19 protein-coding genes are annotated in these 56,329 nt (G+C 75.1%); 10 read left to right on the plus strand and 9 right to left on the minus strand.

What is annotated here, in order from left to right; translation table 11 throughout:
* Together EV374_RS31215 and EV374_RS31220 are read right to left on the minus strand one after the other, a co-directional pair.
* Positions 1 to 13,244: type I polyketide synthase (locus EV374_RS31215; RefSeq protein WP_132240756.1), on the minus strand; the 13,244-nt coding region annotated here is incomplete at its 3' end.
* 44 nt (positions 13,245 to 13,288) lie between these two features.
* Entirely contained in the window at positions 13,289 to 18,913 is a 5,625-nt protein-coding gene (locus EV374_RS31220; RefSeq protein WP_132240757.1) for a type I polyketide synthase, read from the minus strand.
* A gap of 284 nt (positions 18,914 to 19,197) precedes the next feature.
* Here EV374_RS31220 and EV374_RS31225 point away from each other — a divergent pair, with 284 nt between their 5' ends.
* Positions 19,198 to 19,959 carry an alpha/beta fold hydrolase gene (locus EV374_RS31225; RefSeq protein WP_132240758.1) on the plus strand — a complete coding sequence of 254 codons (762 nt, stop codon included), beginning with the start codon at positions 19,198 to 19,200 and terminating at the stop codon, positions 19,957 to 19,959.
* 68 nt (positions 19,960 to 20,027) lie between these two features.
* Here the strand turns inward: EV374_RS31225 and EV374_RS31230 are convergent, their stop codons facing one another.
* The 3 genes from EV374_RS31230 to EV374_RS31240 form a co-directional block, all read right to left on the minus strand.
* On the minus strand, positions 20,028 to 20,915 hold the full coding sequence (locus EV374_RS31230) for a class I SAM-dependent methyltransferase (protein ID WP_132240759.1): 888 nt from the start codon (positions 20,913 to 20,915) through the stop codon (positions 20,028 to 20,030).
* 29 nt (positions 20,916 to 20,944) lie between these two features.
* Entirely contained in the window at positions 20,945 to 22,522 is a 1,578-nt protein-coding gene (gene mhpA / locus EV374_RS31235) for a bifunctional 3-(3-hydroxy-phenyl)propionate/3-hydroxycinnamic acid hydroxylase MhpA (protein WP_132240760.1), read from the minus strand.
* Positions 22,523 to 22,601: 79 nt separating this feature from the next.
* The gene (locus EV374_RS31240; RefSeq protein ID WP_132240761.1) at positions 22,602 to 37,481 is read right to left on the minus strand and encodes a type I polyketide synthase; all 14,880 of its coding nucleotides are present in this window, start codon (positions 37,479 to 37,481) and stop codon (positions 22,602 to 22,604) included.
* Positions 37,482 to 37,706: 225 nt separating this feature from the next.
* Between EV374_RS31240 and EV374_RS31245 the strand changes: the two genes are divergently transcribed.
* Together EV374_RS31245 and EV374_RS31250 are read left to right on the plus strand one after the other, a co-directional pair.
* Positions 37,707 to 38,543, plus strand: coding sequence for a hypothetical protein (locus EV374_RS31245; RefSeq protein WP_486486060.1), 837 nt, complete (start codon positions 37,707 to 37,709; stop codon positions 38,541 to 38,543).
* Complete coding sequence (locus EV374_RS31250) at positions 38,524 to 39,564, plus strand: 3-dehydroquinate synthase (RefSeq protein WP_132240763.1); 1,041 nt, start codon at positions 38,524 to 38,526, stop codon at positions 39,562 to 39,564. The genes EV374_RS31245 and EV374_RS31250 overlap by 20 nt, the downstream gene beginning before the upstream one ends.
* Positions 39,565 to 39,644: 80 nt before the next feature.
* Here EV374_RS31250 and EV374_RS31255 read toward each other — a convergent pair whose 3' ends face one another.
* On the minus strand, positions 39,645 to 40,811 hold the full coding sequence (locus tag EV374_RS31255) for an ATP-grasp domain-containing protein (protein ID WP_486486061.1): 1,167 nt from the start codon (positions 40,809 to 40,811) through the stop codon (positions 39,645 to 39,647).
* Between the two features lie 1,090 nt (positions 40,812 to 41,901).
* On the opposite strand from EV374_RS31255, the gene EV374_RS31260 reads away from it, so the two are divergent.
* From EV374_RS31260 to EV374_RS31270, 3 genes are all read left to right on the plus strand, one after another.
* Positions 41,902 to 45,600: a non-ribosomal peptide synthetase gene (locus EV374_RS31260; protein ID WP_132240765.1), complete on the plus strand. Its 3,699-nt coding sequence runs from the start codon at positions 41,902 to 41,904 to the stop codon at positions 45,598 to 45,600.
* 258 nt (positions 45,601 to 45,858) lie between these two features.
* Positions 45,859 to 49,437, plus strand: coding sequence for a non-ribosomal peptide synthetase (locus tag EV374_RS31265; protein WP_486486063.1), 3,579 nt, complete (start codon positions 45,859 to 45,861; stop codon positions 49,435 to 49,437).
* A gap of 216 nt (positions 49,438 to 49,653) precedes the next feature.
* The gene (locus EV374_RS31270; RefSeq protein WP_486486062.1) at positions 49,654 to 50,334 is read left to right on the plus strand and encodes a M23 family metallopeptidase; all 681 of its coding nucleotides are present in this window, start codon (positions 49,654 to 49,656) and stop codon (positions 50,332 to 50,334) included.
* A gap of 137 nt (positions 50,335 to 50,471) precedes the next feature.
* On the opposite strand, the gene EV374_RS31275 is transcribed toward EV374_RS31270, so the two are convergent.
* Genes EV374_RS31275 through EV374_RS31285 form a run of 3 tightly spaced genes read right to left on the minus strand, consistent with a single transcriptional unit; the run spans position 50,472 to position 53,498 of the window.
* Complete coding sequence (locus EV374_RS31275) at positions 50,472 to 51,167, minus strand: HAD-IA family hydrolase (RefSeq protein ID WP_132240768.1); 696 nt, start codon at positions 51,165 to 51,167, stop codon at positions 50,472 to 50,474.
* A gap of 37 nt (positions 51,168 to 51,204) precedes the next feature.
* Positions 51,205 to 52,338, minus strand: coding sequence for a Gfo/Idh/MocA family protein (locus EV374_RS31280; protein ID WP_132240769.1), 1,134 nt, complete (start codon positions 52,336 to 52,338; stop codon positions 51,205 to 51,207).
* Positions 52,335 to 53,498, minus strand: coding sequence for a DegT/DnrJ/EryC1/StrS family aminotransferase (locus EV374_RS31285; RefSeq protein WP_132240770.1), 1,164 nt, complete (start codon positions 53,496 to 53,498; stop codon positions 52,335 to 52,337). The genes EV374_RS31280 and EV374_RS31285 overlap by 4 nt, the downstream gene beginning before the upstream one ends.
* 334 nt (positions 53,499 to 53,832) lie before the next feature.
* Here EV374_RS31285 and EV374_RS31290 point away from each other — a divergent pair, with 334 nt between their 5' ends.
* The 4 genes from EV374_RS31290 to EV374_RS31305 all read left to right on the plus strand — a co-directional run bounded on the left by EV374_RS31290 (position 53,833) and on the right by EV374_RS31305 (position 56,227).
* Complete coding sequence (locus tag EV374_RS31290; RefSeq protein WP_132240771.1) at positions 53,833 to 54,264, plus strand: type II 3-dehydroquinate dehydratase; 432 nt, start codon at positions 53,833 to 53,835, stop codon at positions 54,262 to 54,264.
* 91 nt (positions 54,265 to 54,355) lie between these two features.
* Positions 54,356 to 54,709, plus strand: coding sequence for a DoxX family protein (locus EV374_RS31295; protein ID WP_132240772.1), 354 nt, complete (start codon positions 54,356 to 54,358; stop codon positions 54,707 to 54,709).
* 9 nt (positions 54,710 to 54,718) lie between these two features.
* Positions 54,719 to 55,654, plus strand: a complete 936-nt coding sequence (locus tag EV374_RS31300) for an ROK family protein (RefSeq protein WP_132240773.1) — start codon at positions 54,719 to 54,721, stop codon at positions 55,652 to 55,654.
* Between the two features lie 12 nt (positions 55,655 to 55,666).
* The gene (locus EV374_RS31305; protein ID WP_132240774.1) at positions 55,667 to 56,227 is read left to right on the plus strand and encodes an NAD(P)H-dependent oxidoreductase; all 561 of its coding nucleotides are present in this window, start codon (positions 55,667 to 55,669) and stop codon (positions 56,225 to 56,227) included.
* Positions 56,228 to 56,329 lie beyond the last annotated feature (102 nt).

The raw sequence follows: 56,329 nt of genomic DNA on the forward strand, positions 1-56,329 counted from the left end.
CCCACCACCCGACCCAAACCCCACACCGCAGCACCCGCGACATCCGCCAACTCGTCCGAGCCGCCGACCGACACCGCCCCGCGCGTCAGCCACCAGAGCCGCCCCTGGACCTCCGTGGTGGCCAGCGCCTGCGCCACCGCCAGCGCCTCGACCACGCCCGCTCCGGCCAGCGACAGCAGCGAGACCAGCCCGGCGACCGGCTGCCCGGCCTCCACCGCTCCGGCCAGTCGGCGTGCGACCTCGTCCCGGTCCAGCGCGTCCAGCACCACCGGCACCACCTTGGCGCCCCGCTCCGCCAGCCCGGCCAGCACCGGGTGGTCCTCCTGGCCGGGAACCATCAGCACCAGCCAGGAGCCGGTCAGGTTCTCGTTCCCGGTCACGTCCTGGCGTCGCCACACCACGCGGTAGCGCCAGGAATCCACCGTCGACCGCTGCTGTGCGGCCCGCCGCCACTGCGCGAGCTTCGGCAGGACCGCGCTGAACGGTTCGTCCGCGCCGACGCCCAGCTCGCCGCCGACCAGGTCGGGGTCGCCGGACTCCACGGCCGCCCAGAACCGCCCGTCGAGAGCTTCGCCGTGCGCGTCCCGGCGGGCCACGGGCGCCGCCTCGGGCCAGTACCAGGTGTGGTCGAAGGCGTACGTGGGCAGGTCGACCACGCGCGGCCGGGCACCGACCTGACCGTGGTAGGCAGCCCAGTCGACCGGCACACCCGCCACCCACAACTGCCCCACCGCCGCCGTCACCGCGGCGACCTCCGACTGGTCCCGCCGCGACGCCGGAACCCGCCGCACCCCCGCATCCGCGACGATCTCCGCCACCATCGCCGTCAACGTCGCATCCGGACCCACCTCCAGGAAGGTGTCCACCCCCAGCGCCCGCAACGCCACCACACCATCGGCGAACCGCACCGGCTGCCGCACGTGCCGCACCCAGTACTCCGGATCCACCAGCTCCAACGGGTCCGCCACCGCACCCGTCACGTTCGACACCACCGCGACGCGCGGCACCCGCCAGTCGAGCCCCGCCACCACCGACCGGAACTCGTCGAGCATCGGCTCCATCAGGCGGGAGTGGAACGCGTGACTGACCGCCAGCTCCTTGACCCGCCAACCCCGCTCACGACAGGCCGCCACCACCGAGGCCACCTCGCCGGCCGCACCCGACACCACCACCGACGCCGGACCGTTCACCGCCGCGACGTCCACCGCCGCACCCGACGCGCCGATCAGCTCGGCGACAGCCTCCTCCGACGCACCCACCGCCGCCATCACCCCACCGGACGGCAACGCCTGCATCAACCTGCCCCGCGCCGCCACCAGCGTGCACGCATCCGACAGCGACAACATCCCCGACACGTACGCCGCCGTCACCTCACCAATCGAATGACCCGCCAGGAAATCCGCCCGCACACCCCACGACGACAACAACTCCCACAACGCCACCTCGACCGCGAACAACCCCGCCTGCGCGAACACCGTCTGATCCACCAGAGCCCCATCGGCGGTGCCCGGCTCGGCGAACACCACCTCGCCCAACGCACGCGGCAGACGCGGATCGATCTCCGCACACACCGCGTCGAACGACGCCGCGAAGACCGGGAACGCCTCATACAACTCGCGACCCATGCCCACGCGCTGCGAGCCCTGACCCGTGAACAACACCGCCCGGCGGCCCGCCGACACCACACCTGAGGACCGGCCCTCAACCACCGCCGACAGGCCGGCAACCAGGTCGTCCGCGTCCGAACCCCACACCACCGCCCGATGCTCCAACGCCGCCCGCGTCGTCGCCAACGACCACGACACATCCACCGGCGACAGGGACCGGGACCGGGACCGCACGAACGACGCCAACCGCCCCGCCTGACCCGCCAGACCCCGCTCGGAGCGCCCCGACACCACCCACGGCACCGGCAGACCCACGGACGCGGAAACCGGCAGCCCGTCCGCCGATCCGCCCCGGTCGGTCTCGCCGCGCTGCTCCGCACCCGAGGGGTGGACGGACTCCGCCGCCGCCACCGGCTCCGCAGCCGACGCGGCAGCAGACCCCGGCACCGGCGGCGAGGCGGGCTCCGCCGCCAACTCCGGCTGTTCGATGATCACGTGCGCGTTCGTGCCCGAGATGCCGAACGACGACACACCCGCCCGCCGGGGACGCTCCACGCCCGGCCAGACACGCGACGCCGTCACCAACTCCACCGCACCCGACGCCCAGTCCACATGCGACGACGGCGCATCCACGTGCAGCGTCGCCGGCACCGCCCCATGCCGCATCGCCAAGATCATCTTGATGATCCCGGCCACCCCCGCAGCCGCCTGCGTGTGACCGATGTTCGACTTCACCGACCCCAACAACAACGGCACATCCCGACCCTGCCCATACGTCGCCAGCAGAGCCTGCGCCTCGATCGGATCACCCAACGACGTACCGGTGCCGTGCGCCTCCACCACGTCCACGTCGGCCGCCGACAGACCGGCACTCGCGAGGGCCTGCCGGATCACCCGCTGCTGCGACGGACCGTTCGGCGCCGTCAACCCGTTCGACGCACCGTCCTGATTCACCGCCGTGCCCCGCACCACCGCGAGGATCCGACGCCCGTCGCGTTGCGCGTCCGACAGCCGCTGCACCACGAGCACGCCGACGCCCTCGCCCCACGCGGTGCCGTCCGCCGACTCGGCGAAGGCCTTGCAGCGGCCGTCCGCCGACAGCCCGCCCTGGCGGGAGAACTCGATGAAGGCACCCGGGGTGGCCATCACGGTGACGCCGCCGGCCAGCGCGAGGTCGCACTCGCCCGACCGCAGCGCCTGCGCCGCCAGGTGCAACGCCACCAGCGACGACGAACACGCCGTGTCCACCGTCACCGCCGGCCCCTCGAACCCGAACGAGTACGCCACCCGACCCGACAACACGCTCGCGGAGGCACCGGTCGCGGCGAATCCGGCGAGTGCCTCCCCGGCCTCACGTACGACGGTCTCGTAGTCCTGCCCGTTCGTGCCGGCGAACACCCCGACCCGGTCGCCGCGCAGCGCGAGGGGCTCGATCCGGGCGTCCTCGAACGCCTCCCAGGCGACCTCCAGCAGCAGCCGCTGCTGCGGGTCCATGGCCAGCGCCTCGCGCGGCGAGATGCCGAAGAACTCCGCGTCGAAGCCGCCCGCGTCGGCCAGGAACGCCCCACGCGAGACGTAGGAGTCGGTTCCGGCCAGGGACTCCAGGTCCCAGTGCCGGTTGGTCGGGAAGTCCGACATCGCGTCGACGCCGGCCGTCAGCAGGTCCCAGAGCCCCTCCGGGGACTCGGCTCCGGCCGGGAAGCGGCAACCCATGCCGACGATGACGATCGGGTCGTCGCCCACGACGGGGCCGGTGGCGGCGGGGACGGGCAGCGCCTGCCCGCCGAGCAGTTCGGCGTGGATGTGGCCGGCCAGGGCCGCCGAGTTCGGGTAGTCGAAGGCGAGCGTCGTCGGCAGCGCGAGGCCGGTCGCCGCGTCGAGCCGGTTGCGCAGCTCGACCGCCGCCAGCGACGTGAAGCCGAGGTCCTGGAAGGCCCGGTCCGGTGCCACCCGCTCGGCGGACTCGTGGCCCAGCACGGCCGCGACCTCGGCACGCACGAGCTCGCCGAGGGCGCGCAGCTGCTCCGCACCGGACATTCCCGCCAGGCGGAGGCGCAGGTCGGCCGCCGGCACGGGGGCGTCGGCCGCCCCCGCCGCGCCGGCCTCGGCCAGCAGGTCGCGGACCAGCGGGTGCGGGCGCCGACCGCCGGCGGCGGCCACCCGGGCCCAGTCGATGTCGGCCACCACGAGGTACGTCTCGTCGCGGTCCAGCGCCCGGGTGAGGGCGCGTACGGCCGTCTCCGGTGCCATCGCGCCGAAGCCGGTGCGGCTCAGCCGCTGCTCGAACTCACCGGCGCTCACCCCGCCGTCGGCCCACAGGCCCCAGGCGATCGAGGTCGCCGGCAACCCTTCCGCGCGACGCCGCTGCGCCAGCGCGTCGAGAAAGGCGTTGCCCGGCGCGTAGGTGGTCTGCCCGGCGGCGCCCATGAGGCCGGCGAGGGAGGAGAAGAGGACGAAGGCGGAGAGGTCGGTGCCCCGGGTCAGCTCGTCCAGGTTGCGCGCGGCGTCGACCTTCGCCCGCAGGGCGGTGGCCAGCTGGTCGATGCTCACGGCGTCGACGACGTTGTCGTCGAGGGCGGCGGCGGTGTGCACGACGGCGTTCAGCGGCAGCTCGGCGGGGATCGAGTCGAGCAGCGCCGCGAGCGCGGCCCGGTCGGCCACGTCGCAGGACGCGAGGGTGACCCGGGTGCCGAGCCCGGCAAGTTCCTCGGCGAGGGCGGTCGCGCCGGGCGCCCCGCCACCCCGCCGGCTGACCAGCAGGAGGTGTTCGGCTCCCTCGGCGGCCAGCGTGCGGGCGACGTGTCCCCCGAGCGCCCCGGTGCCGCCGGTGATCAGCACCGTGCCGCGCGGCGTCCAGGAGCCGCGCGCACCGGTGTCGCCGTACGTCGCACGAACGAGCCGGCGGGCGTGGCCGCCGGTGCCGCGCAGGGCGACCTCGTCCTCCCGACCGGTGCCGGCGATCAGCGTCCGGAGCATGCGCACGACGCCCTGGTCGGGCTGCGCGGGGACGTCGACGAGCCCGCCCCACCGGTGCGGGTGCTCGGCGCGCAGCACGCTGCCGAAGCCCCACGCCATGGCCTGCACGGGGTCGACGTGCCGGTCCCGGGACCCGACGGAGACCGCGCCGCGGGTGACGATCCAGAGCCGGGCGGTGATCCCAGCGTCCCCGAGGGCCTGCGCGAGCGCGACCGTGCCGGCGAGGCCCGTCGGCACGGAGGCGGCCCCGGCGTACGGCCGGGTGTCGAGGGCCAGCAGGGAGAGTACGGGCAGTACGTCCCCGTCGCGGCCGGTCGACGCCTCGGCGAGGTCGTGGGCGAGCCGCTTGCGGTCGCACGCGGCGTCGACCTCGACGATCCGCCCGCCGGCGGCGCCGAGGGCGGAGGCCCAGTCCGTCACGGCCGCGTCGGCGTCGGCCGGTACGACGAGCAGGAAGTCGGTCGCCTCGGCGCGGGCGGCGTCGTCCGTGAGCGGCTGCCAGGCCACCCGGTAGCGCCAGGAGTCGAGGGCCGCTTCGGCGTCCCGGCGGCGTCGCCAGGTGGACAGCGCCGGCAGCACGTCCGCGAGCGGGGCGTCGGCGTCGACGGCCAGGCTCTCGGCGAGGGTCGTCAGGTCCTCCGCCTCGATTGCCCGCCAGAAGTCCTCGTCGGCGGCGGTGCGCCGGGCGGCGGGGGGACGGTAGGACCGCGTCGCGGCATTGATCCAGTAACGTCGATGGTCGAAGGCGTACGTGGGCAGGTCGACCACGCGCGGCCGGGCACCGACCTGACCGTGGTAGGCAGCCCAGTCGACCGGCACACCCGCCACCCACAACTGCCCCACCGCCGCCGTCACCGCGGCGACCTCCGACTGCTCCCGCCGCGACGCCGGAACCCGCCGCACCCCCGCATCCGCGACGATCTCCGCCACCATCGCCGTCAACGTCGCATCCGGACCCACCTCCAGGAAGGTGTCCACCCCCAGCGCCCGCAACGCCACCACACCGTCGGCGAAGCGCACCGGCTGCCGCACGTGCCGCACCCAGTAGCCGGGATCGGTGACCTCCCCGGCGTCCGCCACCGCACCCGTCACGTTCGACACGATCGGGATCCTCGGCGGCTGCCAGCCCAGCCCCGCCACCACCGACGCGAACTCGTCCAGCATCGGCTCCATCAGGCGGGAGTGGAACGCGTGACTGACCGCCAGCTCCTTCGTCCGCCAACCCCGCTCACGGCAGGCCGCCACCACCGGGGCCACCTCAGCATCGGCACCCGACACCACCACCGACGCCGGACCGTTCACCGCCGCGACGTCGACCGCCGCACCCGCAGCGTCGATGATCTCCCGCACATCGGCCTCGGGCGCGCCGACCGCCGCCATGACGCCGCCGGCCGGCAACGCCTGCATCAACCTGCCCCGCGCCGCCACCAGCGTGCACGCATCCGCCAGAGACAACACTCCGGACACGTACGCCGCGGTCACCTCACCGATCGAATGACCCGCCAGGTAGTCGGCCCGCACACCCCACGACGACAACAACTCCCACAACGCCACCTCGACCGCGAACAGGCCCGCCTGCGCGAACACGGTCTGGTCCAGCAGAGCCCCATCGGCGGTGCCCGGCTCGGCGAACACCACCTCACGCAGCGCACGCGGCAACAAGCCGTCGAAACGGGCGCACACCTCGTCGAAAGACGCCGCGAAGACGGGAAACGCGTCGTACAACTCCCGACCCATCCCGGCGCGCTGCGAACCCTGACCCGTGAACAACACCGCCCGACGACCCGCCGACACCACACCAGAGACCCGGCCCTCGGCCACCGCTGACAGGCCCGCCGCCAGCTCGTCCGCGTCCGAACCCCACACCACCGCCCGATGCTCCAACGCCGCCCGCGTCGTCGCCAACGACCAGAACACGTCCACCGGCGACAGGGACCGGTCCCGCACGAACGACGCCAACCGCCCCGCCTGACCCGCCAGAGCACGCTCCGAACGCCCCGACACCATCCACGGCACCGGCAACCCGACGGGCGCGGCAGACGCCACGGCGGGCTCCGGCTCCGGCTGCTCGATGATCACGTGGGCGTTCGTGCCGGAGATGCCGAACGACGACACGGCCGCCCGGCGCGCGCGGTCCGCACCCGGCCACTCGCGCGCCTGGGTCACCAGCTCCACGGCGCCCGACGACCAGTCCACGTGCGACGAGGGCTCGTCCACGTGCAGCGTCGCCGGCACGGTCCCGTACCGCATGGCCATGATCATCTTGATGACGCCCGCCACCCCGGCGGCGGCCTGCGTGTGGCCGATGTTCGACTTCACCGACCCCAGCAGCAGCGCGTCCCGGTCGTCGCGGTCCTGCCCGTAGGTGGCGAGCAGCGCCTGGGCCTCGATGGGGTCGCCCAGCGTCGTGCCCGTGCCGTGCGCCTCCACGACGTCGACGTCGGCGACGCCCAGCCGGGCGTTCGCGAGGGCCTGGCGGATCACCCGCTGCTGCGAGGGGCCGTTCGGCGCCGTCAACCCGTTCGACGCGCCGTCCTGGTTCACCGCCGTGCCCCGCACCACCGCCAGGATCCGGCGCCCGTCGCGCCGCGCGTCCGACAGCCGCTGCACCAGCAGCACGCCGACGCCCTCGGACCAGCCCGTGCCGTCCGCCGCGTCGGAGAACGACTTGCACCGGCCGTCGGGGGCCATGCCCCGCTGCCGGGAGAAGTCGATGAACGTCTCGGGGGTCGCCATCACGGTGACGCCGCCGGCCAGCGCGAGGTCGCACTCGCCGGACCGCAGGGCCTGCACCGCCAAGTGCAACGCGACCAGCGACGACGAACACGCCGTGTCCACCGTCACCGCCGGCCCCTCGAAGCCGAACGAGTACGCCACCCGGCCCGACAGCACGCTGCTGGCGGTGCCGACGCCGAGGTAGCCGTCGAGGGCCTCCGGAACGTCGGCCAGCCCGGCGGCGTGGTTGTGGTACATCATGCCGGCGAACACGCCGACGGGGCGGCCCCGCAGCGCGAGCGGGTCGATCCGGGCGTCCTCGATGGCCTCCCACGAGGTCTCCAGCAGCAGCCGCTGCTGCGGGTCCATGGCGAGCGCCTCGTGCGGCGAGATCTTGAACAGGGTGGCGTCGAAGTCGCCGGCGTCGGCCAGGAAGCCGCCCTCGCGGGCGTAGCTGCTGCCCCGGCGCGCGCCGGACGGGTCGTACAGGTCGTCGACGTCCCAGCCCCGGTCGGCGGGGAAGCCGGTGATGCCGTCCCCACCGGCCACGAGGAGGTCCCACAGCTGCTCGGGGCTGCGTACGCCGCCGGGATAGCGGCAGCTCATACCGACGATCGCGATCGGCTCGTCGAGCGCCGCGACGGCGGCGACCGGGGCCGGCGACGCACCGGCGGCGGTACCGGTCTCGGCGTCCAGATGCTCGGCCAGGGCGAGCGGGGTCGGGTGGTCGAAGACCAGGGTCGCCGGCAGGCGCAGGCCGGTCACCGCGCCCAGCCGGTTGCGCAACTCGACGGCGGTCAGCGAGTCGAAGCCCAGCTCCGTGAACGGGCGTCCGGCCTCGACGGCGGCGGCGTCGGCGTACCCCAACACCGTCGCGACCTGGTCGAGGACGAGCCGCAGCAGGGCCGCGGCGCGCTCCTCGCGGTCGAGCCCGGCCAGCCGTTCGGTCAGGGCGGCGGTCTCCGCCGGGCCCGACCGGGCGGCGCGACGCCGGGGCGCGCGGACCAGGCCGCGCAGGACCGACGGCAGGGTGCCCGCCTCGGCCTGGGCGCGCAGCGCCGGGCCGTCCAGCGCCATCGGCACCGTCGTGGGCAGGCCGGTCAGCAGGGCGGCGTCGAGAAGCGCGAGGCCGTCCGCCTCGGAGAGCGGCCGTACGCCCGCGCGGGCCAGCCGGTCGGTGTCGGCCCGGTCGAGGCCGGCGGTCATGCCGCCGCCCGACTCGACCCACGGCCCCCAGGCCAGGGAGTGTGCGGGAAGGCCCGCGGCCCGCCGCCGGTGCGCGAGCGCGTCCAGGAAGGCGTTGGCCGCCGCGTAGTTGGCCTGGCCGGGGCTGCCGGTCACGCCCGCCGCCGACGAGTAGGTGACGAAGAGCGCGAGGCCGTGGGCGGCGGTCAGCTCGTGCAGGTGCGCGGCGGCGTCCACCTTCGGCCGGAGCACCTCGTCGAGGGACTCGGCGGTGAGCGAGGTCAGGGTGCGGTCGGCCAGTACGCCGGCGGTGTGCACCACGCCGGTCAGCGGGTGCGCCGGGTCGATCCGGTCGAGCAGCGCGGCGAGGGCGTCGGGGTCGGCGGCGTCGCACGCCTCGACCGTCGCGGTGGCGCCCAGGTCGGCGAGGTCGGCGAGCAGGTCGGCGGCGCCGGCCGCGGCGGGCCCGCGCCTGTTGGCCAGCACCAGGTGGCGGACCCCGTGCCGGGCGACCAGGTGGCGGGCGACGAGCGCGCCCAGGGCACCGGTGCCGCCGGTGACCAGCACCGTGCCGTCCGGGTCCAGCGCCGGCGCCGGCGCGTCGGGTTCCGGGGCGGCGACGAGCCGGGGCACCCGGACCACGCCGTCGCGCACCGCCGCCTGCGGCTCGTCGGCCGCCAGCAGGCCGGCGAGGGCGGACGCGGAGCTCTCCTCGTCGTCGAGGTCGACGACCAGGAACCGGCCGGGGTGCTCGGCCTGGGCGGACCGGAGCAGGCCCCACACGGCGGCGCCGGCCAGGTCGGCGACGTCGGCGTCGGCGTCCACGGCGACGGCGCCGCGGGTGAGGACGACCAGCCGGGACCCGCCGGTGTGGCGCTCGGCGGCGAGCCAGCCCTGGAGCACGGCGAGGACCTCGGCGAGCAGGTCGTGGACCGGGCCGGGGCCGGTCGCGGCGGCGCCGGCCACCGGGAACAGCACGACGTCGGGCACCCCCACGTCGCAGAGCGTGTCGAGGTCGGCGTGCCGGTCGGCGGTCACGCCGGCCGGCAGCGGTGCGGGGCGGTCGCCGAGCACCGCCCAGGTCGTGCCGTCGGGCGCGCCCGCGCCGCCGGCGTGCCGGGGCCAGTCGAGGCGGAACAGCGAGCGGCGCCACGGGGACCCGCCGGAGGTGAGGTCCCCGGCCGGCAGGGGCCGCAGCACCAGGGAGCCGACCCGGGCGACGGGCTCGCCGGCGGCGTCCGCGACCAGCATGGCCACCGTGTCCGCGCCGGAGGGGGTCAGCCGTACCCGCAGCGTGTCCGCGCCGTGGGCCGACAGCGTCACGTCCGACCAGGCGAACGGCAGCCGGGCCTCACCGGGGTCGACGATGCCGAGCCCGACCGCCTGCACGGCGGCGTCGAGCAGCGCCGGGTGCAGCCCGTACGCGCCGGCCTCGTCGGCCGCCGGCTCGGGCAGCGCCACCTCGGCGTACACGTCGGTGCCGACCCGCCAGGCGGCGCGCAGCCCCTGGAAGGCGGGGCCGTACGCGAACCCGGCCCGCGCCGCCCGCCCGGTCAGCTCCGACACGTCGAGGGCGGTGGCGCCGGTCGGCGGCCAGTCCGCCAGCGTAGCCCCGCCGTCCTCGTGCGCCGGGGCGAGCAGGCCGGTGGCGTGCCGGACCCACAGGTCGTCGGTGCCGGAGCGGCGGGCGTGGACCGTCAGCTGCCACGCCTCGCCGCCGGCACGCTCGGCGGCGACCTGCACGTCGACGCCGCCGGTCTCCGGCAGCACCAGCGGCGCCTGGAGGGTCAGCTCGGCGAGCCGGTCGGCGCCGACCTCCGCGCCGGCGCGCAGCGCCAGCTCCACGAATCCGGTTCCGGGGAAGAGCACCACGTCGCGTACGGCGTGCTCGGCCAGCCAGGGCTGGCTCTCCACCGACAGCCGGCCGGTGAGCGTCACCTCGTCGCCGTCGGCCGAGCGGAACACCGCGCCGAGCAGCGGGTGGCCGGTCGGGGTCAGCCCGGCGGCGGTCACGTCGGCGGCCTGCGGCAGGGGCAGCAGCCAGTAGCGTTCGCGCTGGAACGCGTACGTGGGCAGGTCGACCGGCGCGGGCGGACCGTCGAACAGGGCCGCCCAGTCCACCGGCACACCCCGGGCCCAGACGGTGGCCGCGGCGGCCAGCGCCGTCGCCGCCTCGTCGTGGTCGGCGCGCAGCATCGGGGCGCACACCGCCTGGTCCGCGCCGACGATCTCCTGGGTCAGCGCGGAGAGCACCCCGCCCGGCCCCACCTCGACGTACGCGCCCACCCCGAGCTCCCGCAGGGTGGCCACGGCCGCCTCGAAGCGGACCGTGTCGCGGACGTTGCGCAGCCAGTACGCCGGGGAGCGCACCTCGTCGGGGTCGAGCAGCGCGCCCGTCACGGTGGAGACCACGGGGATCCGGGGCGCGGCGAAGGTCAGCTGCCTGAGCACGTCGCCGAACGCGTCGAGCATCGGGTCCATCCGGGCGGAGTGGAACGCGTGGCTGACCCGCAGCCGCTTCGTGCTGCGGCCGAGGGCCGCGAAGTGTGCGGCGACCGCCAGCACGGCGTCCTCGTCGCCGGAGACGACGACGGACTCCGGGCCGTTGACGGCGGCCAGCCCGGCGCCGGTCGCCCCGCCGGCGGTGTCCAGGTGCTGGCGTACCTCCGCCTCGGTGGCGCGGATCGACACCATCGCCCCGCCGGTGGGCAGGGCCTGCATCAGGGTGCCCCGGGCGGCGACCAGCCGGGCGGCGTCGGGCAGCGACAGCACGCCGGCGACGTGCGCGGCGGCCACCTCGCCGACCGAGTGGCCGGCCACGAAGTCCGGCACGACGCCCCACGACTCGGCGAGGCGGTAGGCCGCCACCTCGACGGCGAACAGCGCCGCCTGGGCGTAGCCGGTGCGGTCGAGCACCTCGGCGGGACCGTCGAGCACGACGCGCAGCGGCCGGTCGAGGTGCCGGTCCAGTTCGGCGCAGGCGGCGTCGAAGGCCGCGGCGAAGACCGGGAACGCCGCGTACAACTGTCGGCCCATGCCGACGCGCTGGGCGCCCTGCCCGGTGCAGAGCACGGCGACGCGGGTGGGGCTGGCGACCCCGCGCCGCACGGACGCCGCCGGGACGCCGTCGGCGAGCGCGCCGAGCCCGGCGACCAGCTCGTCCCGGTCGGCCCCGAGCACCACCGCCCGGTGCTCCAGGACGGACCGGCCGGTGGCCAGGGCCCGGCCCACGGCGGCCGGCGCGGCGTCGGGGTGCTCGGCGAGCCAGGAGCGCAGCCGGTCGGCCTGGGCGGCGAGCGCGGCGGCGCTGCGCGCGGAGACGACCCACGGCAGCGGGTCGGGCCCGGCGACGGCGTCGGCGGCCGGCTGCGGCGCGGGCGGGGCGGCCTCGACGATGACGTGGGCGTTGGTGCCGCTGACGCCGAAGGAGGAGACGCCGGCCCGCAAGGGCCGGGTGCCGCGCGGCCACGGGCGCGGCTCGCGGAGCAGGCTCACCGCGCCGGCCGACCAGTCGACGTGCGGGGACGGCTCGTCGACGTGCAGGGTCCGCGGCAGGACGCCGTGGCGCATCGCCATGACCATCTTGATCACGCCGGCGACGCCGGCCGCGGCCTGGGTGTGCCCGAGGTTGGACTTGATCGAGCCGAGCCAGAGGGGCTGGTCCTCGGCCCGGTCCCGGCCGTACGTGGCGAGCAGCGCCTGCGCCTCGATGGGGTCGCCGAGGCGGGTGCCGGTGCCGTGGGCCTCCACGGCGTCCACGTCGGCCGGGGAGAGCCGGGCGTTCGCGAGGGCCTGGCGGATCACCCGCTGCTGCGACGGGCCGTGCGGCGCGGTGAGGCCGTTGGAGGCGCCGTCCTGGTTGACGGCCGTGCCACGGACGACGGCGAGCACCGGGTGGCCGTTGCGCTGGGCGTCGGAGAGCCGTTCCAGCAGCAGCAGGCCGGCGCCCTCGCTCCAGCCGGTGCCGTCGGCGGCGGCGGCGAAGGACTTGCAGCGCCCGTCCGGGGACAGGCCGCGCTGGCGGCTGAAGCCGACGAACGTGTCGGGGCTGGACATGACGGTGACGCCGCCGGCCAGCGCGAGCGTGCACTCGCCGGAGCGCAGGGCCTGCACGGCGAGGTGCATCGCCACCAGCGAGGACGAGCAGGCGGTGTCGACGGTCACCGCCGGGCCCTCGAACCCGAAGGTGTACGCGATCCGGCCGGAGACGACGCTGCCGTGGTTGCCGGTGCCGACGAACGCCTCGACCTCCTCCGGCACGCCGTTGAGGCGGGAGACGTAGTCGTGGTACATGACGCCGGTGAAGACGCCGGTGCGGCTGCCCTTGAGCGAGTCGGCGGCGATGCCGGCCCGCTCGACCGCCTCCCAGGCGACCTCGAGCAGCAGCCGCTGCTGCGGGTCCATCGCCAGCGCCTCGCGGGGGGAGATGCCGAAGAACCCGCCGTCGAACTCGCCGGCGTCGTGCAGGAAGCCGCCCTCACGGGTGTACGACTTGCCGTGCGCGTCCGGGTCGGGGTCGTAGAGGTTCTCCACGTCCCAGCCCCGGTCCCCCGGGAACGGCGTGACGGCGTCGACGCCGGACTCGACCAGCCGCCACAGGGCCTCGGGGGTCCGCACCCCGCCCGGGTAGCGGCAGCCCATCCCCACGATCGCGATCGGCTCGTGGTTCTGCTCGTCGACGGCCCGCAGGCGTTCGCTGGTCTCGTGCAGGTCAGCGGTGACGCGCTTGAGGTACTCGCGGAGCTTGGCTTCGTTCGCCATCGGGTTGATCACCTGTCGCTAAGGGGCAAGCGGCGGACTCGTGGTCAGGATCGGCCGAACTTCTGGTCGATGAAGTCGAACAGTTCGTCGTCCGAGGCCTCGTCGAGGGCCTGGCTGACGTCGGCCGGCCGATCGGTGGCGTCGCTCCACCTGGTGACCAGCGCCCGGAGGCGGACCGCCACGGCGGTCCGCGTCTCGTCGTCGCCGGCCAGTCGTTCCAGCTCCTCCGGCCCGGTCGCGGCGAACGCGGCCTCCAGCCGGTCCAGCTCGGCCAGCAGGCCCGCCTCGGGCCCCGGCGGGGCGGCGTCGACCAGCAGGAAGTCGGCGAGGGCGGCGGGCGTGGGGCAGTCGAAGATCAGGCTCGCCGGCAGCCGGATCCCGGTGAGGGCGGTCAGCCGGTTGCGCAGCTCCACCGCCGTCAGCGAGTCGAAGCCGAGGCCGGTGAACGTCTGCCCGGAGGGCACGACGGTGGCCGGCGGGTAGCCGAGCACCTCGATGACCTGCGCCTTGACCAGGTCCTCCACCAGCCGGCCGCGCTCCGCCTCGGGCGTGCCGGCCAGGCGCTGCGCGAAGGACGGCCCGCCGTCGCCGCCGCCGGCGACGGCGCGCCGCCGGGCCCGGACCAGGCCGCGCAGCGGCGCCGGGAGCTGGCCGGTGTCGGCCTGGCGGCGCAGCGCCGCGGGGTCGAGCAGCGCCGGCACCAGGTGGGGGTGGCCGCCGCGCAGGCTGGCGTCGAAGAGGCGCAGCGCCTGGTCGGTGTCGAGCGGGTGGAGGCCGTTGCGGCTCATCCGCTGCCGCTGGGCGGCGTCGAGGGCGCCGGTCATGCCGCTGTCGGCGGCCCAGAGGCCCCAGGCCAGGGAGGTGGCGGCGAGGCCCGCGGCGCGCCGGTGCTGGGCGAGGCCGTCCAGGAACGCGTTCGCGGCGGCGTAGTTGCCCTGCCCGGGGCCGCCGAGGACGCCGGCGACCGACGAGAAGAGGACGAACATCGCCAGGTTCCGCCCCCGAGTCAGCTCGTGCAGGTGCCAGGCGGCGTCGGCCTTGGCGGAGAGCACGGCGGACATCCGCTCCGGGGTCAGCGCCGAGATCACCGCGTCGTCGAGGACGCCGGCGGCGTGGACGACGCCGGTGAGCGGGTGCTCGGCGGGGACGTCGGCCAGCAGGGCGGCGAGGGAGTCCCGGTCCGCCACGTCGCCGGCCGCCAGCCGGACCTGCGCGCCCAGCGCGGTCAGCTCGGTCAGCAGCTCCGTCGCGCCGGGGGCGTCCGATCCGCGCCGGCTGACGAGCAGCAGCCGGCGCACCTTGTGCGTGCTGACCAGGTGCCGGGCCAGCAGTCCGCCGAGGGCGCCGGTGGCCCCGGTGACCAGGACCGTCCCGTCGGGGTCGAGGTCGGCGCCCAGCGCCGGGTCGAGGACGGCGGGCGTGAGCCGGGGTGCCAGCACCCGCTCGTCCCGGACCGCCAGTTGGGGTTCGCCGGTGGCGACCGCGCTGGCCACCAGGTCCACCGTGCCGGGCTGCGGTCGCCGCGCCTCGTCGAGGTCCACGAGCACGAAGCGGCCGGGGTGTTCCGCCTGGGCCGAGCGCAGCAGGCCCCAGACCGCCGCGCCGGGCAGGTCGGTCGTGCGGCCGGTGTCGCCGGCGGGGACGGCCCCCCGGGTCAGCACGACCAGTTGCCGCTCCGCCAGCCGGTCGTCGGCGAGCCAGCCCTGCACGGCGGTCAGCACGGCGGCGAGCCGGGTCCGGGTGGCGGCGGGGACCGGGGCGCGCTCGTCGTCGGCGTACGCGGCGAGCAGCACCAGTTCCGTGTCGAGCAGGCCGACGTCGACCGCGTCGGCCAGCTCGGCGAGCCCGTACCGGGCGAGTGCCGCCAGGTCGGACGGGGCGTCGCCGAGGAGCACCGCGTCGGCGGTCGTCGGGGCGCCCGCTGGGACGCTCTGCCAGGCGACGTCGTACAGGGAGTCGACGCCCGCGTCGGCGCCGCGTACCTGCTCGGCGGTCACGGGCCGGGAGACCAGGGAGCCGATCCGGGCGACGGGGGCGCCGGCCGGGTCGGCCAGGGTCAGGGTGACCCCGCCGCCGCTGCGCCGGGCGCGTACCCGCAGCGCGGTCGCGCCGACCGCCGAGAGGGTGACGCCGGTCCAGGCGAAGGGCAGGCGTACGCCGGACGCCTCCTGGTCGGGGTCGAGCAGGCCGACGACGTGCAGGGCCGCGTCCAGCAGGGCGGGGTGGATGCCGTAGCCGGTGACCTCGGTGCCGTCGGGCACCGCCACCTCGGCGCAGACCTCGTCGTCGGTGCGCCAGACGGCGCGCAGGCCACGGAAGAGCGGGCCGTACTCGACGCCCAGGCGGGACAGCTCGGTGTAGACCTCGTCGACCGCGACGGCGGTGCCGGACGTGGGCGGCCAGGGCAATGGCTCGGCCCCGTCGGGCTGCGGTGCGGCGGGTGCGAGGACGCCTGCGGCGTGCCGGTCCCACTCCCCGTCCGGGTCGGTGGCGGCCCGCGAGTGGATGGTGACCGGCCGGCGTCCCTCCTCGTCCGCCGTGCCCAGCTTCACCTGCACCGACCGGGCATCCTGCCCGGTGAGCGCCAGCGGCGCCTGGAGGGTCAGCTCGTCGAGGGTGTCGCAGCCGACCTGCGCGCCCGCGTGCAGGACCATCTCGACCAGGGCGGCGCCGGGCACCACGACCGAGTCCCAGACGACGTGCTCGGCGAGCCACGGGTGGGTACGCGCGGAGAGTTCGGTGCCGAAGAGCCGTACGTCGTCGTCGGCCACGCGTACGGCGGCGCCGAGCAGCGCGTGGTCGACAGGGCGGACGCCGAGCCCGGGCGCGCCCGCGCCGCCGGCGGTGGTGTTGAGCCAGTAGCGCTGGCGGTCGAAGGCGTACGTGGGCAGGGCGACCGTGCGGGGGCGCGCCCCGGCAGCGGTGAGGTATCCGGTCCAGTCGACGTGGCCGCCGGTGACGTACCGCTCGGCGAGGGCGGTGCGCAGCGTGTCGGGCTCGGGGTGGCCGGCTCGGAGTGTGGCGGTGAACCGGACGTCGCCGGTGGCCTCGACGCAGTCCTGGGCCATCGCGGTGAGCACGGCGTCGGGGCCGACCTCCAGGAAGTGCGTCACGTCCTGCTCGTGCAGGGTCCGTACGGCGTCGGCGAAGCGCACGGGCTGCCGCACGTGCCGCACCCAGTAGCCGGGATCGGCGACCTCTGCGGCGTCCGCCACCGCACCGGTCACGTTCGACACGATCGGGATCCTCGGCGGTTGCCAGCCCAGCCCCGCCACCACCGACGCGAACTCGTCCAGCATCGGCTCCATCAACCGCGAATGGAACGCGTGACTGACCGCCAACTCCTTGACCCGCCAACCCCGCTCACGGGCGGTCGCCACCACCGAGGCCACCTCGTCGGCCGCACCCGAGACGACCACCGACGCCGGGCCGTTCACCGCCGCGACGTCCACGGCCGCACCGCTCACGCCGATCAGCTCGGCGACAGCCTCCTCCGGCGCACCCACCGCCGCCATCACCCCACCGGACGGCAACGCCTGCATCAACCTGCCCCGCGCCGCCACCAGCGTGCACGCATCCGACAGCGACAACATCCCCGACACGTACGCCGCCGTCACCTCACCAATCGAATGACCCGCCAGGAAATCCGCCCGCACACCCCACGACGACAACAACTCCCACAACGCCACCTCGACCGCGAACAGGCCCGCCTGCGCGAACACCGTCTGATCCACCAGAGCAGCAGCTTCCGAACCCGCCTCGGCGAACACCACCTCGCCCAGCGCACGCGGCAACAGGCCGTCGAACCGGGCGCACACCTCGTCGAACGACGCCGCGAAGACAGGGAACGCCTCATACAACTCCCGGCCCATGCCGGCGCGCTGCGAGCCCTGACCCGTGAAGAGCACCGCCCGACGACCCGCCGAGACCACACCCGACACCGCCGGCCCACCCTCGGCCACCGCCGACAGGCCGGCGACCAGCTCGTCGACGTCCGAGCCCCACACCACCGCCCGGTGCTCCAACGCCGCCCGGGTGGTGGCCAACGACCACGACACGTCCAGCGGCGACAGGCCACGATCGCGCACGAACGACGCCAACCGCGCCGCCTGACCTGCCAGAGCACGCTCCGAACGACCCGACACCATCCACGGCACCGGCATACCCGCCGCGTCTGCCGACTCGGTCCGGCGGGGCTCGGCCCGCGACTCCGCGCCGGTGGCGGCCACGGACTCCGCCACCCCAGCCGCCTGCTCCGGCGTCGCCCCGCCCTCGATCTCCGGCGCTGCCTGCGGCTGCTCCAGGATCACGTGCGCGTTCGTGCCCGAGATGCCGAACGACGACACGCCCGCGCGCCGGGGACGCTCCACGGTTGGCCACTCACGCGTCCGCGTCACCAGCTCCACGGCACCGGACGCCCAGTCCACGTGTGACGACGGCGCGTCCACGTGCAGCGTCGCCGGCACCACACCCGCCCGCATCGCCGAGATCATCTTGATGATCCCGGCCACCCCCGCAGCCGCCTGCGTGTGACCGATGTTCGACTTCACCGACCCCAACAACAACGGCACATCCCGACCTTGCCCGTACGTCGCCAGCAGAGCCTGCGCCTCGATGGGGTCGCCCAACGTCGTGCCCGTGCCGTGCGCCTCCACCACATCCACGTCGGCCGCCGACAGACCCGCGCTCGCGAGGGCCTGCCGGATCACCCGCTGCTGCGACGGACCGTTCGGTGCCGTCAACCCGTTCGACGCACCATCCTGATTCACCGCCGTGCCCCGCACCACCGCCAGGATCCGACGGCCGTCGCGTTGCGCGTCCGCCAAGCGCTGCACCAGCAGCACGCCCACGCCCTCGGCGAGCGCCGTCCCGTCCGCCGCGTCGGCGAACGCCCGGCACCGGGCCACCGGGGAGAGGTTGCCCTGCCGGGTGAAGTCGACGAACACCGCCGGGGTGGGCATCACCGTGACGCCGCCGGCCAGGGCCAGGTCGCACTCGCCCGACCGCAGCGCCTGCACCGCCAGGTGCAGCGCCACCAGCGACGACGAACACGCCGTGTCGACCGTCACCGCCGGGCCCTCGAACCCGAACGAGTACGCCACCCGACCCGAGGCGATGCTGCCCGCGTTGCCGAGACCCAGGTAGTCCTCGACGCCCGCCGGCGGGGTCTCCGGCGGGTGGGCGTACCCGCTGTGGGTCATGCCGGCGAAGACCCCGACGCGGGCGCCCTTCAGGCTGGTGGGGTCGATGCCCGCCGACTCGACGGCCTCCCACGAGGTCTCCAGCAGCAACCGCTGCTGCGGGTCCATGGCGAGGGCCTCGCGCGGCGAGACGCCGAACAGCCGGGGGTCGAACTCGGCGGCGTCGGGCACGAAGCCACCCTCGCGGACGGAGGAGGTGCCCGGCCGGGAGCGCTCGGGGTCGTAGAGCGCGTCCAGGTCCCAGCCCCGGTCGGTGGGGAAGGAGGCGATGGCGTCGCCGCCGGCCGCGACGAGGTCCCACAGCTCCTCGGCCGTGCGTACCCCGCCCGGGAACCGGCAGCCGGTGCCGACGATCGCGATGGGCTGCTGCGCATCGGCCTCGACGTCACGGAGCCGTTGCCGGGTCCGCCGCAGGTCGGCGGTGACTCTCTTCAGGTACTCCCGGAGCTTGTCTTCGGTGTCCATCAACCCAGCCCATCGCGATTCACGGCGGAGACTCGACGTAAGCGACGGTACGAATGCGCAGAAGTCTCAGGCGACACCTGTATCTGTCGTTCGGCTCGCTCGGCCGAGAGCCACGCAGATCCCCATCTGCCGGGAGAAGTTATTGGGTGTGCGCGAGCGCGGACAACCCCTAACCAGGCAACGGGCCAGCTAGGGGTGTCCGGTCCCCACCCGTCGCACTAGCGTCGCCTCGACCGGGTCCGTGCAGATCCGGTCGGGAACCGCAGCCGCCGGAAGGACCGCCAAGGATGACCACGCCAGATACCGACAACGGCTTGTGGGTGCGACGCTTCCACCCGGCTCCGGGTGGCGCCAGGCGGTTGGTGTGCCTGCCCCACGCCGGCGGGTCGGCCAGCTTCTACTTCCCCGTCTCCCGCAGCCTCTCCCCCGCCGTCGAGGTGCTGTCGATCCAGTACCCGGGCCGGCAGGACCGCCGCCACGAGAAGTGCATCGGTGACATCCACCAGCTCGCGCGGGAGGTCTTCACCGTGCTGCGGCCGTGGCTGGACGAGCCGGTGGCCATCTTCGGGCACAGCATGGGGGCCAGCGTCGGCTTCGAACTCGCCCGGCTGATCGAGCAGGACGGCGGTACGGCGGCGCACCTGTTCGCGTCCGGACGCCGTGCGCCGTCGCAGGCGCGACACGAGACGGTGCACCTGCTCGACGACGAGGGCCTGCTGGCCGACGTCCGGAAGCTCAGCGGCACCAACTCCGCCGTCCTCGGCGACCCGGAGATGCTGCGGGCCGCGCTGCCGGCGATCCGCAGCGACTACCGGGCAGCGGAGACCTACACCTACCGGCCGGGTCCGCCGCTGAGCTGCCCGATCACCGTCTTCACCGGCGACGACGACCCGAAGACGACGGTCGAGGAGGCCCGGGCCTGGTCGACCCACACCACCGGGCCGTTCGAGCTGAAGGTCTACCCGGGCGGGCACTTCTTCCTGGCCGAGCACCAGCCGGCGGTCCTGCGGGCCATCTCGACGGCCCTGACCGCGGCGCCCGCCGTCTGATCCCACGGACGAGGGGCCCGTCCACCGGTGTCACGACCGGTCGGCGGGCCCCTCGTCCGTGCGGGGCGTCACCGCTTGTGGCCGACCGCGATCACGTAGTCGAGCTGCGCCATCTCGCGCTTCATGAGGTCCTGGTTCTTCCAGTGCGCCGCCATGCTCTTGCGTACGGCGGGCTTGACGACGGCGCGGAACTCCGGGTCGTTGGTCCGTCCCGCCATGTACGCCCGCCAGCCCTCCCAGGTGCGCTCCTTGATCGAGTGCACCTCCGGGTTGGCGAAGCCGGCCTCGACCAGCTCCTGCCGGTACGTGTCCCGGTCGTGCCAGTTCTCCTTCGGGATGCTGAACTTGACGAAGCTCAGCGGGCCGGACTGGATGGCGGCGCGGACGACGTCCCCGCTGACCGGGATGATGTCGGCCGTGGCCAGCACGCCACCCGGGCGCAGCACCCGCAGCGCCTCGGCGAAGAACGCGCTGCGCGGGTAGAAGTGGAAGGCCGACTCCAGGGCGACGACCCGGTCGAAGGTGTTGTCCTCGAAGGGCAGTTCGGTGGCGCTGCCCAGCCGGAAGTCGGTGCGGTCCGCGAGGCCCTCCTCCTGCGCCCGGCGCTGCGCCGCCTCGACGTGGTGCGGGGTGATGTTGAGCCCGTACACCTTGGCGACCCGGCGCTCGCGCAGCCACTTGAAGTCCTGGTCGGCGTAGCCGAAGCCCACGTCGAGGACGGTGTCGTCCGGCTTGAGCCCGGCGGCGTCGGCCAGCTTGTCGGCCAGCGCCTCGGCGGCCGTGTCGAGGTCGGTGACGCCGTCCTCCCAGTAGCCCACGTTCATGTAGTGCGTGCGGCGGGCCGCGAACTCGACGTCGGGCGACTGGATCTCGTAGAAGCGCCGGACCCGGGTGATGGGGTCGGCGGTGAAGACCGTGCGGATCGCCCGGCCGGCGATCTTCAGGTTCTCGAACATGTGGGTTCCTTCCGAGGGGTGGATGCCGATCAGCCGCGCCGGACCTGCTGGCGCAGGTCCTCGACGAGCGCGGGCACACCGGCCGGGTCGGCTGCCGTGCCGAATACGTAGAAGTCGGGCCGGACGAGCACCGCGACGGCGTCGTACCGCTTGAGGTGGGACAGGTACACGTCGTCGAGGTCGAAGGCGGTCGGCGCGGTGCCGGGCCCGGGGGCGGGCGCGCCGGCGGGGACGACCCGGACGACCCGGGCGTCGAGCGAGTCCAGGAAGGCCCGGGCGTCCGCGTCGAGCAGGTCGTCGGGGTCCTCGGCGCAGACCAGGACGAAGCCGGTGCCGACGACCTCGTCGAAGAGCCCGGCGCGACCGTCGACCTCGACGCGCCCCTGCGGCATCGGCACGCCCGCGCCGGCCGCCGGGGCCTCGGCCGTACGGGCGTGCAGGACCCCGCCGGCCAGGGGTTCCAGCAGGGAACGGGTACGCGGCCGGGAGGTGCGCCGGCGCAGTTCGGCGAGCATGACGGCGTCCCGGCCGGCGGCGGCGGTGCGGTCGGTCTCGCAGATCACCGTGCCCGAGTCCATGGACATCCGGATGGCGTGCTGCACGTGCGCGCAGCGCTCCTCCTGGTAGGTGTCCAGCAGCGCCTCGTCGGCCAGGCCGCGGTGCACCAGGTCGAGCTTCCAGGCGAGGTTGAGGGCGTCACGGAAACCCGAGCTCATGCCCTGCCCCATGAACGGCGGCATCACGTGCGCCGCGTCGCCGGCGATCAGGATCCGGCCGGAGCGCCAGCGGTCGGCCGAGCAGGCCTGGGTGGTGTAGACGCCGTACCGTTCCAGGGTCGCGTTGTCGGGCGTGATGTCGAAGAGGCCGAGCAGCCGCCACACGCTCTCGACGGTCTCGAACTCCTCCCGGCTCTCCCCCGGCACCCGCATGAACTCCCACCGCCGGTGCCCCGGGCCGGCCGACACGGCCGTGCGGGGGCGCGCCGGGTCGCAGACCTGGAGGTTGTTCGGCTTGAACTCGCGGGCCTCGTGCGGCACGACGTCGCAGACCAGCCAGTCGTACGTGAAGCCGAGGTCGGTGACGCCGCTGCCCAGGTGTTTCCGGACGAAGCTGTTGGCCCCGTCACAGCCGACGACCCAGCGGGCCGCGCGGACCTCCTCGCCCTCCGGGCCGGCGACGGTGACCTCGACCCGGTCGTCGTGCTCGACGAGGCCGGTCACCTGGTACGGGCGCAGCACCGTCACGCCCGGCAGCTCCGCTCCCCGCTCGGCGAGCAGCGCCTCCAGCCCGGGCTGGTAGAAGGAGACCGAGTCGGGCCAGCCCATCGGGCCGTCGCCGGTCACCTTGACGTGCAGCAGGGTCCGGCCGAAGCCGTTCTTGAAGGTGTACTCGCCCGACGACTCCACCACCGGTCCGAGCCGGTCGGCGACGCCGGCGGCGGCCAGGATGCGGCTCGCCTCCCCGTCGTACGAGACCGCGCGCGGGAAGTTGTACGGGGTGGCCCAGCGCTCGACCGCCGTGACGGTGAGCCCGCGCTGCGCCAGCAGGATCGTGAGCATCTCACCGACGGGGCCGTAGCCCACGATCAGGACGTCGGTCATCAGCATCGGTATCGGTTCCTCGGGGGTCGGTCGGACACGGTGTCGGAAGGGACGGCTCGCGCCGTGCGGGGCGGCCGGACGGCCATCAGAGACCGAGTTCGGAGTCGATGAGGTCGAAGAGGTCGTCGTCGCTGGCCAGTTCGAGGTCGAGGTCGGGATCGCCGCCCGAGCCGGCGCGCATCGTCCGCCACTTGGCGATGAGCACCTCCAGCCGGGACCCGATCTGGGCGTGCAGCTCCGCCTCGACGCTGGCCTCGGTCAGCGAGCGTTCCAGGTTCTCCAGGTCCGTGAGGACCGGCGGAACCTCCGGGCCGGTGTCCGGCGCCAGCTGCGACACCAGGAACGTGGCCAGCTCGTTCGGGTCCGGGTAGTCGAAGATCAGCGTGGCCGGCAGGCGCAGACCGGTCGCCGTGGTCAGCCGGTTGCGCAGCTCGACGGCGGTCAACGAGTCGAAGCCGATCTGGCTGAACGCCCGGCCGGGGGCGACCGCCGCGCGGCTGCCGTGCCCGAGCACGCTCGCCGCCTGCTCGCGTACCAGGTCGACCACCAGGGTGTGGCGGTCGGGCCCGGCCAGGGCTGCCAGTTCGTCGGCGAGGGTGCGCCCGCCGCCGGTCGAGGCGCTCGACCGGGCGCTCGGCCGTTCCCGTCGCATGAGCCCGCGCAGCAGGGCCGGGGGCCGCTCGACCCGTTCGCCGAGCGCGGCGACGTCGATCCTGGTCGGCACGAGCACCGGCTCGGCCAGCCGCAGGCCCGCGTCGAACAGGGCCATCCCCAGGTCGGACGGGATCGCGAGCTGCCCGTCGCGGGCGGTGATCCGGGGGTCGGTGCGGTCCAGCTTGGCGGTCATCTCGCTGGCCTGCTCCCAGAGCCCCCAGGCGAACGACCGGCCCGGCAGGCCCTCGGCCCGGCGCGCCAGGGCGAGCGCGTCGAGGAACGCGTTGGCCGCCGCGTAGTTGGCCTGACCGGGTACGCCGAAGACGCCCGCGCCGGAGGAGAACAGCACGAACCCGGCCAGGTCGAGGTGGCGGGTGAGCTCGTGCAGGTGCCACGCGGCGTCGAGCTTCGGCGCGAACACGGTGTCGACGCGCTGCGGGGTGAGGGCGGTGACGATCCCGTCGTCGAGCACCCCGGCGAGGTGCACGACCGCGGTCAACGGGTGCTGTGCCGGTACCGCGTCCAGGACCCGGGCCAGGCTGTCCCGGTCGGCCACGTCGGCCGCCACGACCGTGGCCTCGGCGCCCAGGGAGCGCAGTTCGGCGACCGTCTCGGCCGCGCCGGGGGCCTGCTCGCCGCGGCGGCTGACCAGCAGCAGCCGCCGTACGCCGTGCGTCTCGACCAGTCGCCGGGCGACCAGCCCGCCGAGGGTTCCGGTCCCGCCGGTCAGCAGCACGGTGCCGTCGGGGTCCCACGCCCGGGGCATGGTGAGCACCACCTTGCCGACGTGCCGGGCCTGGCTGACGTGCCGGAACGCCTCCGGCGCCTGGCGGACGTCCCACACCTGGGCGGGCAGCGGGGTGAGCGTCCCCCGCTCGAAGAGCCCCAGCAGCACGACGAGCATGCGCTGCACCTCGTCGGGGTCCTCCAGGGTCAGGTCGAAGGCGGTGTAGGCCACCCCCGGGTGGTCGGCGGCGACCTGGGCGGCGTCGCGGATGTCGGTCTTGCCCATCTCGATGAACCGCCCGCCGCGCGGCAGCAGCCGCAGCGAGGCGTCGACGAACTCGCGGGCCAGCGAGTCCAGCACCACGTCGACGCCCCGTCCGCCGGTGGCCTCGGCGAAGCGGGTCTCGAAGTCGAGGGTCCGGGACGAGGCGAGGCGGTCCTCGTCGAGGCCCATCGCGCGCAGGGCGTCCCACTTGGCGGGGCTGGCGGTGGCGTAGACCTCGGCGCCGAGGTGCCGGGCGAGCTGCACGGCGGCCATGCCGACGCCGCCGGCCGCCGCGTGCACCAGCACCGACTCGCCCCGGCCGAGCCCGGCCAGGTTGACCAGGCCGTGGTAGGCGGTCAGGAAGACCACCGGCACGGAGGCGGCCTCCACGTACGACCAGCCGGCCGGCATCGGGGCCAGCAGGCGGCGGTCGGTGACCGCGACGGGCCCGAAGCAGCCCACGAAGACCCCGAACACCCGGTCGCCGGGGCGCAGGTCGGTCACCTCGGCGCCCACCTCGACGACCTCGCCGGCGCCCTCGCCGCCGAGCGGCCCCGCGTCGCCCGGGTAGAGGCCGAGCGCGTTGAGCACGTCGCGGAAGTTCAGGCCGGCGGCGCGGACGCGTACCCGGACCTCGCGGGGGCCGAGAGCGGCGTCGGCGGCGTCCGTCGGGACCAGGGTGAGGTTCTCCAGGCTGCCCCGCACCGGCGCGTCCAACCGCCACGCGGCGGCGGGCGGCGCGGCGAGTTCGCCCGCCGAGCCGGCCCGCGCCAGCCGCGGCACGTACGCCGTGCCGCCCCGGATCGCGGCCTGCGGCTCGTCCGCCGCCAGCACGGCGGCGACCTGGTCGGGGCCGATCCCGTCGACGTCGACGTCGACGATGACGACCTGGCCCGGGTTCTCCGACTGGGCGGAGCGCACCAGCCCCCACGCCGCCGCGGCGGCCGGGTCGGTCACCTCGCCGGCGTGGTGCACGGCCACCGCGCCCCGGGTCACCAGCAGCAGCCGCGACGCCGCCCAGCGGGGCTCCGTGAGCCAGCGCCGGACGAGGTCGAGGGCGCGGACGGCGGCGTGCCGCGCCGCGCGGGGGGTGGGCTGCGCGGATTCCGCGTCGAGCGGCACGAGCACGGCCCCGGGCAGGGGCAGCCCCGCGTCGACGGCGTCGGCGAGCCCGTCCAGCCCGGGGTGCAGCCCGAAGCCGTCCAGGCCGGGGGCGACGGCCACGGCGTCGACCAGGGTGGCCGCGTCGGCCGGCGGCAGCGGCGTCCAGTCGAGCCGGAACAGGGCGTCGCGGGTGGCGCGGTCGTCGGTGACGGCCAGCTCGGCGGCGGAGATCGGCCGCATCGTCAGGGCGGCCACCTCGGCGACCGGGGCGCCGGTCGGGTCGGCGACGGTCAGCGCGATGGCGTGCGGTCCCACCTGGGTGAGCCGTACCCGCAGGGCGGTCGCCCCGGTGGCGTGCAGGCTGACGCCGTTCCAGGCGAACGGCAGCAGCAGCCGGCCGGCCCCGGCCCCGGCGAGGCCGCCGAAGTGCGCGGCGTGCAGGGCGGCGTCGAACAGGGCCGGGTGCAGGCCGTACCGGTCGGCGTCGACCCGTGCGGCCGCCGGCAGCTCCACCTCGGCGTAGACCTCGTCGCCGCTGGTCCACACCGCGCGCAGCCCCTGGAACGCCGGCCCGTACGCGTAGCCGTCGGATTCCAGGCCGGCGTAGAAGCCGGTCAGGTCGACGGGGCGGGCGTCGCGCGGCGGCCACGTGGTGGGCTGCGGCGACGCGGCGGGCTGGTCGGCGGAGAGGGTGGCGCTGGCGTGCCGGGTCCACGGCCCCGCGGCCGGGCCGTCGGCGGGCCGGGAGTGCACCGTCACCGGGCGGCGTCCGTCGTCGCCGCCCGCGCCGACCGTCACCTGCACCTGGGTCGCGCCGTCGGCGGGCAGGGTCAGCGGAGCCTCGATGACCAGTTCGTCGAGGACCGGGTGGCCGATCTCGTCGCCGACGCGGAGGCAGAGTTCCACCAGGCCGGTGCCGGGCACCAGCACGCTGTCGGAGACCCGGTGGTCGGCCAGCCACGGCTGCGCGTCGGTCGACAGCCGCCCGGTGAACAGGTGGCCCCGCGTCTCGGCCAGCGCGACCGACGCCCCGAGCAGCGGATGCCCGGCGGCGTCCAGGCCGGCGGCGCCGACGTCGCCGGGGCCGGAGACGGGCCGGGGCCAGTAGCGGCGGTGGGCGAACGCGTACGTGGGCAGGTCGACCCGCCGGCCGCCGGCCAGCGCGGGCCGCCAGTCCACCGCGACCCCGCACACGTGCAGCTGGGCCAGGGAGAGCAGGAACCGCGCCCGGTCGCCCTGGTCGCGCTGCACCGAGCCGACGACCACGCTCTCGCCGTCGTGGTCGGCGAGGGTCGCCTCGATGCCCACGGTGAGCACCGGGTGCGGGCTGCACTCGACGTACGTGTCGTGGCCCTGCCCGGCCAGCGAGCGGATCGCCTGTTCCAGCTCGACCGGCTGCCGCAGGTTGCGGTACCAGTAGTCCGGCCCCATCTCCTCGCCGTCGAGCCAGCGCAGGTCAGTGGTGGAGAAGAGCGGCACGGCCGCCGGGCCGGGGGTGATGCCCGCCAGCACCTCGGCCAGTTCGTCGCGCAGGCCCTCCACCTGGGCGGAGTGCGAGGCGTAGTCGACGGCGATGCGCCGGACCCGGGCCTGCTCGCCGGCCAGCTCGGCGAGGAGTTCCTCCACCGCCTGCGGCTCGCCGGACACCACGACGGCGGCCGGGCCGTTCACGGCGGCGACCGAGATCCGGTCGCCGAAGCGGGCGATCCGGTCGCGGACCGTGTCGGCGGGGAGCGCGACGGAGGCCATCGCCCCGTGCCCGGCCAGGGCCCGCAGCGCCCGGCTGCGCAGCGCCACCACCCGGGCGGCGTCGGGCAGCGAGAGCACCCCGGCGACGCAGGCGGCGGCGATCTCGCCCTGCGAGTGGCCGACCACGGCGGCCGGCTGCACGCCGTGGGAGCGCCACAGCTCGGCCAGCGACACCATCATCGCGAACAGCGCGGGCTGCACCACGTCGACCTCGTCGAGGCCGGGCGCGCCGGGCACCTGCCGCAGCACGTCCAGCAGCGACCAGTCCAGGTACGGTCGCAGCGCCGCGTCGCAGGCCGCCATCCGCTCCGCGAACACGGGGGCCTGGTCGAGCAGGTCCAGTCCCATGCCGAGCCACTGGGAGCCCTGCCCCGGGAAGACGAAGACGCACCGGCCGACGGGCCGGGCCTCGCCCCGCGTCACCGCCGGGTCGGGCCGGCCCTCGGCGAGCGCGTCGAGGGCGGCGGCGACCCGGTCCGGCGACGTGCCGACCAGCACCGCCCGCGAGTCGAAGGTGCTCCGGCTGGTGGCCAGCGACCAGGCCACGTCGAGGGGCCGCTGGTCGGGCCGCTCGGCGAGGTGTTCCCGCAGCCGCCGGGCCTGCCCGGCGAGCGCCTCCGGGGTACGCGCGGAGAGCAGCCACGGCAGCGCGTACGCCTCCGTCGGCGTGGCTGCGGCGTCGGCGTCCGGGGCCGGCCCGGCGACCGCCTCGACGATCACGTGGGCGTTGGTGCCGCTGATGCCGAAGGACGAGACACCGGCCCGCGCCGGCCGGTCCGCCGCGGGCCACGGGCGGGCCTCGGTGAGCAGTTCCAGCGAGCCCGACTCCCAGTCGACCCGCGAGCTGCGGCGCTCGGCGTGCAGGGTGCGGGGCAGCCGGCCGTGCCGCATGGCGAGGACCATCTTGAGCACCCCGGCGACGCCGGCCGCGGCCTGGGTGTGCCCGAGGTTGGACTTGACCGAGCCGAGCAGCACCGGCGGGGCGCCGGCCGGGCGCTGCCCGTACGTGGCGAGGATGGCCTCCGCCTCGATGGGGTCGCCGAGCGACGTGCCGGTGCCGTGCGCCTCGACGACGTCCACCTCGGCGGCGCTCAGCCCGGCGGCGCCGAGCGCGGCCCTGATGACCCGCTCCTGCGAGGGCCCGTTCGGGGCGGTCAGCCCGTTGGACGCGCCGTCCTGGTTGACCGCCGAGCCGCGGACCACGGCCAGCACGGGGTGGCCCCGGCGGCGGGCGTCGGAGAGGCGCTCCACCACCAGCATCCCGACGCCCTCGGACATGCCGAAGCCGTCGGCGTCCTCGGCGAACGCCTTGCACCGCCCGTCGGCGGCGAGGCCGCGCTGGCGGCTGAACCCGGTCAGCCCGGCCGGGGTGGACATCACCGACACGCCGCCGGCCAGGGCCAGGTCGCAGTCGCCCTGGCGCAGGGCCTGCACGGCCAGGTGCAGCGCCACCAGCGACGCCGAGCAGGCGGTGTCGACGGTGACGGCCGGCCCTTCCAGCCCGAGGGCGTACGCGACCCGGCCGGAGAGGACGCTGCCGGCCGTACCGGTGAGCAGGTGCCCCTCGTCGGCGGTGACCTCACCGTCGTCGGAGACCACGCCGGGGGCGATCCGGTCGCCGTAGTCCTGGCCGTGGGTGCCGGCGAAGACGCCCGTGCGGCTGCCCCGCAGGGTGACCGGGTCGATGCCGCCGCGTTCCAACGCCTCCCAGGAGGTCTCCAGCAGCAGCCGGTGCTGCGGGTCCATCGCGAGTGCCTCGCGGGGGCTGATGCCGAAGAACGCGGCGTCGAAGTCGGCGATCCCGGTGAGGAACCCGCCGGCCCGCACGTACGTCCGGCCGGCCGTGCCGGGCACCGGGTCGTAGAGGTCGGCCAGCGGCCAGCCCCGGTCGTCGGGCAGGTCGCCGATGACGTCGGCGCCCGCGTCGAGCAGCCGCCACAGCTCCTCCGGGGAGCCGATGCCGCCGGGGAAGCGGCAGGCCATCGCGACGATGGCGACCGGCTCGTCCAGGGCCACGGTGCTGGCGTCGGTGACCTCGGTGGCGGCGGTGCCGAGCAGCCGGGCGTGCAGGTGCGCGGCGAGCAGCTCGGGGGTGGGGTGGTTGAACACGGCGTGCGGGGCGAGCCGGACGCCGGTGACGGCGGTGAGCCGGTTGCTCAACTCCACGGCCATCAGCGAGTCGAAGCCGAGTTCCTTGAACGGGCGGCGCGGCTCGACGTCGTCGGGGCCGGTGTGCCCGACCACGGTGGCGCACCGGGTGCGGACGAGGTCCAGCAGCAGGGCGGCGCGGTCGGGTTCGGCCAGCTCGGCCAGCCGGTCGGCGAAACCCTTGGCGGAGGCGGGCGCCGAGTCGGCGTTGACGGCCCGACGGGGCGGCGGGGGCAGCAGCGCCCGCAGCAGGGCGGGCACCTCGCCGGAGGTCCGCACAGCGGCCAGGTCGAGCCCGATCGGCACCAGCGTCGACCGGTCGACGCGCAGGGCGGCGTCGAACAGCGCCAGCCCGGCGGCCGTGTCGAGGGGACGGGTGCCGCCCCGAGCGAGCCGGGCCAGGTCCGCCGGGGTGAGCCGGCCGGCCATCCCGTCCTGCGCGGCCCACAGCCCCCAGGCCAGGGCGGTCGCCGGCAGGCCCTGGGCGCGGCGGTGCGCGGCGAGCGCGTCGAGGAACGCGTTGCCGGCCGCGTAGTTGCCCTGGCCGGGGCTGCCGAAGGTGGCGGCGGCCGAGGAGAAGAGCACGAACGCGGCCAGGTCGAGGCCGGCGGTCAGCTCGTGCAGGTGCCACGCGCCGTGCACCTTGGACCGCAGGGCCCGCTCCCAGCGGTCCGGGTCGAGGTCGGTGAGCAGCGCGTCGTCGGTGGCCCCGGCGGCGTGCACGACGGCGACCAGCCGGTCGGCCAGCGGGGCGACGACCTCGGCGAGCGCCGCCCGGTCGGCGACGTCGGCCGCGACCACCCGGACGGTGACGCCGGCGTCGGTCAACGCGTCCGTCCAGTCGCCGGCCCGGCCGGTGCGGCTGACGAGGACCAGCTCGGCGACGCCGTGCACGGTGGCGAGGTGGGTGGCGACGTGCCGCCCGACGCCGCCCGTGCCGCCGGTCACCAGCACGGTGCCGCCGGCCAGCGCCGGGACCGGCGTACCGGCCGGGGGTCGTTCGACGGGGTGGAGCCGAGGCAGCAGGACCCGGCCGTCGCGGACGGCGATCTCGGGCTCGTCCCCGGCGACGGCCAGCGCCGCCCGGACGGTCGCGTCGTCGGTGGCGTCGAGGCTGAGCAGCAGGAACCGGTCGGGCTGCTCGGCCTGGGCGACCCGGACGAGCCCCGCGACCGGGGCGTGCACCGGGTCGCCGTCGCGGACGGCGAGGGCCAGGCGGGTGGTCTCCGCGCGGGGGTCGACCAGCCAGCTCTGGAGCACGCCGAGCACGGCGAGGCCGACGGCGTGGGCACGGTCGGGCACCGACCGGCCCGGCTCGCCGTCGCCGACGCGCAGCACCAGCAGCGACGGCAGCGGCCCGTCCGGGGGCGTGCCGTCGGCGAGCGTCCAGGAGGGCGCGGGCGTCGCCGGGAACGCGGCGGGCGACCAGTCGACGGCGTACAGCCCGGCGGGGGCGGGCGGGGGCGCCGGCGTCTCGGCGGGCGGCAGGTCGAGGGTCCGCAGCACCACCCGGTCCACGTCGAGCACGGGCACGCCCGCGGCGTCGACGGCGCTCAGGGTCACCGCGTCCGCCCCGGCGGGGGCCAGGCAGACGCGCAGCGCGTGCGCCCCGGTGGCGTGCAGGCGCACGCCCGCCCACTCGGTGGGCAGCAGCCGGCCGGTGGGCGCGGCGTCGTCGCCGGGCGCGAAGTCGGCGAGCGGGAGCAGGCGCAGGGCCGCCTCCAGCACCAGCGGGTGCACGCCGTACCGCTCGGCATCCGGGTCCCGGGCGTCCTCGGGCAGGCGTACGTCGACGAATAGCCGGTCGGCGGCGACCCACGCGGCCCGGGCCAGTTCCCCGGCCATGGCCTGGTGCTGCGGGGCGGCCAGGTCCACCGGTCGGGCGCCGGTGGGCGGCCAGGCCGTGGCGAGGGCACCCCGGCCGCTCTCCGGGTCGACCGGGCCGAGCACGGCCTCGGCGACCTCCCGCCAGGGCTGCCCGTCGCCGGCCCGGACGTGGCAGTGCGCCACCCGGCGCCGGTGCTCGTCCGGCGCGGAGACGCCGACCTGCACCTCGAGGGTCGCCTCGGCGGGCAGCGGCACCGGGTCGGGGACGCGCAGCCGCTGCACCGTCGGGGTGCCGAGCTGTTCGCCGAGGTGGGTGAGCATGTCCAGCAGGGCGCTGGCGGGCAGCAGCGCGGGAGTGCCGTCACCGGGGGCGGCCAGCCACGGCTGGGTGGCCGCGGCGACCTGCCCGGTGCAGACGACCTGCCCGGTGCCGGCGACCGCCAGCACGCCGCCGAGCAGCGGGTGCCCGGCGTCGGCCAGCCCGACACCGACCGGGCCGCCGGCCACGGTCGAGGCGGGCAGCCAGTAGTGCCGGCGCTGGAAGGCGTACGTGGGCAGGTCGACGCGGCGGTGCGGCCCGGGGCCGGCGAGGGCGGCGCGGTCGACGGGGACCCCCCGCACGTGCAGCCGCGCCACGGCGGCGAGCAGCGCCTCCGGTTCGTCGGCGACGCCCCGCACGGCGGGCACGAAGGCCAGCTCGTCGGCCTCGGCGAGGAGGCAGTCCTGGGCCATCGCGGTGAGCACGCCGGCCGGACCGACCTCCAGGAAGGTGGTGACGCCCTGCCCGTGCAGGGCCCGCACGCCGTCGTGGAAGCGGACGGTGCCCCGCACGTGCGCCACCCAGTATTCGGGCGAGCAGAGCCGGGCCGGGTCGACGGGGTGGCCGGTCAGGTTGGACACCACCGGTAGGTGCGGGGTGCGGTACGTGAGGCCGGCCGCCACCGCGCGGAACTCGTCGAGCATCGGCTCCATGCGCGGCGAGTGGAACGCGTGCGACACCCGCAGCCGGCTGGTACGACGCCCGGCGGCCCGCAGGGTGGCCGCGACGGCCAGCACCGCGTCGGTGTCGCCGGAGACGACGACGCTCGTCGGGCCGTTGACGGCGGCGAGGCCCACCCGGTCGGTGAGGTGCGCGGCGACCTCGGCCTCGTCGGCCTCGACGGCGACCATCGCGCCCCCGGCGGGCAGCTGCTGCATCAGCCGGGCGCGGGCGGCGACGAGCGCCGCCGCGTCGGCGAGGGGGAACACCCCGGCCACGTGCGCGGCGGCCAGCTCGCCGACGGAGTGGCCGAGCACCGCGTCGGGACGCACCCCCCAGGACTCCAGGAGGCGGTACAGCGCCACCTCGAAGGCGAACAGCCCCGGCTGGGTGTACAGGGTCTGGTCGAGCAGGTCGGCCGGTTCGTCGCCCTCGGCGGCGAAGACGACGTCCGCGACGGGGTGCGGGGCGTGGCCGGCGAGGCAGCGGTCGAGTTCGGCGCAGGCCGCGTCGAAGGCGTCGGCGAAGACCGGGTACGCCGCGTGCAGCTCGCGGCCCATGCCGGCGCGCTGGCCGCCCTGCCCGCCGAAGAGCATGCCGAGCTGGCCGTCGACGACCCGGCCGGTCAGCACGGCCGGCACGTCCGGGTCCGCCTCGCCGCGGGTCAGCGCGGTCAGGCCCGTCCGGGCGGTGGCCGGGTCGCCGGCCAGCACCACGGCCCGGTGTTCGAGGGCGGCGCGGGTGGTGGCGAGCGCGTGCCCGACGGCGGCCGGGTCGGCGTCCGCCCCGGGCCCGTCGAGCCAGGTCAGCAGGCGGGCCGCCTGGTCCCGCAGCGCCTCGCCGGAGGCCGCGGCGAGCAGCCACGGCACAGGCGGTCGCCGGGTGGCGGAGGCCGCCCCGGACGACGGCTGCTGGTCCGCGATCCCGGACGAGGGCTGCCGGTCCGCGACCCCGGGCCCGGGGGGCGGGTCGGCGGCGGGTGCCTCGACGATGACGTGCGCGTTGGTGCCGCTGATGCCGAACGACGAGACGCCGGCCCGCCGGGGCCGTCGCACCTCGGGCCACGGGCGGGCCTCCGTGAGCACCTCGACCGCGCCGGCGGACCAGTCCACCTCGGACGTCGGGGCGTCCACGTGCAGGGTGCGGGGCAGCGTGCCGTGCCGCATCGCGAGCACCATCTTGATTACCCCGGCGGCCCCGGCGGCGGCCTGGGTGTGGCCGAGGTTGGACTTCAGCGAGCCCAGCCGCAGCGGTTCGGCGTCGCCGCGGCCCACCCCGTACGTGGCGAGCAGCGCCTGCGCCTCGATCGGGTCGCCCAGCCGGGTGCCGGTGCCGTGCGCCTCGACGACGTCCACGTCGGCGGCGGAGAGCCCGGCCGCGTCCAGCGCCTTGCGGATGACCCGCTCCTGGGCGGGCCCGTTGGGGGCGGTGAGCCCGTTGGACGCGCCGTCGGAGTTGACGGCGGAGCCGCGCAGCACGGCGAGGACGGGGTGTCCGCGCCGGCGCGCGTCGGAGAGCCGTTCCAGCAGCAGCACGGCGACGCCCTCGGACCAGCCGGTGCCGTCGGCGCCCTCGCCGAACGCCTTGCACCGGCCGTCAGGGGCGAGCCCGCGCTGCCGGCTGAACTCCACGAACGCCTGCGGGGTGCCCATCACCGCCACGCCGCCGGCCACGGCGAGGGAGCAGTCGCCGGCGCGCAGCGCCTGGGCGGCCAGGTGCAGCGCCACCAGCGACGACGAGCACGCCGTGTCCACGGTGACCGCCGGCCCCTCCAGCCCCAGCGCGTAGGCGACCCGGCCGGAGACGACGCTGCCGGCGGTGCCGACGCCGAGGTAGCCCTCGGTGCCGGGCGGCGCCTGGCGCAGGCTCGCGGCGTAGTCGTGGTGCATGACGCCGGTGAAGACGCCGGTGGCGCTGCCACGCAGCGAGGTGGGGTCGATGCCGGCCCGCTCGAACAGCTCCCAGGACGTCTCCAGCAGCAGCCGCTGCTGCGGGTCCATGGCGAGCGCCTCGCGCGGGCTGATCGCGAACAGGGTGGCGTCGAAGTCCGCCGCGTCGGTCAGGAACCCGCCCACCCGGACGTACGAGGTGCCGGGGCGGTCGGGGTCGTCGGAGAACAGGTGCGCCAGGTCCCAGCCCCGGTCGGTGGGGAACTCCGTGAGCCCCTCCCGGCCCTGGTCGACCAGGTCCCACAGCTGCTCGGGGGAGGCGACGCCGCCGGGCAGCCGGCAGGCCATGGCGACGACGACCACCGGGTCGTCCGCCGTGGACGGCGCGGACGGCCGGTCCGTCGCGGGGCCGGCCTGCCCGGTGGTGCCGCGCAGCCGGGCGGCGAGGTGCCGGGCGAGGGCGTCCGGGCTGGGCCGGTCGAAGGCGGCCGTGGCGGAGAGCCGTACGCCGGTGGCCCGGGCCAGCCGGTCGCGCAGGGCGACCGCGCTGACCGAGGTGAAGCCGAGTTCCTTGAAGGCCCGGCCGGGGCGCACGGCGGCCGGCCCGGACAGGCCGGCCACCTCGGCGGTGGCGGTGCGGACCAGATCCAGCAGGAGCCGGTCCCCCTCGGCGGTACTCAGCCCGGCCAGCCGGCGGCGCAACTCGGCGGCGTCCCGGTCGGCGGCGTCGTCGTCGGGCGCCGCGACGGGGCCGCGCCAGGCGGGGTGCGCGGCGTCGGCGTGGCCCGCCGGGCGGGCGAGCACGACCAGGTCGTCGCCGTCGTGGGCCACGTCGAACGCGGCGAGATCGGCGCGTACGGCCGCCGGGACGACGACGCTTCCCGCCCCGGTTCCGGTGGCCGCGGGGGTGGCGGGCGACGGCTCCCGGTCGACGGGCGCGGTCGTGCCGACGACCCGGGCCGGCAGACCGGCGGCCCGGCGGCGGGCGGTCAGGGCGTGCAGGGCGCCGACGGCCGAGGCGGCCCGCTCCCGGCCGGCGGCGCCCAGCAGCAGGGCGGACGGCGCGAGGACGGTGAACGAGGCGGCCGGGAGCCGGGTCGCGGCGTCCAGCCTCCCGGCGAGGCGCAGCAGCCGGGCCGTGTCCTCGTCATCGGTCAGGTCGTCGTCCGACGGGCAGAGGAAGACCCCGCCGGACGGCTCGTCGCCCGCCCGCTCGGCGGGCAGCGCGGCGACGTCGGCGCCGGCGGCGACGAGCTCGGTGACCAGGTCCACCAGGGCGGCCCCGGGCGTGGCGCCGACGTGGAGCAGCCGCAGCCGGCGGACGCGGTGCGCGGCGACGAGGTGTCGGGCCAGCGCCGCGCCGGTCGTGCCGTCCGCGCCGGTGACCAGGACCGGGCGGTCCGGGTCGGCCACGCTGACCGGCCGCGCCGGCACGGCCGCGGGGGCGGGCACGAGGACGGCGTGCAGGGCGGCTCCGGCCCGCAGCGCGACCTGCGCGGCGCCGGCGTCCACCACGGCGGGGAGCAGGGCGGTCGAGCGGTCTCCGGCGTCGCCGTCGACCAGCACGATCCGGTCCGGGTAGGCGGACTGCAGACTGCGGCCGACCGCCTGGACCGCGCCGGCCGCCGGATCGGCCTGGTGCCACCCCCCGGGCACGGCGGCGGCGTCGATCCCGGTGTCCAGGTCGCCGGGCGCGTCGCTCGCGGCGGCCGGGCCGGTCAGCAGCACCAGGCGGGTGCCGGCGAACCGGTCGTCGTCGAGCCAGCCGCGCAGCCGGTCGGCGAGGTCCGCCGCGACGGCGTCGGCCGGCTCGACCAGCAGCACCGTCACGTCGGGCACGTCCGGGGCGTCGCGCAGGGCGGCCAGGTCCCGGTGGGACCGGAACCGGTCCCCCGGAGAGGCCGCGCGCAGCGGTTCCAGCAGCGCCTCGCTTCCGCTACCGACGAGCGCCCAGCGGCGGGCCGGGGCGGCGGCGGCCTGCGCGGCCGTCGGGACGGGCGCCTCGACCGGCGGTACGGCGGCCAGGTCGAGCGGCTGCCAGGCGAGCAGGCTCAGCGTCTCGTGGTGGCTGCCGTTGACCGCCCGCAGCCGCGCCGGCCGGTCGAGCAGGAGCCGGCGGGTGACCTTGCCGGAGGCGGTGCGGGGCACCTGCCCGATCTCGTACAGCTCCTCGGGAACCTTGTGGTAGGAGAGCTTCTCCCGGCAGGCCGCGTACCCGGCCCGGGGGTCGAAGCCCTCCGGGCCGGGCACCACGAACGCCACCGGCACCTCGCCGAGCACGTCGTGCGGCCGGCCGGTCACCGCCACGTCGGCGACGCCGGGCACCCCGCGCAGGGCCTCCTCCACCTCGGCCGGGTGGATCTTCTCGCCACCCCGGATGATCAGTTCCTGGTGCCGCCCCGTGACGAAGATGTTGCCGTCGGCGTCGCGGCGGGCCAGGTCGCCGGTGCGGTACCAGCCGTCGCGCAGGGCGGCGGCGGTGACCTCCGGCAGGCCGTGGTAGCCGAGCATGACGCTCGGCCCGCTGACCCAGACCTCCCCCTCGGCGCCGGTCGGCACGTCCAGGCCGGTCTGCGGGCTGACCAGGCGCACCTCGACGCCGGGCACCGCGCGCCCGCAGGAACCCTCGACCCGGGGCTGGTCCGGCCGGGTGACGGCGATCGAGCCGCAGGTCTCCGTGCTGCCGTACGCGTCGAGCAGCGGCGCGTCGAAGACCTCGTCGAACGCCCGGCGCAGCGCGCCGGTGGTGATCGCCCCGCCGACCAGGCAGACCCGCAGGGCCGGGGCGCGGAAGCCGCTCTCCCGGGCGGCGGTGACCAGGTGGTGGTACATGGCCGGCACACCGGCCAGCACGGTGGCCTCGTCCTCGTCGACCGCGCGCAGCACGTCGTCGGCGGAGAAGCCGTCGATGAGCCGGGCCGTGGCGCCGACGGCGGTCACGCTGAGCACGCACCCGATGTGGGAGAGGCTGTGGAACAACGGCAGCGGCCAGACCACCCGGTCGGCGTCGGTGAGCCCGGGGATCGGCACGTAGCAGGCGGCGACGGACCAGAGGCAGGTGCGCTGGGTGGAGAGCACGCCCTTGGGCCGGCCGGTGGTGCCGGAGGTGTAGAGCATCCAGGCGACCTCGTCGAGGCCCAGGTCGTCACGGGCGTCCACACCCGGCTCGGTGTCGACCAGGTCGCGCCACGCGGTGACCCCGGCGGGCACCGGGCCGTCCCCGGTGACCACGACCCGCAGGGCCGGCCGGCCGGCGCGCAGCCGCAGCAGCTGGTCGAGGTGCCGCGGGTCGGTGACCACCAGCACCGCTCCGGAGTCGTCCAGCAGGTGGGCCAGTTCCGCGTCGGTGCTGTGCGGGTTCACCGGTACGCCGACCGCGGCCGCCCGCGTGACGGCCAGCCAGGTCTCCACCGTCTCCACCCGGTTGCCGAGGCAGAAGGCCACCCGGTCGCCCCGCCCGACCCCCGACGCCGCCAGGTGGCCGGCCAGCCGACGGGTCCGCGCCGCCAGGTCTGCGTAGTCGACCGCCCGGCGGTCGTCGCGGAACGCGACCTTGTTCCCCAACCTGGCGGCGTGCGCCTCGATCAGATCGGACAACGGCTGGATCAGGTCGCTCCGAAGCATGTCACCACATCCGTCCGTCGGCGAGACTTCTCATCCGCGGCGTAGACCCCGCTCGCCGTAGCGGCCCAAGTCTTCCGAGCACCCTGCCGGCGTCCTACCCCTGTCACCCCCTAAGTCGTCCCCAGTTCGGACCGCTGATCAGGTGGTGCGACGGGCCGCAGGCCGATGATGGGGCCACCCCCCGCAGACCGTCGAGTCCTGTGCTCCACCCGCCCGTCAGCCGAGGTGCCGTCGTTGGAACGCTGCTGGTTGTTCGCCCGCTCGGCCATGCCGGCCGACGGGTCCCCGGACACGCGGGTGACCGAACTGGTCGGCACGGTCCTCGCCGGTCTGGTCGCCGCCGCCCGCCGGACCGATCCGGGCATGGACTGGTTCTTCGACCCGGAGGGCTCCCCCGCCGGGCCGCACGTGAGCCTCGGCTTCCACGCCGCCCCGGCCGCGCTCGACGCGGTACGGGCGCAGCTGCTCGCGTACGACCCGGGGGTCTCCTTCGCCGCCGGCCGGTACGTGGTGCGCGACGCCGCCCGGGGCGGCCCGCTCGCGTCGGCGGGCAGCGACCTGGCCCTGACCCTGCTCGGCGGGGACGCTCCCTGGCTGGCCGGCGTCGAGCTGCCGCTGGCCGTGGCGCACCTGCGGTACCTGACAGGGCTGGTGCCGGCGGCCGACCGGCTGGCGTTCCTCTTCCTGCACTGGCAGGAACGCAGCCAGCGGCTCACCGCCGCGCAGCGGCGGGACCTGGCCGCGCAGGCGGACGCCGGGGCGGAGAAGATCGTCCTGGCGGCCGGCGACCTGCCGCTGTGCGGGGAGGTCGCCGTGGCCTGGCAGCGTTACCTGGACCGGGTGACCGACGTGGTCGGCCGGCACCACCCGGCGACGCCGTCGGGCTTCCTGCTGGCGCACCACGCCCAGCTCACCCACGACCGCTGGGGCATCGGACTGGACGTGGACTCGCTGGCCGCGCTGGCGCTGCGCCTGTCGATGGTCCGGGAACGCCCGGTCGCCGCCGCGCCGGTGCCCGTCGTCAAAAGGAGGCAGCAGCCACATGCACCCGTTGGCACCTGACCCGCACGCCCCCGCCGAGCCGGCCCGGATCGAGGTGGCGCTCGGCGAGCGCGCGTACCCGGTGCTGATCGGCCCCGGTGTGCGCCACCGGCTGCCGGCGGAGGTGGCGCGGATCGGTGCCCGACGGGTCGTGGTGGTCTCGGCCCGGCCGCCGGAGTGGACGCCCGACCCGGGTGTGCCGCACCGCGTGGTGCCGGCCCGCGACGGCGAGCACGACAAGAACCTGGCCACGGTCGAGCAGCTCTGCCGGGCGTTCGCCGAGTTCGGGCTGACCCGCGCCGACGCCGTCGTCTCCTGCGGCGGCGGCACCACCACGGACGTGGTCGGGTTGGCCGCCGGCCTCTACCACCGGGGCGTCGCGGTGATCCACCTGCCGACCTCGCTACTCGCCCAGGTCGACGCCAGCGTCGGCGGGAAGACGGCGGTCAACCTGCCGGAGGGCAAGAACCTCGTCGGGGTGTACTGGCAGCCCCGGGCGGTGCTCTGCGACACCGAGCACCTGGACACGCTGCCGCAGCGGGAGTGGCGCAACGGCTACGGGGAGATCGCCCGGGCGCACTTCATCGGCGCGGGCGAGCTGCGCGACCGGCCGGTGGCGGAGCAGATCGCCGCCTGCGTGGCGCTGAAGGCGCGGGTGGTGGCCGCCGACGAGCGTGACTCCGGTCTACGGCACATCCTCAACTACGGTCACACGCTGGGGCACGCGTTGGAACGGGCCACCGACTTCGGCCTGCGGCACGGCGAGGCGGTCGGCGTCGGCACGGTCTTCGCGGGCCGGCTGGCCGGCGTCCTCGGCCGCGTCCCGGCCGACCGGGTGGCCGAGCACCACGAGGTGGTGGCGGGCTACGGCCTCGACACCGCGCTGCCCGGCGGTGTCGACCACGACGAGCTGGTTGCGCTGATGCGGCGGGACAAGAAGGCCACCTCGGGCCTGTCCTTCGTCCTGGACGGCCCGGCCGGGCCCGAACTGGTCGCCGACGTCCCCGAGCCCGCCGTGCGTACGGCGCTGGCCGGCATGTAGCTGCGGGCACCCCGACCGCCGCGTGGGCGCTCGGGCGTCCCCTCCGGACCGTCACCACGGCCCGGAGGGGGAACGACGCGTCAACCGCCCAGTGCCCGCTGGATCTGCGCGACCAGCACCCCGCAGGCGTACCGGTCCGCGGCGCCGACCATGCCGACGATGGTCGCCGGCAGCGGGCCGTTGTCCGTCTCCGCCGGGTCGTGGTGCATGAACGCGACGAACTGCCCCCGGTCGATGAACGGGGCGAGGATCGGCTCGGCGTCGACGCCGGGGGCCAGCGAGAAGAACGTGGTCATGGCGCACGGGTGCTGGCCCAGCAGCGAACTGCGGTGCAGCACCGAACTGGTGGCCCCGCTGACCCGGAAGTTGGGATCGATGACCCGCAGGGCGCCGTCGCGACCGATCCCGGCGTCGAAGGAGCAGTACCCGCGGTACCCGAGGGCACTGGCCTTTCGGACCCCTACGGTCAGCGCTTCGATCAGCTCCGCCGGCGGCTGGTCGTCGTCCAGCACACAACCGACCCACGTCGAAGTGGGCTGCGGCAGGTGTACGGACGCACCGAAGTACTGCACCGCTCCGCTCTCCGTCACGCCGAACTGGACGCCCCAGATCGTCCGGAAGGGCACCTCCTCCTCGACGATCCACCGATCGCTCACCTGTTCCAGCTGGTTGAACAGTGACCGGTGCCGCCGGTCCTGCAACCGCCTGGTGAAGATCGCGATTCCGCTGTACACCTCGACGCCTGCCGGTTTGACCACCGCCGGCCGCCGGTCCTGCTGCACGATGCGGCGTACCTCGGCGGGGGTGGCGACCTGGCGACGGGGCAGGTATTCCGGCGCGATCAGAGTTTCCAGGGTGGTCTTGTTGTTGAGGCGGGCCAGCAGGTCCGGGGCGACCCGGGCCCGCGCGGCCCGCAGTTGCGGATCGTGCGGGGGAAACTGGAACTCCAGCGTCTCGCCCCGCTCGGCGGCGTCCCGGGCGAACTGCACCGCCTGCGCGCCGGAGCGGAACTCGCGCAGGTCGCTCGGCGTCTTGAGACCGCACCGACTGAGCAGGCGCAGCGACTTGTCCGCGCTGGAGCCGGTGCTGCAGATGGCCGACGACTGGTGCGGAAGGGTCAGGTGGAGACCGGTGATCATGTCCAGCCCGTTGTACAGGGCGGCGCCCGCACCGGCGAGATAGCGGCTGCCGGCGGTCGTCACCGGATCGGGTGGCCGGGCCAGGACCACCCCGTCGTGAGCGAACACCTGTACCTGGATAGGTCCGTCCATTGGATCTCCTGACATGCCGGCCCACAAGGGGCCTCGGGGTGGCACGGAGTCGGGTGCGCAACGACCACGAACTGCGCAGAACGTGGACGGTCGCGGGCGCTCCCGGTCCTGATGAGGCCGCTCGGCCACGAGAGTCGGGCGTACCGCGTGCACCGACCGGACGGTCCCTGGCGGGACCGGTCAGGTAGCGGGCTGGCTTGTGGTCAGCGCTGCGTTTGGCGGGGTGCACACCAACAGTCGGTGACTGAATGTGCCAGTCACCGACTGGGTCATGATCGGCAAAGCATAGTCAATCCTCATTTCCCTGGCATGGGCCGGTCAGCCGACCGCGGGCAGCCCTTTCCGCCCACGGGATCGCCAATTCTCCGACTCGAACCCTGGACCCGGGCTGGCCGAATAGCCCTTTTCAACTTAGACCCCGGGATCGTTCACCGTCGAAACCCGGACATTCATGCACCGACCCTCTCGGAGGGCGCCAACCATCCACTATAGAAAAGATATAGACGCGTGCGTTAATGGCGAAAAATTCGCGGCATCTGGCCGTGACCCTGATCAGTCGCCACCAGAAAACACCACGCTGACCAGCACAAATTGCCGGTCCGGCGGCAAGGACACCGGACGCGGACCGGTGGCCGGTCATTACTGCGGACGCATCCTCAACGGCCTCGGTCGGAATCTCCGGCCGTCACCCTAGGGGTCGACGTGCGCATCTCTAGGGGTGTACGCCACTCCACCGTGCTTCGTAGGGTCGGGCCCCATCGGTTCGCCGTTCCCTCTTCATTGCACCGGGCGGGGGACGAATGTGGGTGCGCGGCGCCCCGGACGGACGGGAGGCGCCGGTGATCGGATCGGGCACCGACCTGCTCCTTTCGATCGACGACGTGGTGGCGACCCGGAATCCGGGCGGTGATCCCGTCCCGGTCGCACCGCATGTCCGCGTCCGGCCACCCGAGTCGGCCGCGGTGCCCGCGAACCGCCCCTGCCGCGCAGACCGGAATGCGCCCGGTGGTGCGGTACCGAGGCCCCGTGCCTTCCGGTCACCCCCTCTCGATCGGAGGTTGAGCTGATGTCTGTCGGGTTCGATGGTGCGCGGACGGTGGACGGCGCGGTCGACGCCGAAACGCTGGACCTGGTGGGGGACCTGCGCCGGCCGACGCTCTGGCCGGCCCGGGCCTCCTCGGTGCACCGGGTGCTGCCCTCCTGGCTGCCGGACGACGGGCCGGGCGGCGACGTCGTGGTGGCGGGGGTCGTGGCGGTGCTGGCCCGTTGGACGGCCCAGGAGCAGGTGGTGGTGGGCCTGGCGTCCGGTGGCGGCGGTTCGGCGCTGCGGGTGGACGTGGCGGGTGATCCGGGTTTCGCCGAGCTGGTGACGCGGGTGCGCGCGGCGCTGGCGGCGCCGGTGGCCGTGGGCCGGGAGCAGGCGGGCCCGGTGGTGCTGGGGCTGGTGGACGCTCCGGTGGCGGAGGCGGGGCCGGCCGTGGTGGACGTCGACCTGGTGATCGGCGTGGCCCCGAACGGGTCGGCGCTGCGGGTGGACTACGCGGCGGAGGGTTACTCGGCGCAGTGGGTGCGGGGCCTGGTGGACCAGGTCGTGGTGCTGGTCTCCGCCGGGCTGGCGGGGCCGGAGGTGGGGTTGTCGGCGTTGCCGTTGGTGGGCGGTGCGGAGCGGGAGCGGTTGCTGGAGTGGGGCCGGGGCCCGATGCGTGCGGTGCCGGGTGAGCCGATCCACGAGCTGGTGCTCACGTGGGCGCGGCGCACGCCGGAGGCGGTGGCGGGAGTCGCGGGCGATGAGGTGTTGACGTACGGGGAGCTGGACCGCCGGTCGGCCGCGCTGGCGGCGTATCTGCGGTCGGTGGGCGTGGGCACCGGTGACGTGGTGTCCGTGGCGTTGGAACGCGGACTGTGGTCGCTGGTGGCGACGACGGGTGTGTTGCGGGCGGGCGCGGCGTACACGCCGATGGACGTGTCGTGGCCGGTGGAACGGATGCGGGTGTTGCTGGCCGACCACGGCGCCCGGGTGGTGTTGACCGTCGGTGCGGTCGCGCCCCAGGTTCCCGGTGGCGACGGGGTGTCGGTGGTGGCGTTGGATGACGACTGGCCGGTGGTGCAGGCGTGTGAGCCGGTGGACCTGCCGGTGGTGCCGGCATCCGCGCCGGCGTTCGTGATCTACACGTCGGGTTCGACGGGCACGCCGAAGGGTGTCGTGCTGACGCACGAGAGGCTGACGAACTTCCTGGCGTGGATGACCGACGAGTGCGCCATCGGCCCCGACAGCCGGATGCTGCATTCGGCGGCACCGGTCTTCGACGCCGCCTTCGGGGAGATCTTCGCGACGCTCACCGGTGGTGGCCGCGTCGTCGTCTGCTCCCGCGACGACCTGCTCGACGCGCGCCGGCTCACCGACCTCATCAACACCCACGACGTCACGCACACGTTCGGACCGGCCACCAACGTCGCCCCGCTCGATCCGGCCGCCTGCCCGGGTCTGCGCTGCATCATCTTCGGCGGCGAGGCCGTCCCGCCGCAGCTGGCCCAGCGGTGGTTGACGGCGGGCACGCGGGTGGTGAACGCGTACGGGCCGGCGGAGATCGCCGTGGCGTGCACGTGGTTCGACGCCTCGGCCGGGTGGGGCGGCGCGTACGTGCCCATCGGCTGGCCCATGCCCAACCGGCAGATCCGCGTCGTCGACGCCAACCTCGACCTCGTCCCGATGGGCGTGGCCGGCGAAATCCTCGTCACCGGCTTCGGCGTCGCCGACGGCTACCTCAACCGCCCCGAACTCACCGCCGAACGCTTCGTGACCGACCCGTACGGCGGTGGGCGGGCCTACCGCAGCGGCGACCTCGGCCGGTGGAACGCCACCGGCGCGCTGGAGATCCTCGGCCGGATGGACCACCAGGTCAAGGTCAACGGCATCCGCATCGAACTCGGCGAGATCGAGACCACCCTCGCCCAGCACCCCGACGTCGGCGCCGCCGTCGTCACCCGGCGCGAGGACGACGGCACCGCCCGACTCGTCGCCTACGTCACCGGACGCAACGGCCGTACCCCCGCCGTCGGCGACCTGCGCGCGCACGCCGCCAGCGTGCTCCCGCCCTACATGGTCCCCGCCGTCGTCATGGTCCTCGACCACTTCCCCGTCGGCGGCACCGGCAAGGTCGACCGGCGGGCCCTGCCCGCACCCGACACCCGACGACCCGACCTCGGGGTGGAGTTCGTCGAGCCGGCGACGAACGAGGAGCGCCTCGTCGCCGCGGTGTTCGCGACCGTCCTCGGCATCGACCGGGTCGGCACGCGCGACAGCTTCTTCGACCTGGGTGGCACGTCGTTGCAGTCGGCGGCGGTGGCGACGCGCATCGACGAGGCCGCCGACGTCGTCGTGCCCGTCTCGCAGATCCACCGCACCCCCACCCCACAGGCGCTGGCCCACTGGCTGACCACCGCGCCCCGCCGTCCGGACGCCGGCTCGACCGCCGGGCAGGCCCGTCAGCGTCCCGGCCCGGTTCCGCTCGCGCAGCAGGTCGCGAAGTGCCTGATGTCGCCGCTGGAGGTCGTCGTCCCGGTCACCTGGTGGATCGAGGGTGAGCTGGACCTGCGGGCGCTGATGGCGGCGCTGGGCGACGTGCACCGCCGGCACGAGGCCCTGCACGCCCGCTACCGGCGGACGGCTCCCCCGGTGGCGCTCGTCCCGCCGAACCCGGCGATGCCGCAGCTGCGGCTGCTCACCGACGCCGCCAGCGAGCAGGAGGCCCTGGACCAGCTCGCCGAGGCGGTGCAACAGCCGCTCGACTACACCCAGGGCCGCGTCTGGCGGGCCGCCCTGATCCGGGAGAAGTCGACCGGGCGGGTCCTGTTCGGCGTGGGCATCCACCACATCGCCTTCGACGGCTGGTCGTACGCGCTGCTGGTGCGGGACCTCAGCCACGCCTACGCGGCGCGGTTGTCGGGCGCGGCGCCCGTGTGGGCGCGGCCGGCGCCGACGCTGCGCCAGTCGTACGAGGAGTACGCCCGGCTGCGCGACGCCGCCGACCTCGACGCGCAGCGGGCCTACTGGCGCGAACACCTGCGCGGCCTGCCCCGCCAGGGCCGGGGCGACGCCACCGCACCGCTGGAGCAGGCGCTGGCGTGGGGTCCGAAGGCCGGGCACATCGTCACCGTCACGTCGGAGGTCATGCGGCGCTGGGACCGGGCCGCCCGGGAGCAGCGGTTCAGCCGGTCCAGCTACTTCGTCGCGGCGTTCGCCTCCGCGCTGCGCGCCATCCACCAGCAGGACGACATCGGCCTGCTGATGGTGGTGGCCAAGCGGGGCAGCCGCGTCCTCGACTCCGCCTTCACCACCCGGCTCAACCTGAACTGCGTCCGGGTGCGCTTCGACGGGCCGGAGGACGACAAACTCGTTCTGCGGGTCAACGAGACGATCAGCGACCTCATGCGGGCCCAGGACGTCCCCTTCGCGGAGACCGCCGACGACCCCGCCGCCGGGCTCTCCGGCGAGGTGGTCGCCAGCCTGCCGACCTTCGTGTTCCAGGACAACGTGGTGCTTCCGCTGGAACTGCCCGGCTGCCGGGCCGAGGAGGTCGTCGACCCGTACGCGCGGGAGGTGCCCAACGGGCTCACGGTCGAGGTGCTTCCCCGCGCCGACCACGCCCTCCTGCGCGTCACCATCCGCACCGACTACCTGCCGTACAGCTTCGCCGAGGAGTTGAACGGGCACATGCTGCGCTTCCTGGAGGCCGGGCCGGCGGGCTCACCCACCGCCGGCTGACCGTCCACCCCGTACACATCGGACTGCTTGTCATGGCCGTGGGCGCGCGGGCCGCGTCCCCGGAGTTCGTGGTTCTTCCCCGGCGGACCCCCGCAGGCGACGCCGGGCCTGATCGGAGGTTGGCTCATGTCTGTCGGGTTCGTTGGTGGTCGTGCCCAGGCCACGGAGGTCGTCGGGCCCGGTACCGACTTCGAGGCTCTCGACCTCATGGGCGACCTGCGTCGGCCACTGGGGTGGCCGGCCCGGGCGGCGTCCCAGGTGCGGACCTTGCAGCTGCCTTTCCCGGCCGGCGCGGAGCCGGCCGGGACGGTGGTCCTGGCGGGACTCGTCGGGGTGTTGGCCCGGTACACCGGTCAGGAGGAGGTGGTGCTGGGCCGGTCCTCGGGGGGATCGGCGGTCCGGGTGGGTGTGGCGGACGATCCGGCGTTCGGTGAGCTGGTGAGCCGGGTAAGTGCGGCGTGGGCCGCGCCGGTGGTGACCGCCGGTGTGCCGGGTCCGGTGGCGGTGAGCCTGGTCGACGGCCCGGTGGCCGAGGTGGGTCCGGAGGTGGTGGACGTCGACCTGGTGGTGACGGTCGCCTCGGACGGCTCCGGGCTGCGGGTCGATTACGCGGCGGAGGGCTTCTCCACCGACTGGGCACGGGGCCTGCTGGACCAGACCGGGACGCTGCTGGCGGCCGGGTTGCGGGAACCCGACGTCCCGCTGTCCGGGTTGCCGTTGTTGGGCACGGCCGAGCGGGACCAGCTGCTCGCATGGGGCCGGGGTCCGAGCTGCCCGGTGCCGGGCGAGCCCCTCCACGAACTGGTGCTGGAGTGGGCACGCCGGACGCCGGACGCGGTCGCGGGTGTTGCCGACGGCGAGGTCGTCACGTACGGGGAACTGGCCCGCCGTTCGGAACTACTGGCCCGTTACCTGCGCGCAGTCGGGGTCGGGGTCGGGGACGTGGTGTCGCTGGCGTTGGACCGCAGCATGTGGACCCTCGTCGCCACCCTGGCGGTGTTGCGGGCGGGAGCGGCTTACACGCCGATGGACGTGTCGTGGCCGGCGGAGCGGATGAAGATGCTCCTGGCCGACCACGGTGCCCAGGTCGTGCTCACCGTGGGCGAGGTCGCCCACCGCATCCCCCGCCCCGACGGCGTGCGGGTGGTCGCCTTGGACGAGGACTGGCCCGCTGTGGAGGCGGTCGAAGCGATCGACCTGCCGGTGGTGGACGCCTCCCAGCCGGCGTTCGTGATCTACACGTCCGGATCGACCGGGACGCCGAAGGGCGTCGTGCTGTCCCACGACAAGTTGACGAACTTCGTCACCTGGATGCGCGACGAGTGCGCGGTCGGCCCGGACAGCCGGATGCTGCACTGCTGCGCCCCCGTCTTCGACGTGGCCCTGGGCGAGATCTACACCGCGCTGACCTCCGGCGCCCGCGTCGTGGTCTGCTCGCGTGACGACCTGCTCGACGCCCGCCGGCTGACGGAGCTGATCGCCAAGGAGCAGACCACCCACGCGTTCTGCCCACCCACCAACCTCGCCGCCGTCGACCCGGCCGACTGCCCGAGCATGTCCTGCGTGACCCTCGCCGGGGAACCCATCCCGCCCCGCATGGCCCAACGGTGGATGGCCGCCGGCACCCGCCTGATCAACGCCTACGGCCCCGCCGAGGCATCCGTCGCCTGCACGTGGTTCGACGCCAAGGCCGGCTGGGGTGGCGCGTACGTGCCGATCGGCTGGCCCATGCCCAACCGCCAGATCCGTGTCGTCGACGCCGCACTCGACCTCGTCCCCATGGGAGTCCCCGGCGAGATCCTCATCACTGGCGCAGGGGTCGCCGACAGCTACCTCAACCGCCCCGAACTGACCGCGCAACGGTTCGTCACCGACCCGTACGGCGGCGGGGTCGCCTACCGCACCGGTGACCTGGGCCGGTGGAACGCCTCCGGGGCGCTGGAGATCCTCGCGCGGATGGACCACCAGGTCAAGGTCAACGGCATCCGCATCGAACTCGGCGAGATCGAAGCCGTCCTCGAACAGCATCCGGGCGTCGGCACGGCCGTGGTCGTCCGCCGCGAGGACCGGGGCGTCGCCCGGCTAGTCGGTTACGTGACCGGGCACAATGGCCGAGCCCCGACCGTGAGCGAACTGCGGGAGCACGCCGCTACGGTGCTGCCCTCGTACATGGTCCCCGCCGTGATCATGGTGCTCGACCGGTTCCCCGTCGGCGGCACGGGGAAGATCGACCGGCGGGCCCTTCCGGAACCTGGCTCGCAGCGCCCGGACCTCGGCGTGGCCTACGTCGAAGCCGCGACCGCCGAGGAACGGCTGGTCACAGGCGTGTTCGCCACCGTACTCGGTATCGATCCCATCGGCACCGAGGACAGCTTCTTCGCCCTCGGCGGCACCTCCCTGCAATCCGCCGCCGTCGCCGCCGCCATCGACGAGGCCGCCGACGTCGTCGTACCCGTTTCGCAGATCCACCGCACCCCCTCCCCACGCGAACTGGCCCGCTGGCTCGCCACCGCACCCCGCCGACCCAGAGCCGAACCGGAACCGCCCGTCACCGGACGCCCCGCCCCGACCGGACCCGTCCCGCTGACCCCGTCGGTCGCCAAGTGTCTCGTGCTCCCGTTCGAGCTGGTCTGTCCGACCACCTGGTGGATCGAGGGCGAGTTGGACCTGCGCGCGCTGATGGCGGCGCTCGGCGACGTGCACCGGCGGCACGAGGCGTTGTACGCCCGCTACCGGCGGGTGGACCCGCCCGTGGCGATCATCCCGCCGAACCCGGGGATGCCCCAGCTCCGGCTGCTCACCGACGCCGCGAGCGAACAGGAAGCACTCGACCAACTCGCCGATGCGGTGCAGCAGCCGCTGGACTACACCCAGGGCCGCAACTGGCGCGCCGCCCTGATCCGCAACAAGACCACGAACCGGATCCTGTTCGGCATCGGCATCCACCACATCGCCTTCGACGGCTGGTCACACGCGCTGCTCGTGCGCGACCTCAGCCACGCCTACGCCGCCCGGCTGTCCGGCACGGCCCCGGTGTGGGCGCGACCCGCACCCACCCTCCGCCAGTCGTACGACGAATACACCCGCCTCCGCGAGGCCGCCGACCTCGACGCGCAGCGGGCCTACTGGCGCGAACAGTTGCGCGGGCTCGCCCGCCAGGGCGAGGGCCGACCCCAGGAGCTCCTGGAGCAGACCCCGATGTGGGGCCCCAGGACCGGGCACATCGTCGCCGTCTCCGCCGACGTGTTGGACCGCTGGGACCGGGCCGGCCGCGAACAGCGGTTCAGCCGCTCCACCTACTTCGCCGCCGCCTATGCCTCCGCGCTGCGCACCATCCACCAGCAGGACGACATCGCCCTGCTGATGATCGTCGCGCAGCGCGGCAGCCGGATCCTCGACTCCGCCTTCACCAGCAGGATCGGTTCCAACTGCCTCCGGGTCCGGTTCGACAGCCCCGAGAAGAACCTCGTCCGGGCCCTCCAGCAGACCGTGGACCAGCTGATGGCAGCCCAGGACGTCACCTTCCTGGAGATGACCACCGACCCGGTCCTCGGGATGCCCCGCGAGGTGACCAACAGCCTGCCCTCCTTTGCCTACCAGGACAACCTCGTCCTCCCGCTGGAGCTGCCCGGCTGCCGGACCGAGGAGGTCGTCGACCCGTACGCCCGGGAGTGGTCGGGTGGCTGTGTCGCCGAGGTCCTGCCCGGTAACGGGGGCGCCCTGCTTCGCGTCACCATCCGCACCGACCTCGTCCCGGCCCCGGTCGCCGAGATCCTGGCCACCGCCATGCTGCACTTCCTGGAAGCCGGACCCGAGGCCGTCGACGCAGCGCACTGAGAGCACGTCAGGGGCCCCTATCGGCGTGTATCGCCACGGCTCCGCCGGGGCTAGCATCACGCTGTCGATGATGATCTATCGCCCGCCCCGGCGGGCCAGTCGGAGGTGATTTCCCTGCGCCGCGTAACGCAGACCCTGATCGCTGTCCTGGTCTCCTGTCTGACCGTGGCCCTGTCGGCTGTGCCGGCGCATGCTGCCGCCCAGGTCAGGGTGCACGTGCCCAGTGGGCTCCCGCTGAACATCCGCAATGCCCCGTCGTTGAGCGCAGCGGTGATCGGCAGTGTCCCCAACGGCAACATCGTCACCATCACCTGCCACGTCCGCGGGGACTCCGTCCAGGGTTTCGCCGGCGTCACCAACATCTGGAACAAGCTCTCGGGCGGCGGGTGGCTCACCGACGGATTCCTGGAGACCGGCTCGAACGGCCCGGTCGTCCCGCTCTGCGCCAGCTCCGCCCAGTTCAAGCTGCCGTTCCCCGCCGGAAGCGCCTACCCGATCACCCAGGCGGCGGGCAGCAGCTTCTCCCACAGCGACGTCTACAACCGGCACGCCATCGACTTCGGCACGCCGGTGGGCGTGCCGATCCTCGCGTCCGCCGCGGGCACCATCCGCTTCGAGGGCTGGGCGGGCGGCGGCGGGATCATGGCGCTCGTCGACCACGGCAACAACCGGTGCTCCCAGTACGCCCACCTGAGTGCGACGATCATCAACAACGGTGACCGCGTGGCGCAGGGACAGCGGATCGGAACCTCCGGGGCGACCGGCAACGTGACAGGCCCGCACCTGCACTGGAACATCGTCAACTGCGACACGCAGACCAGCCGCGAGATCCCCAACAGCGTCGAGGTCGGCACCAACTACGTGGTGGGTACGGCGCCGGTCAGCCGCAACGGCTGACCCGGCCCGACCGGCCATACCGGACAGGCGGGCGGGGACTCCAGACGGTGTCCCGGCCCGCCTGTCCGGGGCGGGCCGGATGTGCGTACGACAGGTTCAGGTCGCGCCCGTCACGACGGGGAGCGGGCGAGCTGGTCTCAGTGGACGAGGGCTGCCGGGCAGTGCGCGAGCAGCTCCGTCGGGGCGTGCACGACCAGGTCGGGGCCGGCGGCCAGCAGCGCGGCCACGTCCCCGCCGTGCCAGGTGGTGGCCACGGCGGTCGCCCCGGCGTCCCGGCCGCTGAGCAGGTCGATGACCGCGTCGCCGACCATCATCGCCTGGCCGGGCGGCACGTCGAGGTGGCCGAGCGCCTGGAGCACGATGTCCGGCGCGGGCTTCGGGCGGGCCACCTCGTCGGAGCCGATCACCTGGCCGAAGAGGCCCAGCACGCCGAGCTGGTCGAGCAGGGAGCGGGCCCGGGGGCCGGCCTTGCCGGTGGCGATCGCCATCCGGATCCCCCGGGCATGCAGCGTCTCCAGGGTCTCCCGGACGCCGGGGAAGAGCGGCACCAGGTGGGCCATCCGGTAGCTCTCCCGGACGAACGGCTCCTCCATTTCCAGGGGCAGCCCCATCAGCCGCATGATGTCCGGGAAGTACCGGCCCATGTGCCGGTTGTACTCCTCGAACGGCGCCGGCCCGTCGCCCACCACCTCGGCGTACGCGATGCTGAACGCCTCACGCATGACGGCCGAGCTGTCGACGATGACGCCGTCGAGGTCGAACACGACCGCGCGGATCGGGCCGCGGCCCGGCGGCGGCGGGGTCACCTCTACGGTGGACGATGGATGGCTCATGGCTGCTCCCGGAAGCGAGTGTGGCCGACGGTGGTTCTCACCTGTCGCGATGGCCCGCCAGCGCGTGCTGCCGCTCCGGCGCGGTGGGCCGGGCGGACTGGTAGATCCGTTCGATGATGTCGATGGTCCGGCGGGCCTCGGCGACGGCCGCGCCCCGCGACGCCGGGTCGGCGAGCAGCCCGGGCAACTCGTCGAGCTGGCGGTCGTACTCGGCGCCGATCGGCTCCTCGGGCAGCGACAGCCGGACGGTCTCGCCGTCCCGGGTGCGGGTCAGCACCGGTGCCGGCTCCCGGTTGGGGCTGAAGCCGAACGTGCAGCGCAGCGTCGCCGATCCGGCGGCGCCGTGCACGGTGACGGTGGTGCGGTCCAGCGACTCGTGCGAGGCCCAGCAGGCGTGCAGGGCGACCGAGGCCCCCTCGGCGGTGAGCAGGAAGCCCCGGGCGGTGTCCTCGACGTCCCCGGGGGCGCGACCACCGGCGGCGGTGTCGCTGCGCCAGGCGGCGTGGGCGGCGCTGTCGTTGACGAAGTCGTCGGAGACACTGCCGATGGCGTGGGTGACCCGGGTCGGGCCGAGCATCGGCAGCACCGTGTCGAGCAGGTGCCAGCCGAGGTCCACCAGCGCTCCCCCGCCCGAGAGGTCGCGCCGGGTGAACCAGCCGCCCGCGTCGGGCACCCCCCGGGCGCGGACCCAGGCCACGTCGACGTGCCGGATCGGGCCCAGCTCGCCGGCCACCCCGGTCAGGGCCCGGATGTCGGCCCGGTAGCGGGCGGCGCTGCCGGCCAGCAGCACCGCGCCGCCGTCGCGTTCCGCGTCGGCCAGCAGGGTCGCCTCCGCGGAGGTCAGGCAGACCGGCTTCTCCAGGAACACCGGTACGCCCCGGCGCAGCAGCCGGACGGCGACGCTGGCGTGCAGGTGGTTCGGTACCGCGACCACCACCAGGTCGACCGCCCCGGCGGGAAGGTCGTCGACGTCGGCGTACGCGGACGGGACGTCGTGGGCGGCACGGGCCCGGTCGCGTACGCCGGGCTCCGGGTCGACCACGGCGGTCACCTCGAAGCCCGGATGCGCGGCGAGCCGGGGCAGCCAGATCTCCCGCCCGGCCCACCCGAGGCCGGCCACCGCGACCCGCACCGGTCGGTCGGGCGCGGCGGCCGGGGGCAGGGCCGTCATCCGGCGAGGACGTCGGCGAGCACGGCGGCGATCTCGTGCATCTGCTGCTCCGTGCCGAGCAGGGTGCGGTGGTGCAGCCAGATGCAGTCGGAGTGGATCTGCTCGACGTTGGGGCAGCGGGCCGCGATCGCCTCGACCGACTCGTCGGGGGCGCCGGCCTTCCAGAAGCCCTCGCACCGGTAGATCGCCCGGAACGCCACGAACGCCGGGACGCCCCGGGCGATGAGCGCGTCGACCACGGCGCGGCGGCGCTCGATGGTGATCCCGGGGACGCGGAACATCGCCATGTAGTGCGGGTTGCGGTCGGTACGGGGGTCGGTGGTCTGCGGCACCACGCCGGGGATCTCGGCGAGCAGGCTCGACAGCAGCGGCCAGCGCTGCTCGCGCACCGCGATCTGCTCGTCGAGGCGGGACAGCTGGGCGCGCAGCACGGCGGCGGTGAACTCGCCCATCCGGTAGTTCGAGCCGGTGGTGCCGTGCAGGTAGTCCCGGTCGGTGCGGGGCCGGCCGCAGCTGTGCACGAGGAACGCCCGCTCGCGCAGCTCCTCGTCGGGGAAGAGCACCGCCCCGCCCTCGCCGGCGGTCATCAGCTTGCCGTTCTGGAAGCTGAACGCGGCCACCGAGCCGAGCGCCCCGGACCGCTTGCCCTGCCACTGCGCGCCGTGGGCGTGCGCCGCGTCCTGGAGCACCGCCACCCCCGCGTCGGCGGCGAGCTTGTCCAGCGCGTCCATGTCGGCGAACTGGCCGGCCATGTGCACCGGCATGACGACCCTGGTGCGGGGGGTGATCGCGGCCTCGACGGCGGCCGGGTCGATGCAGTAGGTGTCGAGGTCGACGTCGACCGGCACGGCGACCGCGCCGAGGCGCTGCGCGGCCAGCGAGGACGAGATGAAGGTGAAGGCCGGGACGATCACCTCGGTGCCCGGCCCGACGCCGAGCACCTCCAGGGCGACCTCGAGGGCGTGCGTGCCGTTGGTGACGGCGAGCGCGTGCGGCGTGCCGTGGTAGTCACCGAACTCCTTCTCGAAGGAGTCGACCTCGCTGCCGCCCATCCGCCACCACTGCCCCTGTTCGAGGGCGCGGATCAGTCCAGAGCGCTCCTCGTCGCCGAACTGCGGCCACTCGGGGAACTCGGACACCGTCGAGGGCTGACCACTCATGACTTCCCACTTCCCAACTCGGGCAGACCAGGGGCTTCGCCGGACCATCGGGCGGGACGACCGGGTACCGCCGGCACGCGGTCCGGGCGCACCGGGGCGCCGATGGCCGGTTCGAGGTAGGTGACGCTTCCGTTGGAGCCGGCGGCGTCGCTTCGGCAGGGAGGACGGTAACCGAAGCGGACGCGCGGTCACCGCCCCTAACAGCCCCTAGCCACCCCTTAGTCCGCCGCGCCACGGCCACCGCCGGTTCGCCCGGCGTCGCGGGCGTAGTAAGACTGCGGTGGACCAGTCATCGGGCCTTGTCGGGACAGGGCCACGCCCCGCGAGGTGAAGCGTGTCGGACGTGTTGCTGCTGAACGGCCCGAACCTGGGCATCCTCGGCCGACGGGAGCCGGAGATCTACGGCACCGACACCCTGGACGACATCGCACGGGCCGTCGGCGAGGAGATCGCGGGACGGGGCTGGCGGGTGGTGGCCGAGCAGCACGACTGCGAGGGCGCCCTGATCCGCGCCATCCAGGACAACTACGACACCGTGGGCGCCATCGTCAACCCGGGCGCCCTGATGATCGCGGGCTGGAGCCTGCGCGACGCGCTGGCCAACTATCCCCGGCCCTTCGTCGAGGTGCACCTGTCCAACGTCTGGGCCCGGGAGAGCTTCCGGCACGACTCGGTGATCGCCCCGCTGGCCAGCGGCGTCATCGTCGGGCTCGGCTCGCTGGGCTACCGCCTGGCCGCCCGCGCCCTCGTCGCGACCGTCCGATGACGACCCGTCACCACGCCGTCCGGCCCGATCGGCGTCGATGCGCCAGCGGTACGGTCGTCCGCACGTTCCGACTCTTCCCGAAGGACTTCACGTGCACATTCCCATCCTCGTCCTGACCCTCATCCTCGCCGCGGTGTTCCTGGGCACCGCCGTGCCGAAGCTCACCGGGCAGGCGCAGATGCGCGAGCGGATGGACCACCTCGGCGTCTCGCCCGGGCTGACGCGCCTGCTCGGGGTGCTGGAACTCGCCGCGGTCGCCGGGCTGCTGCTCGGCCTGCTCTGGGCGCCGCTGGGCATCGCGGCGGCGATCGGCCTCGCCCTGCAGATGGTGGGCGCGGTGGTCTACCACGCCCGCGCGAAGGACCCGGCCCCGATGACCCTGACGCCGGTGATCTTCGCTCTGGCGGCCGTCGCGCTCGTGGTCCTGCACGTGCTCGAGGGCTGAGGCGCGGGCGTGACCGGTCCGCAGCGGGGCGACGGCGTGCTGGGTGTCGACGTCGGCGGCACCAAGGTGGCGCTGCGCGCGGAGGCGCCCGGACGGCCGGCGTACGACCGGACCTTCCGCTGGCCACGCGGCGCCGACCCGGCCGCGGACCTGGCCGCGCTGGCCGCCGAGGCGGACCGGCTGCGCGAGGTGTGGGGACCGGTGGGCGCGGTCGGGGTGGCGATGCCCGCGACCACGGACCCGGCGGGCACCGTCACCACCTGGCCCGGCCGGCCCGGCTGGGCGGGGCTGGACCTCGCCGGTGCGCTGCGCCGCCTCTTCCCCGACGCGGCGACGGCCGTCGCCGACGACGGTGACCTCGCCGCGCTGGCCGAGGCCCGGCACGCCGGCCGGGACGACGTGGTCTACCTGGGCGTCGGCACCGGGATCGGCGGCGGCGTGGTGCTGGCGGGGCGCTCGGTGCCCGGCCGTTCCTCCGCCGAGATCGGACACATGGTCGTCGCCCTCGACGGCGAGTGCTGCGACTGCGGCCGGCGCGGCTGTCTCCAGTCGATCGCGTCCGGCCCGGCCACCCTGCGCCGGGCGGGCGCCGGCCGCGGCGCCGAGGTGAGCTTCGATGACCTGCGGGCGGGGCTCGACGAGCGCCGGCCGTGGGCGGTGGCGGCGGTCGACGCGAGCTGCCGGGCGCTGGCGGCGGCGGTCGTGAGCCTCGGCGAGTTGCTGGACCCGGCGCTGGCGATCATCGGCGGCGGGTTCGCCGCCGGCCTGCCCGACCTCGTGCCGCTCGTCGCCGAGCGGGCCCGCGCCGCCGGCCGGCCCGGGCGGCCGTCCCCACCCGTGCGGCCCGCCGCCCTGGGCGGGTTGTCGTCCCTGCACGGCGCGGTGGAGCTGGCCCGTGGCCTGACCGGCCCGCCGGCCCCCGTGCGTTCCGTACCCACCCTGTAGAGGAGATCAGTCATGGTCAGGATCGGTGTCATCGTCGGCAGCACGCGGCCCGGCCGCAAGGCCGACGCCGTGGCCCGCTGGGTGACCGACGTCGCCGCCAAGCGGGGCGACGCCACGGTCGAGCTGGTCGACATCGCCGACCACGACCTGCCGCACTTCGACGAGGTGCTGCCGCCGTCGATGGCGCCGTCGAGGCGCCCCGCCGTACGCCGCTGGGCGTCGACCGTCGCTGGATTCGACGGCTTCGTCTTCGTCACCCCGGAGTACAACCACTCGATCCCGGGTGCGCTGAAGGACGCCGTCGACTTCCTGTTCAAGGAGTGGCAGCACGCCTCCGCCGGCCTGGTCAGCTACGGCGTGCACGGCGGCACGCGGGCGGCGGAGCACCTGCGGCTGGTGCTCGGGCAGCTCGGCGTGGCCGACGTCCGGTCCCAGGTCGCGCTCTCCCTGACCACGGACTTCGTCAACTTCCGCGACTTCCGGCCGGCGGCGCACCACGAGCAGGCCCTCAACACCATGCTCGACGAGGTGGTCGCCTGGGCCGGCGCGCTGCGCACGCTCCGCCGGAGCTGAGGCGGTCGGGGGGTGTCCCTATGGGTTTCGTCAAGCGGGGACTGGTCTGGTGGGGCGTGGTTGGTAGGGGATCTTGTCGCGGAGCATGGCATGGAGGACGTC

The organism is Micromonospora sp. CNZ303 (assembly GCF_004345505.1).

Bases quoted from the DNA above. Each gene is read 5' to 3' on its own strand.
- EV374_RS31225 (WP_132240758.1), top strand. From the start codon at position 19,198: ATGACCACGCCAGATACCGACAACGGCTTGTGGGTGCGACGCTTCCAC.
- EV374_RS31230 (WP_132240759.1), bottom strand. From the start codon at position 20,915: ATGTTCGAGAACCTGAAGATCGCCGGCCGGGCGATCCGCACGGTCTTC.
- mhpA (WP_132240760.1), bottom strand. From the start codon at position 22,522: ATGCTGATGACCGACGTCCTGATCGTGGGCTACGGCCCCGTCGGTGAG.
- EV374_RS31240 (WP_132240761.1), bottom strand. From the start codon at position 37,481: ATGCTTCGGAGCGACCTGATCCAGCCGTTGTCCGATCTGATCGAGGCG.
- EV374_RS31250 (WP_132240763.1), top strand. From the start codon at position 38,524: ATGCACCCGTTGGCACCTGACCCGCACGCCCCCGCCGAGCCGGCCCGG.
- EV374_RS31260 (WP_132240765.1), top strand. From the start codon at position 41,902: ATGTCTGTCGGGTTCGATGGTGCGCGGACGGTGGACGGCGCGGTCGAC.
- EV374_RS31275 (WP_132240768.1), bottom strand. From the start codon at position 51,167: ATGAGCCATCCATCGTCCACCGTAGAGGTGACCCCGCCGCCGCCGGGC.
- EV374_RS31280 (WP_132240769.1), bottom strand. From the start codon at position 52,338: ATGACGGCCCTGCCCCCGGCCGCCGCGCCCGACCGACCGGTGCGGGTC.
- EV374_RS31285 (WP_132240770.1), bottom strand. From the start codon at position 53,498: ATGAGTGGTCAGCCCTCGACGGTGTCCGAGTTCCCCGAGTGGCCGCAG.
- EV374_RS31305 (WP_132240774.1), top strand. From the start codon at position 55,667: ATGGTCAGGATCGGTGTCATCGTCGGCAGCACGCGGCCCGGCCGCAAG.